We start from the raw sequence: 43276 nt of genomic DNA, 5'->3' as shown, positions 1-43276 counted from the left end.
TCAAGGGAGAGTTCGCGGACAGCAAGGTCTACCCGGGTACGTGGCGCGAATACTGGGTGTACATCCCGGCCAAACTCGACCGCGCCAAGCCCGCTCCGGTGATGGTGTTCCAGGACGGCCTCCAGTACAACGCGCCCGTCGTCTTCGACAATCTCATTCACAAGCAGCAGATTCCGCCGATCGTCGGCATCTTCGTGATGCACGGGCGGGTCAGGGCGCCGCACGGCGAGGCGCTCGATCGCATGAACCGGAGCTTCGAGTACGACTCGGTGAGCGAGGACTACGCCAGGTTCCTGATCGAGGAACTGCTGCCGCACGTCGCGAAGGCGCACGGCCTGTCGCTGTCGTCCGACCCGAACGACCGCGGCATCGCCGGCAACAGCAGCGGCGCCATCGCCGCGTTTGCCGCCGCGTGGCAGCGGCCCGACGCGTTCCGCCGCGTGTTCAGCGCGATCGGGACCTACGTCGGGCTGCGCGGCGGCAACGAGCTCCCGATGCTGATCCGCAAGACGGAGCCCAAACCGATCCGCGTCTTCCTGCAGGACGGCTCGAACGATCTCAACAACTACACCGGCAACTGGTTCGTCGCCAACCAGGACATGCAGTCGGCGCTCGAGTTCTCCGGCTACGACGTGAAACATGAATGGGGCGACGGCGCCCACAACAGCCGCCACGCGACCGCGCTCTTCCCCGACGCGCTGCGCTGGCTGTGGCGCGACTATCCGGCGCCGGTCAAGGCGAATCCCGAGGGGAAATCGCGGCAGGACGTCTACCAGACGCTGCTGCCCGGTGAAGACTGGCAGCTGGTGAGCGAGGGCCATCGCGCGACGGATGGTCCGGCGGTGAACGACAAGGGAGAGCTGTTCTTCAGCGAGCCGGCGGCCAACCGCATTCACAAGGTCGGCCTCGACGGCAAGGTCAGCGTGTTCGCCGAGAACACCAACGGCGCAAACGGGATGATGTTCGGCCCCGACGGCCGTCTCTACGCCGGCGCGACCCGCAGCAGGCAGATCGTCGCCTACGACCCCTCCGGAAAGACCGAAGTGATCGCGCAGGACGTCGCCGTCAACGATCTCGCGGTCAACGTGAAGGGCGATCTGTACTTCACCGACTCCGCGGCGAAGAAGGTCTGGTACATCCGCAAGGGCGGGACGCCGCGCGTCGTCGACGAAGGGATCGAGTATCCCAACGGGGTGATGTTCTCACCCGATCAGACGCTGCTCTACGTCTCGGATTATGCGGCGCAGCTCTCGTGGGCGTTTCAGATTCAGCCGGACGGCTCGCTCGCGCACAAGCAGAGATACTTCTACGTCCACATGCCCGACGCGGCGACGCGGAGCAGCGCCGACGGGATGGTCGCCGATACCAGCGGCAGCGTCTACATCGCCACCGCGCTCGGCGTGCAGGTGTTCGATCAGATCGGCAAGTGCCACGCGATCATTCCCGCGCCGGCGCGGGGGGCGCTCTCGAGCGTCAGGTTCGGGGGCGCGAGCCTCGACGAGCTGTACGTGACCAACGCGGGACGCGTGTTCAAGCGCAAGGTGAAGACCAGGGGGGTCGTCTCCTGGCGGGCGCCGATCAAGCCGCCGCCCCCGCGCCTGTAACCGAGTAGACTTCTGCGCCGGGGTGACCGATGACTGTGACGCGCCGTGAGTTTCTGATGGCGTCGGCGGGAGCGTATATGGCAGGGGGACGCATTCAGAAAGGGCCGCTCTACAAGATCTCTCTGGCCGAGTGGTCGATCAACCGATCGCTCTTCGCCGGCAAGATGCAGCACCTCGACTTCGCGAAGATTGCCAGGAGCGCCGGGATCGACGCCATCGAGTACGTGAATCAGTTCTTCAAGGACAAGGCGAAAGACGCCTCCTACCTCGCGGAGATGAACACGCGCGCCCGGGGCGAAGGGGTGACGCAGGTGCTCATCATGTGCGACGCCGAAGGAAACCTCGGCGACCCGGACGGCGCCAGGCGGCAGACCGCGGTCGAAAACCACTACAAGTGGGTGGAGGCGGCGAAGACGCTCGGCTGCCACACCATCCGGGTCAACGGTTACAGCGCCGGCACGCCGGACGAGCAGATGCGGCTGGTGGCCGACGGCATGCGGAAGCTGTGCGAGTTCGCCGACCCGCACGGCATCGATGTCGTCATCGAGAACCACGGCGGCCTCTCGAGCAACGCGAAATGGCTCGTCGAGACCATCAGGCGGGTCGGCCACAAGCGCGCCGGCACCCTGCCCGACTTCGGCAACTTCCGCATCGCGGGGCCGGGCCGCGACAACCCCGGCGCCAGCACCGAGAGCTACGACTCGTACGTCGGCGTGGCCGAGATGATGCCGCTCGCCAAGGGCGTCAGCGTCAAGCCGCGCGTGTGGGACGCCCACGGCAACCAGAGCGACATCGATCTGCGCCGGATGATGAAGATCGTGGTGGATGCGGGATGGCGCGGCCACTGCGGCATCGAGCACGGCGTCGAAGGCCGCGAGATCGAGAGCATCGTCGAACTGCGCAAGCAGCTCGAGTCGGTGCGCGACGCCCTCGGCGCGAGCGCCTGATTCGGATCTACTGAACCTGGCGGGGGATGGGCCCCCGGCGGCCCGCGGGCATGCGAGGTGCACAGAATGACGGGCATTCGCAATTTGCTCGTAAATTCTGCAGTCCGGGGGCAGGGGGATCACGGTATCGTAAGCCGCTGTCCCGGTCTGGAGCGCTGAGGGAGGATTACATGCACGGCCTCATTCGGTCGGTCGGCGTCCTCGCGGTTGTCGTCACGGCGTCGACCGCGCCGGTGTACGCGCAGCAACCGGCGCCCGCGGGGCACATCAAGACCGTTGCCGGCACGGCGTTCATCGTCCGCAACAACGCCACCGTGGCTGCCAAGCCCGGCGACGCGGTGTTCGCCACCGACGCTCTGCGAACCGGCGCCGACGGCAAGGTCGGCGTCACCCTGCGAGACGACACCCGCATCTCGCTCGGGCCGGCCAGCGAAGTGCGCATCGATCGCTACGTCTACGCCCCCGGCGAAGGCGGCCTCGGCATGGTGCTGAAGTTCGTCCGTGGCGCCGCCGTCTACGTGTCGGGACGCATCGCCAAGCTGGCGCCCGATTCCATCCGCCTCGAAGCGCCTGCCGCGATCGTCGGCGTCCGCGGAACGACGGTGGCGATTCGCGTCGAGCCGTAGCGCAGAACGACAGCCGGTATGACAGGCGCGCGTCCGCTGGCGCTTCACGCACTGGTTGCCGCAGTCCTCGTCACAGGCTGCGGCGGCAAGCGTCCGCCGGCGGCGGCGCCAGGACCGGCGGTGCCGCCGACACTCATCGCGCTGCTGCCGGATCCCGAAACGAAGAACACCGGCCGCGCCCGCGTGTTCAATGAATTCGGCTCGACCAACCTGGTCACGCCGCGCGCCGCCTCGCTCGCGACCGGCACCGCCGCGCCGGGCGCGGTGACGACGATCAGCGAAGAGGAAGTGGCGCAGTTGTTCGGCGACGCGCTCTCCGCCATGCCCCCGGCGCCGCGTCATTTCACCCTGCAGTTCCGCTTCGAGTCCGACGCGCTGACGTCCGAGTCCGCGGCGCAGATTCCCGAGATCCTCAAGGCCGTGAAGGCCCTTGCCGTTCCCGAGGTGGTCGTCGTCGGCCACACCGACACGATGGGAGACGGCAAGTCGAACCTCTCGCTCGGCCTGAAGCGCGCCGAGATGGTGCGGTCGATCCTGGTTCAGGCCGGACTCTCCCCGGGAACGATTGACATCACGTCTCACGGCGAGGCGGACCTGCTGGTGCAGACCCGCAACAACGTTCCCGAGCCACGCAACCGGCGCGTGGAGATCACCGTCAGGTAGCCGCGTCATGGCCGCCACTCCGCGCCTGTCGCGCCGCCGCCTGATCCTCGCCAGCGGGATCGCGCCCGTCCTGCTCGTCTGCATGCTCACCCTGCTCCGCCCCGCCGCCCTGGCGCGGCTCGACGACGCCGCCTACGACGTCGTGGTGCGGATGACCGGGACGAAGCCGCCGGATCCCGGCGTGGCGATCGTCGACGTCGACGAGCGCAGCCTCGAATCGGTCGGCCAGTGGCCGTGGCGCCGGGACGTCGTCGGCCAGCTGGTCGTGCGGCTGCGCGACGCGGGCGCGGCAGTGGTCGCGATCGACATCATGTTCGCCGAGCCGGATCGATACGTCAGCACCGGCGGAGCGAACGCCGAGTCGCCCGACGAGGCATTCGCGCGCGCGCTGCGCGAGTCCCCGGCCGTGCTCGGCTACGGGTTGCATTTCGATCCGCGTGCCTCGGCCAGGCGTCCGTGCGTGCTGCACCCCGCGCCGCTCGCCATCGTGCAGCCGCCGGATGCGCCGGCCGCGCTGCCGTTGTTCCAGGCGACCGCGACCGTCTGCAACCTGCCGATCCTCTCGGAGGCGGCCCGCCGGTCCGGGTTCCTCAACGCCGCGCCGGATCGCGACGGCATCCTGCGCCGCGTGCCGCTTCTCGCGGAGCTGGACGGCCGCGTCTACCCGAGTCTCGCGGTCGCGGCGGTTACTGCGGCGCACCCGGCGTCCCCCATGGTTCTGCGCGTCGAGAACGTCAACGCATCGCAGCTGTCGATCGGCGATCGCGTCGTCCCGCTGGACGGCCGCGGGAACCTGTTGCTCGGATTCCGCGGCAAGAGGCGGACGTTTCCGTATTTCTCCGCGGCCGACGTCCTCAACGGGACGATGCGGGCCGATGCCCTGCGCGGCAAGATCGTGTTCGTCGGCACCACCGCACTCGGCACCCGCGAAGTCGTCGCCACCCCGCTCGACACGCAGTTCGTCGGCGTCGAAGTCCAGGCGACGACGGCAGACAACCTGCTGCAGCAGGACTTCGTCCACCGCACGCCGTTCGGATCGTCCCTCGACGCGCTCGCCGTGCTGGCGATCGGGATCGCGCTGGCCATGGTGATCACCTCGGCCGGCGTCGTCGCCGGTCTGGCGGCGGGCGCCGTCAGCGTCATCGGGCTGTGGTGGGGCGCGGCGTGGCTGCTCGAGAGCCATCGCGTCGCCGTATCGCCGCTGTTCTCGACCATGGCGATCCTCGCCTGCGTGTCGGCGATGACGCTGGCCAAGTTCACCGTCGAGCGCGGCCGCGCCGACACCGAGAGCCGCGAGAAGGCGGCGGCGCAGCGCCTGATGGTGCAGACGCTGCTGTCGCTCACCGAAGTCCGCGACGCCGAGACCGGGCGGCACTCACGCCGCACGCAGCAGTACGCGCGGCTGCTCGCCGAGCCGCTCGCCGCCCATCCGGAATACCGGGACTACTTGACCCGCGAGCGGATCGATCTGCTCGCCAGCCTCGCGCCGCTGCACGACATCGGCAAGGTCGGCATCCCCGATCGCGTCTTGAACAAGCCGGGCGCCCTCACCGCCGAAGAGCAGATGGAGATGCGGCGCCACCCGGAGCTCGGACGCGAGGTGATCCTCAAGGCCGAAGCCCGCGTCGGCGTCCGCGACGACGTGACGCTGCAGCTGGCGAAGGACATCGTCTACACCCACCACGAGCGCTGGGACGGCACCGGCTATCCGCAGGGGCTGCAGGCCAACGACATTCCGGTCGCCGGCCGAATCATGGCGCTGGTGGACGTCTACGACGCGGTGCGCGCCCGATCGCTCTACAAGAAGTGCATGAGCCACGACGAAGCCGTGGCGTTGATCGTGCGCGGCAAGGGGACGCACTTCGATCCCGCGGTGGTGGACGCGTTCCTGCGCGTGTCGGAGTCGTTCGAAGTGGTGTCGAGCGAGGCCCTGCCCGAGGTCGTGCGCGCCTGATCGGCCGCGCCCCGTCAACTCACATCTCGGCCAGCTGCTCGATGGCGCCGGTGCTGTCGCCGATCTGCTCGGCGCGGACGCGGAGGCGGATCGGCCGGGCGCGCTGCGCCATCCCCAGCGCTTCCATCCATCGCATGAGCGCCGCGGCCACCAGCACGCGCATCGCCCGCCGATTATCGCCGATCCGCCGGCCCGGATCTGACGTAACATCCGCCGCCAGGGGAGGTCGTCATGCAGAACCTCGTTCGCGCCTCGCTTTTCCTGGCACTCCTGGTTCTCGCCGCACCGGCGGCCGCTCAGACCGTCACCGGGACCGTCACCGGCATCGTCAAGGACACGAGCGGGGCGGTTCTTCCCGGCGTCACCGTGACATTCACGCAGCTGGAAACCAGCCGCAAGGAGGCGGTCGTCACCGACGGCGACGGGCGCTACACCTCGCAGCCGCTGCCGCTCGGCACCTACCGCGTCGAGGCCGCGCTGAGCGGGTTCAAGTCGTCGGTCAGGGCGCCGATACCGCTGACGATTGACGACGTGGCGCGCGTGGACTTCACGCTGGAAGTCGGCACCGTGCAGGAGGTGGTGGAGGTCCGCGCCGAAGCCGCGCTGGTGGATGCACGAACCTCGTCGGTCGGCAAGCTGGTGGACAACCGGCGGATCGCCGAGCTGCCGCTGAACACGCGGAACGTCTATTCGCTGATCTACCTGACGCCCGGCGTCGCCGGCACCATCGGCAACGCCTACGGCGACCTGCGCTACACCATCAACGGCGCGCGGCCGCGCAGCAGCGACACGCTGGTCGACGGCGTGACGGCGACGTTCCCGACCGTCACCGGCGGGCAGGGCATCTCCGTGTTTCCGTCCGTCGACGCGATCCAGGAATTCAAGGTGCTCGGGGCCACGTTCCCGGCGGAGTTCGGGCGCAGCCTCGGCAGCGTGATCAACGTCGCCTACAAGGCGGGATCGAACACCTTCCGCGGCAGCGCCTACGAGTTCCTCCGCGACTCGGCGTTCGACTCGAGGAACTACTTCCAGAAACTCCGCGGCGAGAAGCCCGGCGACTTCTCCCGCCATCAGTTCGGCGGATCGGCGGGAGGGCCGCTGCAGATCGGCAAGACGTTCTACATGGCGTCGTTCGAAGGGCTGCGCGAGAACGCGTTCGCCTCGGCGACGCTCACCGTGCCGACGGCGCGCGAGCGTCAAGGGGACTTCTCGCAGACGTTCGCGGCGAACGGACAGCTGGTGCGGATCTTCAACCCGTTCACCACCAGGGCGAATCCGGCCGGGGGCTTCATCCGCGATCAGTTCGCGGACAACCGGATTCCGGCGGGCCTCATGGATCCGGTGGCGCTCAACATCCTGAAGTACTACCCGCTGCCGAATCAGCCCGGCGACGCGGTGACGGGGCGGAACAACTACTACACCACCGGGACGTCGAATCTCGACACCGCGAACACGGACGTGCGCGTCGACCGCAACTTCAGCGCCGCCGGGCGCGGGTTCGTGCGCTACTCGCACCGCTTCGTGCGCACCGCGCCGCTCCAGGCGTTCCCCGACGATCTGGCGATTGCGGAAGGGCGCGTCATCGAGGAGAACCGCACGCACAACTTCGTCGCCGAGTACAACCGCACGCTCGGACGATCGACGCTGCTCACCGCCCGCGTCGGCTTCGCGCGCACGCTGTTCGTCTACGACAACCAGGGGCTCGGCTTCAAGCCGTCCAGCCTCGGCCTGCCGGCGTCGATCGACAACGCGGTCGATCGGGTGATGTTCCCGGCGATCGGCGCCACCAATTACGTCTCGCTCGGCGGCAACGACCATCGCTACAACGCGTTCATGAGCTATCCCGCGCTGGTCAGCCTGACGCGCACCTCGTCGAAGCACACCGTCAAGGCCGGCCTCGACGCCCGGATGATTCGCGTCAACGTCTGGGAGGCGCGCGCCGCCGGCACGTTCAACTTCTCGCCGGCGATGACGCAGGGGCCGAACCCGACCACCGCCAGCACCACGGCCGGCAACGCCGTCGCCTCGCTGCTCCTGGGGACCGGAACGGCGAACAACGCGCTGATTCAGAACTGGAAGAACGTCGCGGCCAACAACCTGTACTTCGGCGGCTACGTGCAGGACGACTGGCGCGCCACCAGCCGTCTCACGATCAACCTCGGACTGCGCTACGACTTCGAGACGCCGCGGACCGAGCGGTTCGATCGCATGAACTACTTCGACCCGAACGCCACCTCGCCTCTGGCGAGCGCCGTGCCGCAGTACCCGAACCTCAAGGGGGGACTGGTCTTCGTCGGCGTCGACGGCAACAGCCGGTGGCAGTTCGAGCCGGACAGGAACAACCTCGGGCCGCGGCTCGGCGGCGCGTTCGAGATCAACAGCAAGACGGTGCTCCGCGCCGGCTACGCGCACCTGTACGGGCCCTCGTATCAGCAGGCGAACGGCACCGTCGGACCGTTCGGCTTCCGCACCGAGAACCTGTGGGTCGCGACGATCGACGGCATCACGCCGTTCCGCCTGCTGCGCGATCCGTATCCGGCGGGATTCACCGCGTCCCCCGGTTCGAGCCAGGGGCTGCTGACCGGGGTCGGCGGCAGGCTCGAGGCGCCGCTTCGCGACGGCAGCCAGACCCCGTGGACGCGCCAGTGGAACGTCACCGTGCAGCGGGAGCTGCCCTGGCGCATCGGCGCCGAGATCGCATACGTCGGCACGGCCGGGCACAACCTGCAGACCAACACCGAGGGGGGCCTCAACATCAACCAGCTCGATCCGCAGTACCTCGCGCTCGGGTCCGCGCTGAACCAGACCGTTCCCAATCCGTTCTTCGGCATCGTGAGCAGCGGCATCCTCGTGTCGCAGACGATGAGCCGCGCCCAGTCGCTGCGGCCGTTCCCGCAGTTCACCGACATCATTCCGCTGCAGAACACCGGCGCGACGTCTCTCTACCAGGCGCTGCAGATCAGCGTGAACCGGCGGATGAGCAACGGCATCGCGGTCGCCGGGTCGTACGCCTGGTCGAAGGCGGAAGAGGAAGGAGAGTCGCACCAGAACAGCTACGACATCGCCGCCAGCCGGTCGGTCGCGAGCTACGACATCCCGCACCGGCTGGTGGTGAGCGCGCTCTACGAACTGCCGTTCGGCCGCGGCCGCAGGTTCGGCGGCGAGGCGCCGCTGTGGCTCGACGCGATCGCCGGCGGCTGGCAGATCAACGGCATCGCCACCCTGCAGAGCGGCACGCCGCTGACGATCTCCGCCAGCAACACCGCCGGACTCTTCAATCCCGTGACGCGGGCGAACTGGAACGGCGAGGATCCCCGCCTGGACGGGCCCGCCGAAGAACGGCTCCAGCGCTGGTTCAACACCAGCGTGTTCACCCAGCCGCCGGCATTCACCTTCGGGAACGCCGGCGCCACGTTCCCGCTGCTGCGCACGCACCACGTGCGCAACCTGGACCTCTCGCTGTTCAAGCACTTCACCTTCGGCAACCTGCGGCTGCAGACCCGCGTCGAGGCGTTCAACGCGCTCAATCGCGTGCAGTTCGGTTCGCCGAACACCAGCGTGGCCTCCAGTTCGTTCGGCGTGGTGACGTCGCAGGCCAACACGCCGAGACAGCTGCAGTTCGGCGTGAAGCTCCTCTGGTAGGCCTTCAGCGCTTGACGGGGTCGTTGAACGAGCGCTCGCGCGTGTCGTTCGGATCGGTCGACACCGGGTGGTCGCGCCAGAGCCAGCGCAGCATGTCCGGCATGATCGCGCCGGCCTGCTTCTGTCCGTGCCGGCCGATCCCCCAGGTGTAGTTCAGATCGTAGCCCTTGTCCGACAGCGCCCGCATCAGGCGGACGTTCTGCAGGAACCAGTCGCGCGTCTCGTCGTACTTGCCGTCGCGGATGCCGCGGTTGTCGTTGCGGCCGTCCTGCAGGTACACCCGCAGCGGCTTCTTCGCGCTCGTCCGCACGATCTCGGCGTAGGCGTGGCCGCCGCGGAGGTTGACGAAGCTGCCGATCATGCTCATCACCTTGCGGAACGCGTCCGGGCGCTGCCATGCGACGGTGAACGCCGCGATCGCCCCCGAGCTCGCGCCGCCGATGCCGCGGTGCTCCGGATCCTTCGAGATGTTGAACTCCTTGTTCAACGCCGGCAGCAGTTCGTCCACCACCACGCGCGCGTACTTGTCGTCGAGGGAGTTGTATTCGGCGGGACGGTTGGTATCGCGATCGCCCCAGTTCTGCGGCGTCGGCTCCGGTTGATCCGGGCGCCGGCCGGGATTGATGAACACGCCGATCATCACCGGGATCTCCCGGCGGTAGATCAGATTGTCGAGCACGTTCGGCGCGCGCAGATCGCCGTCCATGTTCTTGAACGCCTGGCCGTCGTTGAACACCATCAGGCTGGCCGGCGCCGCCGGATCGTATTGCGCCGGGACGTAGACCCAGTAGGTGTGCCGCGTCCCGGGATACGCCTCGCTCGGCAGGGTAAACGGCCCGCGGACCTCGCCTTTCGGCACCCCGTCGCGCGGCAGCGAGTCCGGGCCGAGTTGGTAGTGCATGTCCGCATTTGGGGAGGCCGGCGGCGTTTGTTGGACGATCGCTGCCGCCGCGACCGCGAGGCCGGTGACGAGGAAGATGGTCTTCATGCGCCAGAACTCTGGCTCCGCGCGGCGGGAACGTCAAGTCCACCTCAGCCGCGGCGTGGACGGACAGCTGGAGCGATAGTTGCGATCGACGCGCATGTGACCGACGTCTCGGCGCGCCTTCGGGCTGCCCGGCAACGGGCAGGTCTCACGATCGCGGACCTTTCCGCCTCCACCAAAATCCGCGCCGCCTCCCTCGAAGCCATCGAACGGGGGGATTTTGCGTGCCTGCCGGGTGATTTTTATGCCCGCGCGTTCCTGCGGACGTACGCGTCTCAGGTCGGCCTGTCGCCGCAGGCGATCATCAGCGAATACGAACTCGAACATCCTCACGCCGAGCCCGCCGAGCTGGCTGAACCGGACTCTCCGGGGTCCGTGCGCCGCGCGACATCGCAGCTCCTGTCCGCCGCAACCAGCTCTGGCGTGGTGATCGCGCTCGCCGTCGCCCTCCTGGCACTCGCGGTGGCGAACCGGCCCGATCGCCCGCGACCGGCCGAACCCGGCGCCGTCGGCACCAGCGGCGACACGGCGTCCCTGGCGGCTCCCGCGCGCTCGACCCCGGCAACGGCGGCCCCCGCCGCGGCCCGGCCGGCGCCGCGTCAGCTGACCATCGACATTCAGGCCGCCGCGCCGCTGTGGGTGACGGGCGCGGCCGACGGCAGGCGCGTGCTGTATCGGCTGCTCGCGCCGGGTGAACGCGTGACCGTCAACGCCGCCGAGTCACTTGCCTTCCGTGTCGGCGACGCGTCCGCGTTCACCTACTCCATCAACGGCGCGCCCGGCAAACCGCTCGGCGCCGCCGGCGAAGTTCGCGACATCGAGATCACGCGCGACAACTTCGCCGCCTTCGTCCGCTGACCCTGCAATCGTCCATGGCGCGGCGACAGTGCTACCACTGCAAGGACTGGATCGAGGAAGGCGAGCCGCACGACTGCTGGACGACGACCGAGGCCGCGCTCACCGCCGATCTGACCGAGGATCTCCGCGACGCGTGGGAGCGGTTGCGCGAGTCCGCCGTCGAATTCGGCGACCAGCGCATCTACGCGTCGCACAAGTCCATCATGTTCTCGCGCACGTCGTGCTACTTCTTCGTCCGGCCGAAGAAGAGCTTTCTCGAGGTGTGCGTGTTCCTGCCGCGCGCGCTGAAGCACCCGCGCATCCGCCGCGTCCTCCCGTCGTCGAAATCGAAGTTCGCCCACATCGTTCCGATCCGGCACCGGGACGAAGTGGAGGCGCCGATCACCGATTGGCTGCAGCAGGCATACGCCTTCGCCGGAGAGATCGCGCGGACGCCGACTCGGCGCGCAAAGCGGCCATCGGATCGATCCGCGAAGCGCGCCGCGCCGGCACGCAGCCGGCCACGGCGGCGACGAACGTGAGCACCAGGAGCATCGCCGCGAAGGTTAGCGGATCGGTCGCGGCCACGCCGTAAAGCAGTCCGCTCGCAAGGCCGGCCAGCCCCCACGACGCCAGCGTCCCGAGCGCGCCGCCAGCCAGCGTCTGCGCGCTCACCATTCCCTGGACGTTGCGCGCGGACGCGCCGATCGCCATGCGGATGCCGATCTCCTGGCGTCCGCTGTCCGACCGAACAGGAGATCAGCCCGCAGATCCTGACGCCGGCTGTCGAGGGCCATGAATGAGAGCTTTGACGATCGCAGGACCGACCGGCGCGGGTGCGGGGACGGCGAGCCGCTCCTGGTCGACTGCGGGCGTCAGACCGCAGTGGACATCTGCTGGCGGGCCGGGCGATCCCCTTCCGAGGGAAGCGGCTGATCGGACGCCGCGGGCGCGGCGCCGACGAGCTGCGCCAGCATCGCGGCGAAGACGACCGCGACGGCGCGGACGGCATCGGACTCTTCGGATCCCGGCGGCAGTTCGATCGCGAGCACGCCGGCGCACCCGCCCGGAATCTGGAGCGGCACGGCGAGCGCGGCGCTGGCCTCCGGGCTGCCGCCGATGCCGAGCGTCTCGGACGACCGGAAGGCGGCCGCGGTGAGATTGTCGTCGTTCGGCTTGAGCCGCGGGAGCTGTGCCACCAGCTTGTCGGGGTAGCCGTAGACGAGCGCGGGCTGCAGTTCCTCCGCGATCGAATCCCACACCCAGACGATCAGGCCGCGCGCGCCGAGGATCGCGGCCGCCTCCCGCAGCAGCGGCGGCATCTGCGTCGCGTTCTCGACGCGCCCCAGAGCCGTGCACAACCCGGCGGCGGCGAGCAGGTCGATCGCGATCGCCGGCGACGCGGCCTCGGGCGTGATTGGTGCCGGCGCGGGTTCGTCAGCCGCGCTCGTGGCGGTCTCGTCGAACGCGGCCGGCGGATCCATCGCGGCTTCGGCCGCGGGAGGCAGCCCGGCGAGAGGCTCCGGCTCGGGAAACGCCGCCGGTTCGTCGAGGGGACCAGCCAGCTCGGGTTCGACTCGCGGCGGACGCGACGCAGGCGCGCCCAGGGACAGGGCGCTGCCGGTCGTTCCCTGCGGCTGCATCCGCTCGTCGGCGGCCGGTGCGCGCCGGAGCCTGGAGAGCGACCCGACGGCGGATCCGAACAGGTGACGAAGGCGCGTCGAAGCTCCGCCGTTACCCGGGGCTCCGTCCTGCGGCACCGCACCCGCATCGATCACTTCGGGGGTCTCGGGATAGTTCGTCAGGAACTCGGCGAGGGTGGCGTCGGGATCGAGGCCGATGGCTTTGGCGTAGGAGCGAACGTAGGCGCGACGGAAGATTCCGGGCGGCCAGTGCGCCAGGTCGTCGCGCTCGAGCCCGTCGAGGAGCGACATCTTGATCTTCGTCTGCCCCGCGATGACGCTGAGCGGAATCCCTCGTTCTTCACGGTGCTGGCGCAACCGGGCGCCAAAGGAAGATGTCATGTGAAGTACCGACGCGCAGTGCTACGTACTTTAACGCCGTTCGCGCGCAGATGCCATCACTGATGCGAAGGAATTTTGACGGTAGACTCTGCGCGTGCCCGACTCGCCGCCCGCGTTCGAGACGCTGCGCGCCTATCTCGAGGCGCGCGCCTCGTTCACCGGCGATGAGCTCGCGTTCATGCGCGGCCTCTTCGTCGCGAGGCGGCTGGCGGCGGGCGAATTCCTGCAGCGCGCCGGCGAGGCCGCGCGCCACGCCGCGTTCGTCGCCTCCGGCTGCCTGCGCAGCTACGTCATCGATGCGCGCGGCAAGGAACATATCGTCCAGTTCGCGCCCGAGACGTGGTGGCTCGCCGACAGCGAGAGCCTGACGACCGGAGCACCCTCGCGTTACTTCTACGACGCCGTCGTCGACTCCGAGCTGCTGCTCATCGACGGCCCGTCGCACCAGCGGATCGTCGAGCGCGTGCCCGGCTACGGCACCGCGATGCGGACCGGACTGCAGCGCCACGCCGCCGCCAAGGATCACCGGATCGTGAGCGCGCTCAGCGCCAGCGCGGAGGAGCGGTACCTCGCCTTCCTCGCGACCTACCCCTCGATCGCGCAGCGTGTTCCGCAGAAGATGCTGGCGTCGTATCTCGGCGTGTCGCCCGAGACGCTCAGCCGCATCCGCACGAAGCTCTCCCGCGCGTCGCGCAGGTAGTCCCCGTCGCGGGCCCCGCCGGTCTTGCTGGCGACGACGATCAGGCGCGGCGAGGACGCGCCCTCAAAGGGAGCGAGCTGGTAGTCCCCGTACACGGTCTCGATCGTCAGCCCGTAGAGCGCGAACATCAGGCGGAAGTCTTCCAGCGAGAAGGCGGCCACGCGCTCCTCGTACTCGATGACGGGGGCTCCGCTTCCCGCGTCGACGGCGATCCGCTTGAAGATATGGGCCGCATCGGCGCGCCGCGAGATCCTGAAGCGCACCCCGTCCCGCTCCACCGCTTCATACGGCGTGAGCTGCGCCGCGGCGCGGGCCGCGTTCAGGTAGTCGAGCACGAACACGCCGCCCGGCTTCAGCGAGGCGGACACGTTGCGCACCACCGCCAGGTGCTCCTCGGCGCGCTCGAAGTACCCGAAGCTGGTGAACAGGTTGAACACGATGTCGAACGTGTCGAACCCGAACGGCACCCGCATGTCGTGGCGCGCGAAGCGCAGCCGCTCGTGCGCGTGGAGCGACGCGGCGCGGATGCTGTCCGCCGCCAGATCCAGCCCGGTCACGTCGAGTCCCTTGTCCGCGAGCCGGCGCGCGTGCCGTCCCGCGCCGCAGCCGAGATCGAGCACCGACGCGCCGGCGCCCGGCCCGAGCCGGGCGATGAGGGCGTCGACGAACCGCGACGCTTCGCTCTCGTCGCGATGCGCGTACAACCGGTGGTAGTAAGGCGAGTCGAACCAGGACGCAAACCATTCGGACTTCATCGCGGTCTCCCCCGGGCCCGTCATGACGGCCCGTGGGATCACGATAGAGAGCGGCGTCGGGCTGGTAATTGATCTGGATCAAGATCGTCTTGACGGCCGGCCCGCAGGGGTGCGACAGTGCTGTCGGCGCTGGCCTGGCGCCTCACCCCGGCCTGGCCTCCCCCCGCGGGGCTGCGATCGGGGCAAAGGGGTTCCACACCTCGGGCCGTCAACGTGGGTTCTTCACGGTCGCGCGACCATCAGGCGGGGGCTGGCGGACGTGTGACCAGGAAGGACCGTCATGACTCGCGCCCGCGCTCTCAAAGCCGTCATCCGTGCCCGCGCCGCGAAGACCGGCGAACGCTACACCACTGCCCGGCGGCACGTTCTCGCCGCGCTGACGCTCGCGCCGCCGCAGCCGGCGCCGCTTTCACCGCCTGAAAGGCCCAGGGGCGGTGTTTCCGACGCGAAGGTGCGCGAGAAGACCGGCCGCGGACTCGACCACTGGTTCTCCGTGCTCGATCGCTTCGGCGGACCGGGGAAAGGGCATACCGCGCTCGCACGTCATCTCTATGACGACCACGCGGTGCCAGGCTGGTACTCGCAAGGCATCACCGTGGCCTACGAGCGGGCGCGCGGCGTCCGCGCCGCGAATCAGCGCTGCGACGGCGAGTACGAAGTCTCGGTCTCGAAAGTCGTCAACGCCCGGGTGGCCGACGTGGTCGAGGCGCTCGCCGTTGCCAGGCGCCGCAAACGCTGGGGCGCCGGTGTCGACGCGGCGCTGCTGCAGGCGCTCTCCGCGGCGCTGGACGGCAAGGACGGCAAGGGCTTCGTCGTCCGCCCCGACGGCCTGGGACGGTTCCGTTACAAATGGGACAAGACGACCGTGCAGCTCTATCTCATCCCGAAGACCGGCAAGGTCTCGGTGGTCGCCACGAACAGCCGGCTGGCGGATGCCGCGATGGTCGAGGCCCGGCGCCGGACGTGGCGAGCCGCGCTCGAACGTCTGGCAGCCCTGTTCGCGAGCGGACCCACGCTCACTGGTTCTGCACGCCGAGCCGGAAGGCCGCCATCTCCTGTCCGTTCCTGAGATAGAGGCGGTCGCCCACGACGACGGGGTGATTCCAGGTCTTCCCTTCGATCGCGGGGATCCGTGCCGCGACTTCGGTGAACTGATCCGGTGTGGCGCGCACGAGCGCCAGCTCGCCCGCCTCTGAAACCACCAGCAGCAGATCCTGCTCCGCGAGGAGCAGGATCTGACCGTTGCCGTACCGCCCCCCCTTCCACTTGCGCGTGCCGTCTGCGAGATCGATGCAGGCGAGGATGTTGCCGTCGAACCCGTAGGCATGTCCTTCGTGCACGACGTAGTCGTTGAAGTACGGCTTCAGCCCGTTCGTCGTCCAGCGCTCCTCCACCTGCCATTGATCCCCCGAGTGGGAGACGGCCAGACGCCGCGTACCCAGACCGCCCATCGCGTCCGAGGAACTGAACAGGACGTCCCGCTCGCCGATCACTGCCGGCTGCACGATCGGCACCCCGGCGAAGTCGTTGCTCCACAGCACGGTCCCGGTCGACGGCGCGACACTCGTCAGACCCGCACCCGCGAGCAGCAGTACCTGCGGCACACCATCGATCACGGCAAACTGCGGCGAGCTGTAGCTCCCTCCCCTCGATTTCACGAACCATCGCTTGTTCCCCGACTCGCGGTCGTACCCGAGCAGCGCGCCCGAGACGGCGACCACGACGATGTCGTCGAGCACGACCGGTGAGCTGGTGATGCCCCACCCGGGAAGCTTGATCGCGGCGTCTGCGATCGCGTCGCGCTTCCAGACGGCGGCGCCGGTGGCCGCGTCGAGCACCTTGAGAATGCCCGTCGCGCCGAGCGCATAGACGCGCCCGCCGCTCACCGTCGGCGTTCCGCGCGGCCCGGCGCCGCCGTTCGACTCGTAGAAGCGGACGGGATCCTTGTGCATCCACGCGGGCTTGCCGGTATTGATGCGATACGCGGCGACGATCTCGTCGGGACCGCGCTGTTCCTGGGTGAACAAGAGATCTCCGGCGACGGCGAACGACGACCAGCCCGGCCCGATCGGGCGGCGCCAGATCTCGGCGGGGGGCGCTGTCGTCCAGTCGGTGGGAATCTGCACGCCGCGCACCACGCTGTTGCGTTCGCCGCCGCGGAATCCCGGCCAGCGCACGTCCATCTTCACGGGCACCGGGGCAACGGATCGGCTTGCCGCCGCTGCAGGTTCGGCCTCGACGCGCGCGGCGGGGGCCGCCGTCGCCGGTGACGCGGCGGGCGCGGCCACCGGGGCCGGCGGCGGTGTGTCCTGTGCCTGTGCGAGGAGTCGATCCTCGGCTGTCGGGGTCCAGCGCCAGCTCAACTGAGATGCGCCGCCGAACAGCCCGTCGGTCCGAATCAGCGTGAACGAGGCGCACGCGATCAGTACCGCGGCGGAAATGGCGGCCGTTCGGCGGTGCGGCGCAAAGCGCTGGCCGATGACGGCGCCGATCACCAGCGCCACCGGCAGCATCTGCACCGCCATGGCGACGAGCATCAGGCCCATCATTCCGCCGGCGATCGATGGATGGACGACCAGGCGGACGGCGGCCGTCGCGGCGATCGTCAAGGCGAGAATGCCGAGCCGTTCGCGCCAACGCGCCCGGCTGAAGAACAGCCACCACAGGACGATCGCGGCGCCGGCCGCCATCGAACCGAGGGTCGCGATCAGCCCGCCGTTTTCGAGCACGCGCGGCGCGAGGTATTTCAATGCCAATAACAGGGCGGCGGCGGCGACACCCGGCCACAGCCGGAGCGGTTTGAGAGAAGCCGGTGCGTTGGTGTTCATCTGGATTGCCTCGGATGCAGCGAATGGTTCACAGCGCCTCGGACACGCCGGCCGTCAGCACGCGCGCGGACGTTCGTCTCGCACGCAGCCGCCACAGCCACACCGCCATCGCCGCCAGCGCGACGAGCGGAAGGATGCGGAACGGCGGCAGACGCAGCGGTTCCGGCACGCGTGCGGGCGGACCAAGGAAGAAGGAAGCGGCGGCAACGAACAAGCCGGTGCACATGCGCCACAGATGGCGCTTCAGCCTCGCGGCGCCGTCGAGGCCGCCCGTGCGCAGCATCCGCCGATCGCCATTCCCGCCGAGCAGCGCGATGCCCGCGAACATCAGCAGCGGTGCGGTGAATGCACCCTGGCTGCCGCTGACAGCGATCGCCGAGGCGACGGCGCCGAACAGGAACGCCGCGATCATCGCCGCCCGCTCGAACGTTTGCAGCCGCGCCGAGCGCGGACGCACCGTGACGTAGGCAGTCGCGATCAGATAGGCGGTCACGAGTCCCGCCGGGATGTTCACCGCGGCGCCCGGACGGCCCGCCGCGACGATCGCGCCGGTGAGCGCCATGACCAGCATGGCGCACACGAAGATCGTTCCGCTGCGCCGGTGCACCGACGCACCCTTGGTCGCGAACAGCGCGAGATAGCCGGTGAGAATTGCGACCGCGCCGGCAGCGACGTGAACCGGGAGGAGCATGACTTCACTCCGAACGGAGAGCCTGCAGAACGTCGACGCGGGAGGCGCGCGCGGCCGGCACGAGCGAGGCGGCAAGCGCCGCGGCGATCAGGACGGCGGCGGCGACCGCCGCCGGCAGGAGTCCCGGCCCCTGCGTCGCCGTGATCATGCGCGCCGCGGTTCGGGTCAACAGATACCCGCCGGCGGCGCCGGTGACGACGCCGACGGCCGCGATGACCGCGCCTTCGGACACGACGCGCCTCAACAGCCTCCGCGGCGCACATCCGACCGCCATGCGGATGCCGAACTCGCGCGTCCGGGCACTCACCGAGAACGCCAGCACCCCGGCCACACCGACGATCGAGATGAGCAGCGCGATCCCCGCGAACCCGGAGAAGACGAACGCATTCAGGCGTTCCGGCGACAGCACCGTGGCGCGGACGTCCGCCAGCGTCGCCGCGCGCTCCACCGGCTGCTCCGGGGCCAGCTCACGAACCGTGCGGGTGATCGCCGGAACCAGCGTGTACGGATCACCGGCGACGCGCACGAACAGGCGGCCGCCGACGCCGAGCTGCTGGACCGGCAGATACAGCGTCATCGCGGTCTCCCGCACGACGTTCTCGTCGTCCACGTCACCGACCACGCCGACGATCCGGCTGGGCAACGGCGCTCCATTGATCGGGTTGCGCCACTGCAGCCGCCGGTTCAAGGCGTCGCCGCCCGGAAACAGCCGCTGCGCGATCGACTGGCTGATGATCGATACGAGTTCGTTGCCGCGCCGGTCCTCGTCGGTGAAGTCGCGCCCGGCCACGAGCGGAATGCCGACGACGCCGAAGAATCCCGGCGTCACCATGCGAAGGCGCGTGCGCGGATCCTCTTCGCCCGCGGACCGCTGATAGCCGTCGATCGTGAAGGGCACGTTCGGCCCGTTTCCACCCGCGTCGCGCCATGGCGCGAAGCTGCCGACCGCCGCTCCGGCGACGCCGGGCAGCACGCCGATCCTGCGGATCGCGTCGCGGTAGAAGCCCAGGACCTTGGCGTCTCCCATCCCGACGCCCGTCGCCGGCGTCGGGATGTCGAACACCAGCACGTGATCCATGTCGTAACCGGTGTTCGCGTGCCGCATCGACATCAGCGTCGCCACCAGCATTCCGGCGCCCGCGAGCAGCACGAACGAACACGCAATCTGCGTCGTCGCGAACACGCGGAGGCGGCGATTGGTTCCCGGCGTCATCCGGATGCTGCCGCTCGACAGCCCCAGCCCCGCCGGCCCGTGACTCGATGGGAGCCGCGGCACGTAAGCGAGCAGCACCGCGGCGGCGAGGGCGAGCCCGGCCGCGATCCACAGGACGCTCTGATCGACGCGGACGTCGAGCGCCCGGATCGAGAACCGCGCCGCGTAGCTCGCGACCATGTCGACGAAAGGACCCGCCAGCACCAGGCCGAGCGCCGCGCCCGCGCCGCACAGCAGCAGGCTTTCGGCGAGCAGCGTCCGTCGAAGCGCACCGGTTCCGGCGCCGAGCGCGGCCCGGACCGCCAGCTCTCCCTCCCGCCGGACGGAGCGCGCCAGGATCAGATTGGCCACGTTGGAGCACGCGATCACGAACACCACCGCCGCCGCCGCGAGCAGCACGATCAGCACCGTGCGCGCCGGCGAGGCGATGCGATCGCGCAGCCGCTCGGTGGTGACGCGCACGTTGGCCTGCGGTGAGTACGCCGCTGGATGCGCCTGCATGATCGCGGCGTGTGCCGCGGTCAGCTCGGCGCGCGCCTGCTCGAGCGTGGCGCCCGGCGCGAGGCGCCCGAACAGCTCCGTCATGCGGTGCGTGCGGCTCGTGACCATCAGCGCGCTCATGTGGTGCGGGCTCGCCACCACGTTCGCGATTACTTCCGTCGTTGCCGGGTAGGGAATCGACGGCTCGAGAACGCCGACGATCGCCGCCGGGTTCGGCCCGAGCCGTATCGTCCTGCCGACCACGGAGGGATCGCCGTTCAACGACGTGGTCCAGAACCGGTGCGTGAGAACCACGACCGGCGTGGCGTCGGGTCCGTCGTCCCGGGCATCGACCAGGCGTCCGAGCGCGGGCCGCAGCCCCATCACCTCGAAGAACGATCCGCTGACGACGCCGGCCTTCACGACGCGCGGCTCGGGTGTGAGGCCGACCATGGTGAACTCGACGGTCGAGAAATCGCCGAACGCCGCGATCGAGGTGACGCGCGACTTCAGATCGGTCACCTCCGGGACGGAGAAGGTGATGTTGTCGGCGCCGATGCCGGGGGCGCTCTGACGGATGTAGACGAGGCGTTCCTCGCCGCGATTGACGAGCGGCCGCAGCAGCACGCCGCGGACGACGCTGAAGATGGCGGCGTTGGCGCCGATGCCCAGTGCGAGCGTCACCACCACCGTGGCGGCGAGTCCCTTGGCCCGTCGCAGGGAGCGCAGTGCGATGCGAAGGTCCCGGCCAAGCGCGGCGGCGCCGTCGATCCACCGGCTGTACCACACCTGCCGCATCGACTCTCGCACGGCAGGCACGTAGCCGAGCTCGCGCAGCGCCGCCAGCCGCGCCGCTTCCGGGTCCTCCCCGGCATCGATGCGCTCGCGCACGCTGATCGCCAGGTGCGCGCGGATTTCGTCGTCCAGCTCACGTTCGTCGGGACGCATGGCCTGGTCTCACTCGTCGGTGCCTGGGGCGGGCTGCATGATCCGGCCGATGGCGTTGACCAGCTGGGTCCAGCGCGATTCCTCGCGCAGCAGCTGCTTCCTGCCTTCGGCGGTGAGCCGGTAGAACTTGGCGCGCTGGTTGGCCTGGCTGACACCCCATTCGGCGTTCAGCCAGCCGCGTTTCACCAGCCGGTGCAGCGCGGGGTAAAGGGAGCCGGTTTCGACCTTGAGCAGGTCGTCGGACTGGGTCCGAATCGCCTGCCCGATGCCGTGGCCGTGCTGGGGCCCCCACTGAAGGGTGCGCAGAATGAGCATGTCGAGCGTGCCCTGGAGCAGCTCCAGGCGCCCGTCGTCGGAGTGTTTTGCCATAGCCGTAGAGAGTCTACGGCTTTAGACGTAGGCCGTCTACGGCTTGTTCCAGGCGCGCGAATCCGCGGCTAGCCCACGACCTCGCCGCGGACCGCCCAGGCGCGCCCCTGCATCGAGATCGTGGCGCCGGTCGTCGTGCCGGTCAGCCGGTGCGCGAGCCGTTCGCGGAGCTGTTCACGAGCGGCGTCGGGCAGCGCCGCGATGAACACACCCGCCGGGCCCTGCCCGGCGAGAAACGGCTGCCAGTAGTCGTCGAACGATGCGAACGGCATGTCGATTACCAGGCTCGTCTCGACGACGTCTCGCAGCCCCCGGGCGCGCCACAACGCCGCCAGCTCGCCGGCGGTCGAGAAGCGCATGTGCCGTTCGTCCCTGCTATCCATCTCCGGGCGAAGCGCAATCGCTTCATCCCAGAACGTGCGCAGCATTTCCATGCCCCCGGCGTAATCCCATACCGCGGCCGCCACCGTCCCGCCCGGCCGTGTGACCCGGATCATCTGATCGACCGCCGCGCCGGGCTCCGGAACGAAGTTGAGAATGAGCAGCGAGAGAGTCCGGTCGAACGAGGCAGCAGGAAACGGAAGCTCGCGTGCGTCACCGACCCGGAACCGGACGCGGTCGGTTCCGTGACGGCGTGCCGCCGCGGTGACGTACGCCGCAGAGGGATCGACACCCGATACCTGCACTGACGGCCCGATGGCAGCGGCCGCCGCGGCAAGGGCGCCCGTCCCGCAGCCGACATCGAGGACGCTGTCGCCATCGCGCACCCCCGCGAACTGCACGAGCGCCGGCGCGAGCTTCCGGCTCCATCGCCCCATGAACCGCTCGTAGGCGTCGCCGGCGGAGAACATCCCGGGGGGCGTCTTCTGCATACATACAAACCTACCCTGAAGGAGGGCGGAGGCCGGCAGCGGACCCATTCGAAATGACATACGCTTCAGCGGCACGTCGCGCGCTCCGCACCCATCGGACCGATGCGTTGAAGCAGGCGTGGCGCAGGATCGCTGTCATGCCTGAGTTGCCCGAAGTGGAAACCGTGCGGCGCGAGCTGGCACCGGCAATGGAACGGGCCAGGTTCCAGCAGGTGACCCTGCGCCGGCACGACCTGCGCGAGCGGTTTCCGCGGCGCTTCCGCGAGCGGCTCGTGGGGGAGACCGCGCTCTCAGTGGACCGGCGGGCGAAGTATCTCGTCGTGCCCCTCTCGTCGGGCGAGACGCTGCTGATGCACCTGGGAATGTCCGGTTCGTTCCGGGTGAACGACAGCGAAACGGTCCCGCACGACCACGTGGTCTTTCACATGTCCTCGGGGTCGGTCGTCACGTTCAACGATCCCCGCCGGTTCGGATTGATGGACATCGTCGCGCCGGGAAGGCTGGAGCAGCACCCTGCGCTGAGCCGTCTCGGACCCGAGCCGCTCTCGGCCGAGTTCGACGGCTACACGCTGGCGCGCGGCTGCCGCGGCAAGCGGACGCCGCTCAAAGTGGCGCTGCTCGATCAGCGCGTCGTCGCCGGTCTCGGGAACATCTACGCGAGCGAGGCGCTCCATGTCGCGGGACTGTCGCCCAACCGCCTCGCCTCCACGATTTCCACACCGTCCGGTCTGCCGCGCCCGGCGGCGCACCGGCTGGCGGCGTCGATCAAGAAAGTGCTCGAGGACGCGATCGCCCGCGCCGCCGGTGGAGACTATCGAGGGTCGCGCTTCCGCGTCTACGACCGTGAGGCCGAGCGCTGCCGCCGGCCGCGCTGCACCGGCACGATCCGCCGCCGCACGCAGGCCGGACGATCGACCTTCTACTGCGCGGTGTGTCAGCGCTGACCGGCTGGCAGAGGTTGACGCGCACCGGCGGCACGCCTCACCATCGCATCGGAGGTGCCTGGATGGCCAAGCGCAAGTCGGCAGCGTCACGCAGCGTGAAGTCGGCGATGCACCGCAGGAAGAAGGGGACGTTGAAAAGCGGCTCGGGGCGCCGGGTGAAGAGCCGCAAGCAGGCGATCGCCATCGGTCTGAACGAAGCGCGCAGGAAGGGAGCAAAGGTTCCGCGCCGCAAGGGCTCGCGCAAGGGCTCCGCCAAGAAACGCTGAACGGACGGCGTCAGCGCCGCGACGAACGGACAGGCTCGGTCGCCGGCGCGGCAGCGTCCGACCACTCGCGAAATACCGTCTCTTCCGACCCGAAGGTCAGCGCGGCGCCGTCGGTGACATGACACGGCGTCGCGATCCGCTCGCCGTTCACGAACGTGCCGTTCGTGCTCCGCCGATCCTCGACCACTGCGCGGCCGTTGGCGATGAAGATGTGCGCGTGCTCGCGCGACACGCTGCCGGCGTCGATCCAGATGGCGCTGCCCGGGCTGCGGCCGACGACGTTCTCCCCTTCGGCGAGGGGCAGAATCGTGTCCTTCCACACCAGCCACCAGCGCGGCCTTGCCGGCGTCCGCCGCGGCTCGGCGCCTTCCAGCACCTCGATCTCCGCCGCGAACCGGTACCCGCGCCGCGAGACCGTGCAGACGTACGCGGGCGACTTCGGGTCGTCGCCGAGAGCCTTCCGGATTTCCGCCACCGCGTTGCCAAGGTTGGCCTCCAGCACCACGGCGTCCGGCCACAGCTTGTCCTGCAGCTCCGCCTTCGTCACCAGCGCGGGACGGCGCTCGATGAGGATCTGCAGCAGGTCGAACGACTTGGGCGCCAGGTGCACGCGGGCGCCGTCGCGGCGCAGCTCGCGCGTTGCGGTATCGAACTCGAACGAACCGAAGCGGACCCTCATGTCGTATCTGCGGAATGGTTACGGTTTCCCTGTGACACGGGTTCACACACCCCGTAATAGTAAGGGAGCGAAAGGTCGCGGGAGCACGGCATGGCGCAGGCGGTAAAGGCACCGACGGGGTTGAGCATCTGGAACGCGATGCGGGAAGAGCTGCGCCTGAACCTCTACCCGCTCCCCTACACGACGCTGCCGCCCGCGATCTTCCACGTCTACCTGCACCCGGCCGATTTCGATCGCATCGAAGGCATCGTCCCGCGCCTCGTTGCCGAGCTGCAGCAGGCGCTGAGCGACGAGGTGCGGCGCATCAACCAGGGGCGCGAGCGCTCGGGCGGCGTGCTGGCGCGACTCATCGCCCAGGCCGAAGCGCCCCCCATCGAAGTGCCGCCCGGCGGGTGGGAAGTTCAGGTGAACGCCGATCGCAACGGAACGCTGCAGCCAGGAGAGCTCGGCATCGATTCGATGCTGCCGCTGCCGCCGCCCCTGGAGTTCGGCGGACCGGCGACGACCCGGATCGTGAAATCGGTGCTGAACGAAAGCGGCCGAAGCAGCACGACGATCGAGGTCGCGCCGGCCGCCGCGGCGACGTCCCCTGCCGCCGAGATCGATCTGCGCGAGCGCGCGATGCTGACCTATGACGACGAGCAGGGGCATCACGAGTTCGCGATGTGCAAGGACACACTCTCGATCGGCCGCGGCGGCAGCTCGGTGTGGGTCGACGTCCAGGTCTTCACGTCGTCGAAGGTTTCGCGGGACCACTGCCGGATCCGGCGCGATCGCTCCGGGAGGTTCTTCATCCAGGACGCCAGCAGCTGGGGCACCTCGGTGAATGGCACGCCGGTTCCCGCGGCGATCAAAGGTCCGGACGGCGTGTTGCGCCCGGGCGCCGAGCACGAGCTTCCGGCGCCGTCGCGGATTCAGCTCGCCGACGCGCTCGTCATCGAATTCAGTCCCCGCCGATGAGCGCGCTCTACTGGCTCCACTTCGTCTATCTGGCGGCGCTGGCCGCCGCGCTGGCGTGCCTGTTCTGGCTGGCGCGGGTGCACGACCGTGGCTGACGTGCGAACGGCCGCCGCCGCGGTGCTGAGCGCCGCGGCGCGGACTCATCCCGGCCGCGTTCGCCTGAACAACGAGGATCTGCCCGTGCTCGACGCCGCGCGCGGGGTCTTCGGCGTGATCGACGGCATCGGCGGCCAGGCCGGGGGGGAAGTCGCGGCGGCGACGGCGCGTGACGTGATCCTGCAGCGTCTCGCCCGGCCGGTCGGCACGCCGGCGGAACGGGTCCGCGAAGCCATCGCCATCGCCAACAACGAAATCTACCGCCGCGCCGCTGCTTCGCCGGAGCTCGGCGGGATGGGGTGCGTGATCACCCTGGCCATCGTGTCGGACAGCCGGATCACGATCGGGCACGTCGGCGACACGCGCCTCTACAAGATCCGGCCGGAGACCGTCCGAAAGGTCACGCACGATCATTCGCCCGTCGGCGAGCTCGAGGATGCCGGCGGGCTCGCCGAGCCCGAGGCGATGCGCCATCCGCGCCGCCACGAGGTGTTCCGCGACGTCGGCACGATCTACCGCGACAAGGACGAGCAGGAGTTCGTCGACGTCATCGAGGAGCCGCTCGAGCCGGATGCGGCGATCCTGATCTGCTCGGACGGGCTCAGCGACATGCTTCCCGCGGCCACCATCGGCCATGTCGTCCGTCAGCATGCCGGCTCGCCGGAGCGCGTCGTCGAAGCCCTGGTCGCGGCGGCGAACGACGCCGGCGGACGCGACAACGTGACGGTCGTCTATGCCGAGATGCCGCTGTTCGCCGAGCGGCTGGGCCGCGCCGCCGACGTGGCCCTGACGCCGACGGAGGACATGCGATTCCCCGCCGCGGACGCGGAACCGATCGGCGTGCCGGCCGTTGCCGCCGCACGGCCTGGACGGTTGAGGCGCGCGCTGCGCGCGATCAATGCCAGCCGGGCCACGTGGTTCGTCGCCGGCGCGCTCGCGGGAGTCGTCGGAGCGCTCGCGCTGACGTGGTACGTCGCGACGACGCAGATGCGGCCGCCGCAGACGCTGATCGTCGCCCCCGACGGCAGCGCTCCGTACAGCCGAATCTCCGAGGCGCTCGCCGCCAGCCGTCCGGGAGATGTCGTTCGAGTCGAGCCCGGCGTCTACCGCGAATACGTCGAACTGCGCAGCGGCGCGGATCTGGTCGCGCGCGTGCCGGGAACGGTGACGATCGCGCGCCCGATCGGCTCGAACGCGGCGGTGCTGGCGTTGACCGGTCCGTTCAACGCCCGCGTTGCGGGAATCCGCGTCGAATCCGATACGCCGGTGGACGTCGGCGTCCGCGTCACCGCGCCGGCGGCCACGCTCGATCTGGTCGAGATCACCGGCGCGATCCGCCGCGGCATCGACGTGTCGCCCGCCTCGGCGGTAACCGTGCGCGGCAGCCGTTTCGCGATCCCCGGACCTCTGCTCGCCGTGCCGGACGATGCATACGCGACCGTGATCAACTCGGTGGCAGTGCGATCCGGGGGCACCGGTGGAACCGCGCTCTCGATTGGCACGTCAGCACGTGTCGTGTTGCGCGGCAATGTGTTCTCCGGCTACAGCGCGGACTTGATCGAAGGGATCGGCGCGGCGCGGCGTGCCGAGCTGCTGGCCGGGAACATCCTCGTTCCAGCCGAGGCCGCTCCGCCGCCGGTGCGTCCGGCGCCGCGGGCGCGCGGCGCCCAGGGGCGGTAATGGCGCGCGAGGACTTCGAGCTTCTCGATCCGAAGCCGATCGGGCGCGGCCAGTTCGGCACGGTGTTCGCCGCGCGGCGCCGCAGCGACGGACGGCTGACGGCGCTGAAGGTGATCCTCCATGCCGGCGAGAACGGCGCCGCGACGATCGCCGCCGAGAGGCACGGCGCGATCCTGCAGCAGGCCTTTGCCGCCGAGCACGGCATGGTGCCGGAGGTGTTCGACTTCGGGCCCGACGGCGACGACTTCTACATCGCCATGGAGCTGGTCGAAGGGCCGTCGCTCGAAGAGCGGCTGCGGCGCGGCCGGCTCCCGTACGACGACGCGGTCGGCCACGCGATCTGGCTGTGCCAGTTCCTCGATCGCGCCCACGGGTTTTCCGCCACCATCGAGCAGCGCCGGTACCGGCTGCTGCACAACGATCTCAAGCCGGCGCACCTGAAGATTCCCGAGAACGGCGAGCGCAAGGTGCTCGACTTCGGCATGGCGAAGGTGCTGGAAGAGGCGCGCGACCTCGCGACGGACGTGGGGCGCACCATCGCGTATGCGGCACCTGAGCGGCTGCGGTCGGAGCGCGTGAACGTGCACGCCGACTTCTGGTCTCTCGGCGTGATGCTGTACGAGATGGTCTCGGGCCATCGGCCGTATCCGCTGCTCGAGGATCCGCGGCTGCGGCGGCAGTTGTACAGCGCCATCACCAACAACGCGCCGCGCGCGGCGCTTCCCCCCGATTGTCCCGTCCACCTGCAGGCGATCATTCACCGGCTGCTCGCGTTTCAGCCGGCGCATCGCTATCAGCGCGCCTCGGAAATCCTCGCCGACCTCGAGCGGTTCGCGCGGCGTGAGACGCCGATGGCGGCGGTCTACTACGAGACGCCGGCGACGCTGCCCGTCTCGCGGGGCGCGGCCGCGGCGGTGGTCGAGACGGAGCCGGTGACTCTCACCGAACCGCGCCTCGCACCGCCTGCAGTGGCGATGACCGATCCGCTTCCGGCACCACCCCCGCCGCTCGCGGCGAGGACGGAGGCTGTGCCGGCGGTTCAGCCCGCTGGCGTTCCGCCGGCGCGGACGGCGGCGCGTCCGGCGCTGCGCCGGCTCGCGGGGGCAATCGCCACCGTGTTGCTGATCGGCATCGTGCTCACCGAAGGCGTCGAGTGGCTGTTCGCCGAAGGGTTCCGCAAGACGATTCCCGGCATCGACGAACGCGCCGTCGTCGCCGCGCGTGAGGCGTACGACGCGATCGAGCGCTGGGCGCTCCTCGACGTCGGCCTCCGGATGCGGGTCAACAGTCAACTGCTCTCGACGCTGCGTACGGTCGGAGACCGTGTCATCGCCGATTACCGGCGCGAGGTGCCGACCATGGGGCCCGAGGAGTGGCGGCAGGCGCAGGCGGCCTTCGCGTGGGCGCGCGTGCTGGCGCCGCGGGACGGGACGCTGCTCGCGAAGCAGTTGACGGCCGATGCGCACGTGCGGCGGCTGGCCGCGCAACGGGCGCGCCCGCAGAGCACGCCGCTCGCGCAGGCGGCGGTCGCACGCTTCCGGGACGCGGCGGCGGCGGATCCCAGGTCGTTCGATCCGTACGTCGGCATGGCGATGACGCAGCTCTACGTCCTCGCGGACGTCGACGGCGCCATTCAGTCGCTCGACGAAGCGGTCAAGCGCGGGTACTCGATCACTCGACGCGACACGGCGCTGCTCGGCGACGCCAGCTTGCGCCGCGGACTGATGGGCAAACGCCGCGCGGCGCTCCTGACCGGCGATCAACGCATCGTCGCACTCGAGAAGGCGAAGGCGGATTTCGAGACCTGCGTTGCGTCCTTCGAACGCATCGTCGAGTTCGGGAACGCCGCAAAGCACGTCGAGACCTGCAAGACACAGCTTCGGCAGATCGTCCAGCAGCTGACGCCGGAAGAGGCGCTGCCCCAGGAGGGCAGGGAGTTCTAGCCATGCGCGTCGTCCATGCGGAACGGATCGACCAGCCGGCGGCAGACGGGCGGCTCCACAGCCTGAACATCGAGCTCGCCGGACTCGCCATCGCCTCGGCGATCGTGCTGTGCGGCGTGGTGCTGACCTGGACGGCGAAGATCGGCGCGCCTGACCTCACGCCGGCGGGTGGCGTCATTCCGCTGTATGCGGTGAAGAGCGCCGCCGAGCTCGAACCGGCGCTGACGATGTTCGAGGCGGCGCCCGCGCGGGAATCGGCGGCGCGCGCCCTGTTCGCGCGAATGACCGCGCCCGGCGGTCTCGATCGCGTCGGACAACTTCGCGAAGTGCGCACACGAACGGGCCATGCGCTGCTGTCGCGCCAGGACATCGTCGCGCTGAAGCCGCGGCTGGCGGTCAGGAGCATCGCACAGTTCTCGCGGCGCGTCGCCGGGTCCGTGGCGATCTTCGTCGCGGCGTTCTGGCTGGCGCATCTGTTCCGCCGCCGGCGCCGGCGCCACGACGATCCGCTGCTGCTGCCGGCGCTGATGATGCTGTGCGGGATCGGCCTGATGACGATGATCGCGCTGCGCGATCCGATCCGCGACACCGTCAGCGCGGAGCTGTTCGCGGCGGGGGCCGCCGCGGGTGTGCTGGTGATGGTTGCGGTGTCGGAGGTGGATTTCGAAGCCTCACGGCTGCGGCGGGCGGTGCTGCTGCCCCTCGGCCTCGCGTGCGCGCTGGCAGCGCTGCTGCTCGCGTTCGGCAGCGGTCCGGGCACCAGCGGGGTGAAGGTGAACCTCTTCGGCGCGCAGCCGGTGGAAGCGATTCGCCTGCTGGTCGTGTTCGCGCTGGCGGCGTACTTCGGCCGGCGCATGGAGCTGCTGCGGGAGTTGTCGGAACCGCCGACGGCAGCGCGGCCGTGGCTGCGTTACGTGCGCCTGCCGCGATGGCGCGACGTGCGCCCGGTGCTCGCCGGCATGACGCTGGTGCTGTTGTTCTTCTTCTTTCAGAAGGATCTCGGGCCGGCGCTGGTGCTCTCGTGCGTGTTCCTGGGCATGCTCGGCATGGCGCGCGGACGGCCCGGTCTCGCGGCGCTCGGCCTGGCGCTGCTGTTCGCCGGATTCGCGGCCGCCTACTGGACGGGCATGCCGGCGACGGTCCGCAACCGCGTGATGATGTGGGCGGACCCGTGGAACAACGGCGTACCCGGCGGCACGCACGTCGCGCAGGGGCTCTGGGCCTTGTCGACGGGCGCTGTCTGGGGCAGCGGCGGCGGACTCGGCAGCCCCAATGCCATCCCGGAAGGGCATACGGACTTCGTGCTCGCCGCGATCGGCGAAGAGCTCGGCTGGATCGGCTTCGCGGTGGTCGCCGGGCTGTACGCGTTCCTCTGCTGGCGGTGTCTGCGGATCGCGCGTCGCGCGCCCGGGGACTTCACGTCGTTCCTCGCCGTCGGCGTCGTTCTCGTGCTCAGCGTGCAGGCGATCGTGATCGCCGGAGGGCTGGTCGGCCTGATTCCGCTCTCGGGCGTCGTCACACCGTTCCTGAGCTACGGCCGTTCGTCGATGCTCGCCAACTGTGCCGCGATCGGCATCGTGCTGTCGATCGCGCGCCGGCAGTCGCGCGATCGCGCGCACATGCGGACGCCGATACGCTTCGTCGCCGCGGCGCTCGGCCTCGCGGGCGCGGCCATTCTCTCGCGCGCCGCCTGGATCCAGGTGGTTCGCGCCGATGACTTCGCCGCGGCGTCGAGTCTCGCGGAACAGGCGGACGGCGGCTATCGGTTCGAGTACAACCCTCGACTGCTCGCGGCGGCGCGTTCGCTCGAGCGCGGCAGCATCTACGACCGGAACGGCCTGCCGCTGGCGACGAGCCGGGCGAACGAGATATCCGCGATCGGCGTCACCTACGCGAACGCCTCCGGCGTCGCGGTCGACGACTGCGCCGATGACCGCGTTCGCTGCTATCCCCTCGGCGGCCTGGCGTTTCACCTGCTCGGCGACTGGGCCACGCAGGCGAACTGGGGCGCGCGCAATTCCTCTTACCTCGAGCGCGACAGCGACGCCAGACTGAAAGGCTTCGACGACCATGCGGCGGTCGTCGAGGTGGTGAGTCCGCGCAGCGGTGAACGGACGCAGGCAGTCCGGCGCGACCTGCGCGACCTGCTTCCGCTCGTGCGGCAGCGCTACCGCCCGCGCAGCGCTGCGGTGATCGCGATCCGCTCGCGCGAGCGCGACCTTCACACGACGCTGGATGCACGCTTCCAGGCCCGCGTCGCCGCGGCGCTGCGCGACGGCATCGCCGCCGGCCGCGTCGCCCGCGGCGCGGCAGTCGTCCTGGATGCGGCCACCGGCGAGCTGCTCGCCGCCGCGAGTTACCCCTGGCCGACGCAGGGAGCGGCGGGCCGTGATGTCGCCGGTAACCAGGACGATGCGGCGCAGTGGCTCGACCGGGCGCGGTACGGCCTGTACCCGCCGGGATCCACCTTCAAGTTGATCGTCGCCGCCGCCGCGCTGCGCACGCACGAAGATCGCGATCGCTTCGTGTGCCGACGGCTGCCGGACGGACGCGTGGGCAATTACGTCCGCGGCATGTCGCGGCCGGTGCGCGACGACCTGCTGGACACCGTGCCGCACGGCGAAGTCGATCTGGACCGCGGTCTCGCGGTCTCCTGCAACGCGTACTTCGCGCAGCTCGCGCTGGCGATGGGTCCGCGGCCGCTGATCGACGCCGCCTCGCTGTTTCAAATCAGCGTCGCACGCTCGTCCACGCCTGACGGTGTGAGGCCGCACCTCGCGCAAACCGGTTATGGCCAGGGGGAAGCGCTGGTGACACCGCTGAAGCTCGCGCGCGTGTCGGCGTCGATCGCCGCCGGCGGCGGGATTGTACCCGTGCGATGGGAGGCATCGGCGGAAGACACGGCAGGCCCGGGAACGCGCTTCCTGTCCGCGCGTGACGCGGAGCGGATCGCGCGGGCGATGCGCGCGGTGGTCACGTCCGGCACCGGACGCAGCCTGCGATCGCTGCCGATCGCCATCGCCGGAAAGACCGGCACTGCGGAGATCGGCGGCGCGGCGGCGCACGCCTGGTTCACGGGCTTCGCGCCCGCATCGGGGAAGGGACGCCGGATCGCCTTCGCAGTGCTCGTCGAGAACGCCGGCTATGGCGGCCGCGCCGCGGCGCCGATCGCCGGCGCCATCGTCACTGCCGCGAGCGAGCTGGGCCTGATCAAGTGAGGAGGGGGCGGTGACGGAACCACTGTGGGACGCCGCGCGCACGTTCGGACGGCGCGTGCGCAGTTTCTTCGATGCGCCGCCGGATGCGGATGCCGCGCCGCTGGAACTGCTGCAGTCCGCGCTCGACCAGCTGGAGCAGAAGGTCGTGCCGGCCGGCCGCGGCACCCGCATCTTTCCCTACAACCGCGTTCGCGTCTTCGTGACCCAGCCCTCCGCCGACGCCGCCGCCCTCGATGCCGTGTTCGCACAGCTCGAGCGGCGGTTGCGGGAGCGGCTCGCGGAACTGCGCTGCGAGCCCCCCGGCGCCCTCGACGTCAGCGTCACCGTGTCCGGCGGCGCGCAGGACGGCGCGCCGGTGCTGCGGGTGGACTGCGCCGCCGAGCGCGACGCCGCTCCTCGTCGAACCCTCGGCACCATCCCCGAGCTGCGCCTCCGGATCGTCAAAGGGCAATGCGACAACAGCGAGTACACGTTCGCGGCCGGCGCCGTGTCGATCGGCCGAGGCTCCGAGCCGGCCGACGCCCTGGGGCGCGTGCGGCGGAACGACGTGGCGTTCAGCGACGCGCGCGACGGCGTGAGCGAGACGGTGGCCCGCGCCCACGCGCGGATCGAGTTCGACGCGGCGGCCGGCGCTTACATGCTGTTCAACGAGTCGAGCACCAACCCGACGTTCCTTCTCCGCGGCGGGCGGACCCTGAAAGTTGCGCCGCGTGACCGCCGCGGCGTGCGCCTCGCCTCCGGCGATGCAATCCAGCTGGGCCGGGCCGTCGTGGCGATCTCGCTTGGCGAGCGTCCCTGATTCCCTCGGCGGCGGCTGAAACTTCCGCACCATTCGAGGGTCTTGTAAGGTCGGAGGCACCGGCCGATGATCCTCACGAGTTTCCTGACCGACGTCCGGCGCGATCTGGCTCTCGGCGTCCGCCTGCTCGCCCGCTATCCGGGGTTCTCGGCCGTCTCGATCGCCACGCTGGCCATTGCGATCGGCGGCAACACGGCGGTCTTCACCATCGTCAACGCGCTCCTCCTGACCCCGCCGCCCGTCAGCGAACCCGGCAGGCTGGTTCGCGTGTACCCAGGGCAGAGCCTCACCTCGTGGCCCGTCTACGAAGACATTCGCGATCGCGCCGGGGTGTTCTCGAGCGTCGCCGCATATCGGCTCACGTCGATGAACCTCGACCAGGGAGGCACGGCGATCAGGCTGCGCGGACAGATCACGTCCGCCAATTACCTGACCCTGCTCGGCGTCCGCCCTCACGTGGGCGATACCTACCGGGCTGACGACGCCACGGCTGCCAGCGTCGTCCTTGCGCATCACGTCTGGAGGCAGCGTTTCGGGTCGGATCCCGCGATCGTGGGCCGAACGCTGGTGCTCGGCGGCCGATCGGTGCAGGTGTCCGGTGTGATGGCGGACGGATTCCGCGGGACCGCACCGCCAGGATTCAGGCTCGACTTCTGGATGCCGCTGGATCCGCGCCGCGCCGGGGACGCGACGCCAAGCCGGCTGCTGCCTCAGTTCGAGGTCGTGGCGCGGCTGAAGCCGGGGATCGAACGCGAGGCGGCAACCGCGGCGCTGCGGACAGTGGCTTCACAGCTGCGACGCGAGTACCCCGAACTCCCCGAGTCGCTGGCCGGCATCGACGCTCGCCCCCTGTCGGGAGTGCATGCGTTCCAGGGAATGATCAGCATCGTCTGGCCGATCTTCGCGTTCCTTTTCCTGCTCACGATCGTGTCCGGCTTCGTGCTGGTGATCGGCTGCAGCAACATTGCCGGACTGCTCGTCGGACGCGCCGCGCTCCGCCAGCGGGAGATCGCGGTCCGGCTCTCGCTCGGATCCAGCCGCGGCCGCCTCGTGCGGCAGCTGTTGACCGAGAGTCTGGTGCTCGCGGGAGCGGGCGGAGTGGCCGGACTGCTTCTCGCCGCCGGGCTCGTGGGGTTCGTGGAACTGGCGATTCAACGGATGCCCTTCCCGCTCCATCTGGATCTCGCGCTCGACCGGCGCGTGCTCGCCTATGCGATCGCGCTTTCGACGGCGACCGCGGTCCTCTTCGGCCTGTTGCCGGCACGACAGGCGGCACGCGTCGATCTGACCACGTCGCTCAAGGCGGACAGCAGCGGATCGCCCGAGCGGCGCCGGCTGCGGCGCGCGATGGTCGCGCTGCAGGTCGCGGTGTGCTCGGCGCTCATCGTGTGGAGCGTACTGTTCGTGCGCAGCCTGGGCAGGATTCACGCGATCGAACCGGGCTTCGATTCAACCGGCGTCGTCCTCGGCACCGTCGAGATCGATCGCAGCCTCGATGCCGCACGCGGAGATCAGATTCTCAGCGACTGGACGCGGCGAGTCGGCGCGTCCCCCGGCGTTCATTCGGCGGCGCTCGCCACCATCGTGCCGCTCGCGCTCACCGGCCGCGAAGAGTTCGACGTCTCGCTGCCGGCGGACGCGGCGGGCAGACGGCGGCGCGTGCTGGCAAGCCGGGTCTCACCCGGATGGTTCGCGACGCTCCGCATCCCCCTGCTCGCCGGCCGCGACTTCACGTGGGAGGACCGCCGCGGCGCGCTCCCGGTGGCCATCGTGAACGACACGCTGGCCAGGCAGTTCTGGAACGGCGCGGCGCTCGGGCAGCTGGTGCGCTACGGGAGCCGCACGCTCGAAGTAGTCGGGGTGGTCAGAGACAGCAAGTACCGCACGCTCGGCGAAGCGCCGGCGCCCGTCATCTACCTGCCGATCCGGCAGCAATACAGCCACTTCGTCACGATGCATGTCCGCACGTCGGACCCGCGCGGCACGGCGGCGTTGATGGCGAGCGAGCTCGGCCGCCTGTGGTCCGGCGCAGAAGTCCAGATCGAGTCCATGAGCGACGCCGTCGCCGTCGCTGTTCTGCCGGCGAGGATAGGCGCGCTGGTCACCGGCGGGTTCGGCGCTCTCGCGGTCGCGCTCGCGGCTTTCGGCGTCTACGGGCTGGTCTCGTTCACCGTCGTCCAGCGCGCGCGAGAGATCGGCATCCGGCGCGCGGTGGGGGCGACCGCCGCAGACGTCCTTCGCCTCGTGCTGCGCCAGCATGCGGGAGTCATCGGTGCTGGGCTGACGGTCGGCGTCGCCGCCGGTGCGCTGGGCGGTACAGTGCTTCGATCGTTCCTGGCGGGTGTGGGCCCCGCGGATCCGCCCGCGCTGGCCGCCGCGGTCGTCGTCGTCGCAGGTTCGGCCTTCGCGGCAACTGTTGCGCCGGCGCTGCGCGCCGCGCGCCTCGATCCCATGGCGGTGCTGCGCGACGGCTAGATCACCCGCCGCTCGCGTCCCGTTAAACTGGGACGCAGGTGCTTCAATCGCGGCTCGAGGCGCAGCGCGCGGCGTTCGCGCGCGGCGCGCCGGACTACACGGCGCGGATGCGCGCACTGGCGTCTCTGCGCGACGCGCTGCACGCTCATCAGGACGAACTGGCGCGGGCGGTGTGGGACGACTTCGGCGGACGCGCCCGCGAAGAGACGCTCGCGCTCGAGCTGTTTCCTCTGTTCGACCAGATCAGGCACGCACGGCGCCACTTGAAAGAGTGGATGACGCGCCGCCGGGTGCGCTCGTCCTGGTTCCTGCTGCCGAGCCGCGCCTTCTACTTCTACCAGCCGCTCGGCGTCGTCGGCGTGATCGGCGCATGGAATTACCAGCTGCTCCTCACGCTCGGGCCCCTCGTCGATGCGCTCGCCGCCGGCAATCACGTCATGGTCAAGCCGTCCGAGATCACGCCGCGTTCCGCAGACGTGATCGCACGCATTCTGGCCGGCACTTTCCCGCCCGAATACATCACGTGTGTCACCGGCGGTCCGGACGTGGCGGCGGCGTTCTCGGCATTGCCGTTCGATCACCTGTTCTTCACGGGATCGACCCGCATCGGCCGGAAGGTGATGCAGGCCGCGGCCGTGAACCTCACGCCGGTCACGCTGGAGCTGGGGGGCAAATCCCCGGCGATCGTTCACGAGAGCTATCCACTCGGTCTGGCCACCGAGCGCATCGTGTCGGCGAAGCTGTACAACGCCGGGCAGACGTGTGTCGCGCCGGATTACGTGATGCTGCCCGAAGGGAGCGAAGCGGCATTCGAGTCGCACGCGCGCCGGACGGCGACGGCTCTGTATCCGCGCATCGCCGGCAACCCTGACTACACGCGGATCGTGAATCAACGGCACTTCGAACGTCTGCGCGGCGCAATCGCCGACGCGGCGGCGAAAGGCGCACGCGTGGTGCCGCTTGGGGAGAATACCGCTTCGCCCGACGACCGTGCGCTGCCGCTGACGCTGATCTTCTCGCCGACCGATGCGATGGCGGCGATGCAGGAAGAGCTGTTCGGCCCGGTTCTGCCCGTCGTGCCCTACCGCACGCTCGACGACGCGATTGCGTTCGTGAACGCGCGCCCGCATCCGCTCGCGCTCTACTACTTCGACGAGGATGCGCACCGGCAGGACGAGGTCTTGAGGCGCGCGATATCCGGCGGCGTCACCATCAACGACTGTGTCTACCATCTCGGGCAGCACAATCTTCCTTTCGGCGGCGTCGGCGCCAGCGGCATGGGGCAGTACCACGGGTTCGACGGCTTCGTGACGTTCTCGAAGAAGCGCGGGGTGATGATTCAGCCGCGGCGCGCGGCGACCGGCGCCTTCCGGCCGCCCTGGGCGCGGCGGCGGCGGCTTCTCGACGCGATCCTCTGGCTGGCGCGCCGGTAAAAAAAGGGCCGCCGGGCCGCCGGCGGGTGTCGGGTTTCCCCGTCCGTTTGCGTTTATGACTGACATGGCGACCTTTTCTCACGCGAAAACCGGCGCGCCGGCGGCTGCCGTGCCGTATGATCCCATTCCGGTAACTGACGGACGAAGTTGGACTTCCGGCCGGCGCCCGGAAAAGGCCCGGGTGCTCCATCCGGTTATGGATCAACGGACCCTCACCACGCTCTTCGAGTCGGCGGAACGGGGGGATGCCGCGGCATCCGAGACCCTGTTTGCCGCGCTGTATACCGAGCTGCACCGGCTTGCCCGCCGGGAGCTCGGCCGGCGGGGCGGCCAGGTGACCCTGAGCGCCACGACGCTGCTGCACGAGGCCTATATAAAGATGTCCGACCGCGACGACGTCGCGTTCCCGGACCGGCCGCGGTTCATGGCGTACGCGGCGCGGGTGATGCGCGGGTTGATCATCGATCACGTCCGGCGGCGCCACGCGCGGAAGCGCGGCGGGATGTTCGAGATCACGGCACTGCAGACGACGGTCGCAGACCAGATGGCGGATGAACAGGAGCTGCAGCGGATCAGCGACGCCCTCGACGAGCTGGCGACGGTCGACGCCACTCTCGCCGAGACGGTGGACCTGAAGTTCTTCTGCGGGTTTTCGTTCGCGGAGATCGCGGCGATGCGCAACCTGTCCGAACGGACCATCCAGCGGCAGTGGGAGAAGGCGCGGCTGTATCTGCATCGGGCGATCGGCGATACGGCACAGGGCCTCGGACGCTGATGTCGATTCTCTCCGCCGATCGCTGGCGCGCGTTGAGCCCGTACCTGGATCGCGCCCTCGATCTGACGGACGAGGAGCGCGAGCCGTGGCTCGACACGGTGCGCCGCGACGATCCCGCGCTGGCAGCCGACCTGCAGAGTCTGCTGGCCGAGCGGGATGCGATCCACGACTCCGGGTTCCTCGAAGGGCCCGCGGTGATGGTCGATCCGGCGGTATCCCTCGCCGGCCTGCGTGTCGGCGCCTACACCCTGGTGTCGCCGATCGGCCGCGGCGGCATGGGCACCGTCTGGCTGGCGGAACGCAGCGACGGCCTGTTCACACGCAAGGCCGCGGTCAAGCTGCTCAACGCCGCGCTGATGGGCCGCGGCGGCGAGGAGCGCTTCAAGCAGGAAGGCACTCTTCTCGCCCGCCTGACGCACCCGCACATCGCGCACCTGCTGGACGCCGGCGTCACCGGCACCGGTCAGCCATACCTGGTGCTCGAGCTCGTCGACGGCCAGCACATCGACCGGTACTGCCACGCGCACGCGCTCGGCGTCGAGGCGCGCCTGCGCCTGTTCCTCGATGTGCTCGAGGCGGTGGCGCACGCGCACGCCAACCTGATCGTTCACCGCGACCTCAAACCGTCGAACGTGCTGGTGCGCGAGGACGGCGTGGTGAAGCTGCTGGACTTCGGGATCGCGAAGCTGCTGGACCACGAGCACGACGCTCCCGCGGTCGCGCTCACGGTCGACGGCGGACGCGCGCTCACGCCCGAGTACGCGGCGCCCGAGCAGCTGACCGGCGGCCCGATCACCACCGCCACCGACGTGCACGCGCTCGGTGTGCTGCTCTACGTGCTTCTCGGCGGGCCGAATCCGGCCGCCGGCACGAGCGGATCCGCCGCCGAATTGATCAAGGTCATCGTCGAGACGGATGCGCCGCGGCTCTCGGACGTCGCGCCGAACGGCAAGAGCCTGCGCGGCGATCTCGACAACATCGTCGCGAAGGCGCTCAAGAAGCGTCCGGAGGAGCGCTACCCGTCCGTCACCGCGTTTGCGGACGATCTGCGGCGCTACCTGAATCGCGAGCCGGTCAGCGCCAGGGCCGATACGCTCGTCTACCGCACGACCAAGTTCGTTCAGCGGCGATCGGGGGCGGTCGCGACCGCCGCCGCTGTCGTGCTGCTCGTGGGATCGCTGATCGGCATCTACACCGCCCGGCTCGCCGCCGAGAGGGATCGCGCGCGGCTCGAGGCGGACAAGTCGGCGAAGATGAGCGAGCTGCTCACCAGCCTGCTGACCGGCGCCGATCCCTATCCGACGCGGGACCGCGAGCCGACGGTGCGGAACATCCTGGATGCCGGCGCCGAGCGGGTGCAGAACGAGCTCGGCGGTCAGCCCGAACTGAAAGCCGAGATGCTGACGGTGATCGGCCGGGTATATGCGCGGCTCGGGCTGTACGACAAGGCGAAGCCGCTGCTCAGCGAGGCGCTCGCGCTCGGCCGGCGCGACCCCGCCGACACCCCCCGCCTGGCGCAGACGCTGAACGACCTCGGCGTGCTCTCACGGGAGCAGCGCGACACCGACGGCGCCAGGGCGCTGCTCGAAGAGTCGCTGGCGATGCGCCGCCGTCTGTTCGGCGACGTGCACAAGGACGTCGCGGTGACGCTCGTGGAGCTCGGGCGCGTCTACGTCGACCGCGGACTGGGCGATCGGGCCGAACCGCTCTACCGCGAGTCGCTCGACATCCGCCGCAAGGTCTTCGGCGAGGTCCATCGCGAGACCGCGGTGAGCAAGTCGTCGCTCGGGCTCGTGCTGCTGAACCGCGGCGACCTCGCCGCCGCCGAACCGCTGCTGCGCGAGGTCCTGGACACCACCCGCAAAGTGCTGCCGGCGGACCATCCCAATGTCGCGGCGAGCTGGAACAGCATCGGCCTGCTGCTGCTGGAGAAGGGAGACTTCGCGGGCGCCGAACCGATGATCAGGCAGTCGCTCGCGATCCGCCGCAAGCAGTTCGGCGACCGGCACGTGGGCAACGTCCCGAGCCTGCACAACCTGTCCGTGTCCCTGCGCGAGCAGGGACGGCTCGATGAAGCGGCAGCCGTGCTCAACGACGCGATCGCCTTCACTCGCGAGAGTCTCGGCGACGACAACCCGGGGCTCGGACGGCTGCACTTCCAGCTTGGCCGCGTGCATCTCGCCCGCAAGGACTGGACGACGGCGGAACATCTGCTGCGCGATGCCTTGACCCGCCAGCAGCGGACGCTGCCGGCGGACGACTGGCGCACCGCCGCCACCAGGAGCGCGCTCGGCGCCGCGCTGACGCCGCTCGGGAGGTACGACGAAGCGGCGCGCCTGCTCGAGGAAGCCGCGCGCGTCCTGAAGGACGTCCCCGGCCGGCAGGGCCGCGAAGCCGCCGCCGCCCGCGCCCGTCTCGCGGCGCTGGATCGCGCCCGCGCCGCCGGCCGCTGATTCTCCGCGTCGTCTTTCTCCCCGGCATTTCGTTTCTTCCTGTAGACGGCCACCTCACGGCCGTCGCTGAGGAGAAACGACATGACCAGCACGACGGCATCCGCGGTTCAACCGCACAACGAACGGCCGGCCGCGGTGTGGAGCTCGGGAGGCCGGCTCTACGAGGAGATCAGCCGCGGCATCGCTGACTCGATCGAGCACTGCGTCCTGCGCCTCGACCCGAAGCCCGGCGAACGCGTTCTCGATCTCTCCACCGGCACCGGCTGGACGTCGCGCGTCGTGGCGCGGCGCGGCGCCGCGGTCGTTGGCGTCGACATCGCCGCCGATCTGCTCGACGCGGCGAAAGCGGCCGCCGCGCGCGAGAAGCTGACCATCGAATACCGGCTCGGCGACGCCGAGTCCCTGCCCTTCGAAGACGGCGCCTTCGACGCCGTCATCTCCACCGTCGGCGTGATGTTCGCGTCGACGCAGGAGGCGGCCGCCGCCGAACTGGCGCGCGTGTGCCGCAAGGGGGGGCGCATCGCGCTGACGACGTGGACGCCCGACGGCAACGTCTTCGGCATGTTCAGCGTGATGAGGCGTTACATGCCCGCGCCGCCGTCGCCGGCCCCGCGCTCGCCGTTCGAGTGGGGCCGCGCCGAGCGCGTCCGCGAACTGCTCGGCGGCGCGTTCGATCTCCGCTTCGAGCGCGCGACGTCGTTCTATCGCGAGCCGAGCGCGGAGGCGGCGTGGGAGACGTTCTCCGCCGGCTACGGACCGACCAAGACGCTGGCGATGAGCCTGGATCCCGGTCGACTGGCGGAGCTCCGCCGCGACTTCATCGCGTTTCATACAACCTTCGCGACGGAACTCGGGATCTGCGTTCCGCGCGAGTATCTGCTGACCGTAGGTGTCCGATGAAAACTGCACTGATTCGTTACGTGACGTCCGCATTCATGCTGCTCTCGATCGTGATCGGTTCCGCGTCGGCGCAATCGGCGCCGGCGCTGGAAGTGCCGCCGATGCCCGATACGCTGCAGGTCCCGGCCGGCAACACGCTGTTCTTCGGCGCACGCGCCGCCGGCACGCAGAACTACGTCTGCCTGCCGATCGCGAAGCGTCAGGTCGGGTGGCGCTTCCTCGGACCGCAGGCGACGTTGTTCGCCGACGGCACGTCGGGCGCGCCGCAGCAGGCGACGACCCACTTCCTGAGCGTGAATCCGCTCGAGGCGCTGGCGCGTCCGACGTGGCAGCACTCGATCGACACGAGCAGGGTCTGGGCGCGCGTGCGCACGCCGTCCACGGATCCGCTCTACGTCGCCCCGGGGGCGATCCCGTGGCTGCTGCTCGAGACCGTCGGCACCGAGGCTGGACCCGACGGCGGCGCCTTCCTGGCGCAGACCACGTTCATCCAGCGCCTCAACACGTCGGGCGGCGTCGCGCCGTCGAGCGGCTGCACCAACGACGACGACGTCGGAAAGGTCGCGCTGGTGCCGTACACGACCGACTACTTCTTCTACCGGAAGTCCCAGGACTGATAGCGCCTTTCATACAGGAGTTCATGCGATGAAGGTTCGGACGCGGTCACCGACTGGGCGCTGATCGTGCAGCAATCGATTCACAACGCCGGCGCGCCGCGCAGCGCCGGCACGTCCGAGATCCTCCACACGACCGTCATGCTGGCCATGTACGACGTGGTGATCGCCATCGAGGGCGGGTTCGAGCCCTACGCGGCGCGGATTCAGGCGCCGGCCGGCGCCGACGCAGGGGCGGCGGCGGCGACTGCCGCGTATCGCACGGCGCGGGCGCGCGTCGCGGCGTCGCAGGTCGCGTTCCTCGACGGCCAATACGCCGGCTACATGGCGGCCATCGCGGACGGTCCGGCGAAGAGCGCCGGCGTGCAGGCCGGCGAGCAGGCGGCGGCGGCAGTCCTGGCGCTGCGCGCGAACGACAACTTCGGCACCGTCGTGCTCTTCGAATGCAGCGGCATTCCGGTCGCCGTTGGCGAGTTCGAGCCGGACGCGGGCTGTCCGGCGACGCCGGCGGCTCCGCAGCCGGTGGACGTCAAGGTGGGCCGCATCCTGCCGTTCACGTTCGCCGATGCCGCCGCCTTTCGCCCGGCCGGTCCCGATCCGTTGACCTCGAGCGCCTTTGCGGAGGACTTCAACGAGACGCGCGAGTACGGCCGGATCGACAGCACGGTGCGGACCGCCGAACAGACCGACGTGGCCTACTTCTGGGCGGAGAACCCCTACGTGCACTGGAACCGCAACCTGGTGCGGCTGGCGATCGCCAGCGGGCTGAGCCTGCGTGACGCCGCACGGTTCTTCGCGCTCGTGCACACCAGCGCGGCCGACTCCATCATTGCCGGCTTCGAAGCCAAGTACTTCTTCCGCGCGTGGCGGCCGCGCACGGCAATTCCCCGCGCCGACAGCGACGGCAATCCGGATACGGACGCAGATCCCGCCTGGAAGCCGCTGCTGAGCGTGAATCATCCCGAGTATCCGTCCGGACACGGGTTCTGGTCGACGGCGGTGCTGGAGGCCGTCAACGCGTTCTTCGGCTCGAACCGCGTCACCTGGACGCTGGCGACGTCGAAGACGGCAGTGCCGCAGGTCGTGCGGACGGAGCGCACCTTCGACCGGCTCAACGCCATCCTGCTCGACGTGACCAACGCGCGGGTGTGGGCCGGCCTGCACTGGCGCCATTCGATGCGCCACGGCGCGCAGATCGGCCGCCACGTCGCGGCGCACGTCTCGCGCAACTTCTTCCGTCCGGTTCAGTAAAGGATCGACGGAGCCGCCGCGAGCCGTTCCCCCGACGGCGCGCGGCGGCAGCTCGTCCGTCGTTCTTGCACCGTCCCGCCGCCATTCGCGATAATCTCGACCGCTGCGGCGGCAACCCAATTCAGCCTGAACCGTCATGCGACACGTGGTCTATGGCTGCGCGATGAGCCTCGACGGCTTCATCGCCGGACCGAACGGTGAGTACGACTGGATCGTGATGGATCCCGACATCGACTTCGCCGCCCTCATGGCGCGGTTCGATACGTTCCTGATCGGCCGCAGGACATTCGAGGCGATGCGGCGCATGGGAGACGCGGCGCCCCCGGCGCCGGGCGTGCGCAGCATCGTCTTCTCGCGAACGCTTCGCGCCGAGGATTGCCCGCTCGCGACGCTCAGCGACGACGCGGAAACGATGGTGCGGCGCCTGCGCACCGAGCCCGGCAGGGACATCGCGCTCTTCGGAGGGGGCGACCTGTTTCGCAGCCTGCTTCGCGCCGGCCTGGTGGACGAAGTGAGCGTCGCGGTGGTGCCGGTGCTGCTCGGCGCGGGCGTCCCGTTCCTGCCTTCTCCGGCCAGCGGCGCGAAGCTCGAACTGACGAAGCACCGCGTCTACGAGAAGAGCGGCATCGTGGCGCTCGACTACAGGATCGCC

At 69.8% G+C, this 43276-nt stretch carries 35 protein-coding genes; 25 read left to right on the top strand and 10 right to left on the bottom strand.

Features of this window, described 5'->3' with window-relative positions:
* The 5 genes from VFK57_25640 to VFK57_25620 form a co-directional block, all read left to right on the top strand.
* The coding region (locus tag VFK57_25640; protein ID HET7699128.1) for an SMP-30/gluconolactonase/LRE family protein at positions 1–1604 on the top strand (1604 nt) is incomplete at its 5' end.
* Positions 1605–1633: 29 nt separating this feature from the next.
* Entirely contained in the window at positions 1634–2551 is a 918-nt protein-coding gene (locus tag VFK57_25635) for a sugar phosphate isomerase/epimerase family protein (protein ID HET7699127.1), read from the top strand.
* A 170-nt stretch (positions 2552–2721) separates the two neighbouring features.
* A complete protein-coding gene (locus tag VFK57_25630) occupies positions 2722–3177 on the top strand; it encodes a FecR domain-containing protein (GenBank protein ID HET7699126.1) in 456 nt (151 codons plus the stop codon).
* A gap of 120 nt (positions 3178–3297) precedes the next feature.
* On the top strand, positions 3298–3840 hold the full coding sequence (locus VFK57_25625) for an OmpA family protein (protein HET7699125.1): 543 nt from the start codon (positions 3298–3300) through the stop codon (positions 3838–3840).
* A 7-nt stretch (positions 3841–3847) separates the two neighbouring features.
* On the top strand, positions 3848–5794 hold the full coding sequence (locus VFK57_25620) for a CHASE2 domain-containing protein (protein HET7699124.1): 1947 nt from the start codon (positions 3848–3850) through the stop codon (positions 5792–5794).
* A gap of 19 nt (positions 5795–5813) precedes the next feature.
* On the opposite strand, the gene VFK57_25615 is transcribed toward VFK57_25620, so the two are convergent.
* Positions 5814–5957 (bottom strand): hypothetical protein, encoded by a 144-nt coding sequence (locus VFK57_25615; protein HET7699123.1) that lies wholly within the window; start codon positions 5955–5957, stop codon positions 5814–5816.
* A gap of 68 nt (positions 5958–6025) precedes the next feature.
* Between VFK57_25615 and VFK57_25610 the strand changes: the two genes are divergently transcribed.
* The gene (locus VFK57_25610) at positions 6026–9436 is read left to right on the top strand and encodes a TonB-dependent receptor (protein ID HET7699122.1); all 3411 of its coding nucleotides are present in this window, start codon (positions 6026–6028) and stop codon (positions 9434–9436) included.
* A gap of 4 nt (positions 9437–9440) precedes the next feature.
* On the opposite strand, the gene VFK57_25605 is transcribed toward VFK57_25610, so the two are convergent.
* Entirely contained in the window at positions 9441–10337 is an 897-nt protein-coding gene (locus VFK57_25605; protein HET7699121.1) for an alpha/beta hydrolase-fold protein, read from the bottom strand.
* Positions 10338–10364: 27 nt separating this feature from the next.
* Between VFK57_25605 and VFK57_25600 the strand changes: the two genes are divergently transcribed.
* Both VFK57_25600 and VFK57_25595 read left to right on the top strand, forming a co-directional pair.
* Entirely contained in the window at positions 10365–11279 is a 915-nt protein-coding gene (locus VFK57_25600; GenBank protein HET7699120.1) for a helix-turn-helix domain-containing protein, read from the top strand.
* A 14-nt stretch (positions 11280–11293) separates the two neighbouring features.
* Entirely contained in the window at positions 11294–11800 is a 507-nt protein-coding gene (locus VFK57_25595) for a DUF5655 domain-containing protein (GenBank protein HET7699119.1), read from the top strand.
* A 333-nt stretch (positions 11801–12133) separates the two neighbouring features.
* On the opposite strand, the gene VFK57_25590 is transcribed toward VFK57_25595, so the two are convergent.
* Positions 12134–13282: a helix-turn-helix domain-containing protein gene (locus VFK57_25590; GenBank protein ID HET7699118.1), complete on the bottom strand. Its 1149-nt coding sequence runs from the start codon at positions 13280–13282 to the stop codon at positions 12134–12136.
* A 94-nt stretch (positions 13283–13376) separates the two neighbouring features.
* On the opposite strand from VFK57_25590, the gene VFK57_25585 reads away from it, so the two are divergent.
* Positions 13377–13982, top strand: coding sequence for a Crp/Fnr family transcriptional regulator (locus tag VFK57_25585; protein HET7699117.1), 606 nt, complete (start codon positions 13377–13379; stop codon positions 13980–13982).
* On the opposite strand, the gene VFK57_25580 is transcribed toward VFK57_25585, so the two are convergent.
* Positions 13868–14737, bottom strand: a complete 870-nt coding sequence (locus VFK57_25580) for a class I SAM-dependent methyltransferase (protein ID HET7699116.1) — start codon at positions 14735–14737, stop codon at positions 13868–13870. The genes VFK57_25585 and VFK57_25580 overlap by 115 nt on opposite strands.
* A gap of 280 nt (positions 14738–15017) precedes the next feature.
* On the opposite strand from VFK57_25580, the gene VFK57_25575 reads away from it, so the two are divergent.
* Positions 15018–15806, top strand: coding sequence for a hypothetical protein (locus tag VFK57_25575; GenBank protein ID HET7699115.1), 789 nt, complete (start codon positions 15018–15020; stop codon positions 15804–15806).
* On the opposite strand, the gene VFK57_25570 is transcribed toward VFK57_25575, so the two are convergent.
* The 5 genes from VFK57_25570 to VFK57_25550 all read right to left on the bottom strand — a co-directional run bounded on the left by VFK57_25570 (position 15754) and on the right by VFK57_25550 (position 22138).
* A complete protein-coding gene (locus tag VFK57_25570) occupies positions 15754–17565 on the bottom strand; it encodes a PQQ-binding-like beta-propeller repeat protein (GenBank protein ID HET7699114.1) in 1812 nt (603 codons plus the stop codon). The two genes, VFK57_25575 and VFK57_25570, sit on opposite strands and share 53 nt — an antisense overlap.
* A gap of 28 nt (positions 17566–17593) precedes the next feature.
* Positions 17594–18256: a DUF2306 domain-containing protein gene (locus VFK57_25565; protein ID HET7699113.1), complete on the bottom strand. Its 663-nt coding sequence runs from the start codon at positions 18254–18256 to the stop codon at positions 17594–17596.
* 4 nt (positions 18257–18260) lie between these two features.
* Positions 18261–20897, bottom strand: a complete 2637-nt coding sequence (locus VFK57_25560; protein HET7699112.1) for an ADOP family duplicated permease — start codon at positions 20895–20897, stop codon at positions 18261–18263.
* 9 nt (positions 20898–20906) lie between these two features.
* Positions 20907–21266, bottom strand: a complete 360-nt coding sequence (locus VFK57_25555) for a PadR family transcriptional regulator (protein HET7699111.1) — start codon at positions 21264–21266, stop codon at positions 20907–20909.
* A gap of 68 nt (positions 21267–21334) precedes the next feature.
* Entirely contained in the window at positions 21335–22138 is an 804-nt protein-coding gene (locus VFK57_25550) for a class I SAM-dependent methyltransferase (GenBank protein HET7699110.1), read from the bottom strand.
* 137 nt (positions 22139–22275) lie between these two features.
* Here VFK57_25550 and mutM point away from each other — a divergent pair, with 137 nt between their 5' ends.
* Entirely contained in the window at positions 22276–23082 is an 807-nt protein-coding gene (gene mutM, locus VFK57_25545; GenBank protein ID HET7699109.1) for a bifunctional DNA-formamidopyrimidine glycosylase/DNA-(apurinic or apyrimidinic site) lyase, read from the top strand.
* Between the two features lie 62 nt (positions 23083–23144).
* Entirely contained in the window at positions 23145–23348 is a 204-nt protein-coding gene (locus tag VFK57_25540) for a DUF6496 domain-containing protein (protein ID HET7699108.1), read from the top strand.
* A gap of 10 nt (positions 23349–23358) precedes the next feature.
* Here VFK57_25540 and VFK57_25535 read toward each other — a convergent pair whose 3' ends face one another.
* A complete protein-coding gene (locus tag VFK57_25535; protein HET7699107.1) occupies positions 23359–24027 on the bottom strand; it encodes an FHA domain-containing protein in 669 nt (222 codons plus the stop codon).
* A 90-nt stretch (positions 24028–24117) separates the two neighbouring features.
* On the opposite strand from VFK57_25535, the gene VFK57_25530 reads away from it, so the two are divergent.
* From VFK57_25530 to VFK57_25470, 13 genes are all read left to right on the top strand, one after another.
* Positions 24118–24987 (top strand): FHA domain-containing protein, encoded by an 870-nt coding sequence (locus tag VFK57_25530; protein HET7699106.1) that lies wholly within the window; start codon positions 24118–24120, stop codon positions 24985–24987.
* A gap of 87 nt (positions 24988–25074) precedes the next feature.
* Entirely contained in the window at positions 25075–26763 is a 1689-nt protein-coding gene (locus tag VFK57_25525) for a protein phosphatase 2C domain-containing protein (protein ID HET7699105.1), read from the top strand.
* Positions 26763–28706: a serine/threonine-protein kinase gene (locus VFK57_25520; protein HET7699104.1), complete on the top strand. Its 1944-nt coding sequence runs from the start codon at positions 26763–26765 to the stop codon at positions 28704–28706. The genes VFK57_25525 and VFK57_25520 overlap by 1 nt, the downstream gene beginning before the upstream one ends.
* Before the next feature lie 2 nt (positions 28707–28708).
* Positions 28709–31924, top strand: coding sequence for an FtsW/RodA/SpoVE family cell cycle protein (locus VFK57_25515; protein HET7699103.1), 3216 nt, complete (start codon positions 28709–28711; stop codon positions 31922–31924).
* A gap of 10 nt (positions 31925–31934) precedes the next feature.
* Positions 31935–32723, top strand: a complete 789-nt coding sequence (locus VFK57_25510) for an FHA domain-containing protein (protein ID HET7699102.1) — start codon at positions 31935–31937, stop codon at positions 32721–32723.
* A gap of 66 nt (positions 32724–32789) precedes the next feature.
* Positions 32790–35198 (top strand): ABC transporter permease, encoded by a 2409-nt coding sequence (locus VFK57_25505; GenBank protein ID HET7699101.1) that lies wholly within the window; start codon positions 32790–32792, stop codon positions 35196–35198.
* Positions 35199–35236: 38 nt separating this feature from the next.
* On the top strand, positions 35237–36631 hold the full coding sequence (locus tag VFK57_25500) for a coniferyl aldehyde dehydrogenase (GenBank protein ID HET7699100.1): 1395 nt from the start codon (positions 35237–35239) through the stop codon (positions 36629–36631).
* 196 nt (positions 36632–36827) lie between these two features.
* Entirely contained in the window at positions 36828–37406 is a 579-nt protein-coding gene (locus tag VFK57_25495; protein ID HET7699099.1) for an ECF-type sigma factor, read from the top strand.
* Entirely contained in the window at positions 37406–39859 is a 2454-nt protein-coding gene (locus VFK57_25490; protein ID HET7699098.1) for a serine/threonine-protein kinase, read from the top strand. Before VFK57_25495 ends, VFK57_25490 begins: the two co-directional genes overlap by 1 nt.
* Positions 39860–39940: 81 nt before the next feature.
* Positions 39941–40759 (top strand): class I SAM-dependent methyltransferase, encoded by an 819-nt coding sequence (locus VFK57_25485; GenBank protein ID HET7699097.1) that lies wholly within the window; start codon positions 39941–39943, stop codon positions 40757–40759.
* The gene (locus VFK57_25480) at positions 40756–41376 is read left to right on the top strand and encodes a DUF3455 domain-containing protein (protein ID HET7699096.1); all 621 of its coding nucleotides are present in this window, start codon (positions 40756–40758) and stop codon (positions 41374–41376) included. The genes VFK57_25485 and VFK57_25480 overlap by 4 nt, the downstream gene beginning before the upstream one ends.
* 66 nt (positions 41377–41442) lie before the next feature.
* Entirely contained in the window at positions 41443–42624 is a 1182-nt protein-coding gene (locus VFK57_25475; GenBank protein ID HET7699095.1) for a vanadium-dependent haloperoxidase, read from the top strand.
* A 136-nt stretch (positions 42625–42760) separates the two neighbouring features.
* Positions 42761–43276: dihydrofolate reductase family protein (locus tag VFK57_25470; protein ID HET7699094.1), on the top strand; the 516-nt coding region annotated here is incomplete at its 3' end.

The organism is Vicinamibacterales bacterium, assembly GCA_035699745.1.
Taxonomy (GTDB): Bacteria; Acidobacteriota; Vicinamibacteria; order Vicinamibacterales; family 2-12-FULL-66-21; genus JAICSD01.
This window is presented reverse-complemented; position numbering and strand designations above follow the sequence as displayed.

Excerpts from the sequence above, each read along its gene's own strand:
- VFK57_25505 (HET7699101.1), top strand. The coding sequence starts at position 32,790 with ATGATCCTCACGAGTTTCCTGACCGACGTCCGGCGCGATCTGGCTCTC.
- VFK57_25520 (HET7699104.1), top strand. The coding sequence starts at position 26,763 with ATGGCGCGCGAGGACTTCGAGCTTCTCGATCCGAAGCCGATCGGGCGC.
- VFK57_25530 (HET7699106.1), top strand. The coding sequence starts at position 24,118 with ATGGCGCAGGCGGTAAAGGCACCGACGGGGTTGAGCATCTGGAACGCG.
- VFK57_25480 (HET7699096.1), top strand. The coding sequence starts at position 40,756 with ATGAAAACTGCACTGATTCGTTACGTGACGTCCGCATTCATGCTGCTC.
- VFK57_25635 (HET7699127.1), top strand. The coding sequence starts at position 1,634 with ATGACTGTGACGCGCCGTGAGTTTCTGATGGCGTCGGCGGGAGCGTAT.
- VFK57_25555 (HET7699111.1), bottom strand. The coding sequence starts at position 21,266 with ATGGCAAAACACTCCGACGACGGGCGCCTGGAGCTGCTCCAGGGCACG.
- VFK57_25565 (HET7699113.1), bottom strand. The coding sequence starts at position 18,256 with ATGCTCCTCCCGGTTCACGTCGCTGCCGGCGCGGTCGCAATTCTCACC.
- mutM (HET7699109.1), top strand. The coding sequence starts at position 22,276 with ATGCCTGAGTTGCCCGAAGTGGAAACCGTGCGGCGCGAGCTGGCACCG.
- VFK57_25575 (HET7699115.1), top strand. The coding sequence starts at position 15,018 with ATGACTCGCGCCCGCGCTCTCAAAGCCGTCATCCGTGCCCGCGCCGCG.
- VFK57_25570 (HET7699114.1), bottom strand. The coding sequence starts at position 17,565 with ATGAACACCAACGCACCGGCTTCTCTCAAACCGCTCCGGCTGTGGCCG.
- VFK57_25540 (HET7699108.1), top strand. The coding sequence starts at position 23,145 with ATGGCCAAGCGCAAGTCGGCAGCGTCACGCAGCGTGAAGTCGGCGATG.
- VFK57_25495 (HET7699099.1), top strand. The coding sequence starts at position 36,828 with ATGGATCAACGGACCCTCACCACGCTCTTCGAGTCGGCGGAACGGGGG.
- VFK57_25490 (HET7699098.1), top strand. The coding sequence starts at position 37,406 with ATGTCGATTCTCTCCGCCGATCGCTGGCGCGCGTTGAGCCCGTACCTG.
- VFK57_25580 (HET7699116.1), bottom strand. The coding sequence starts at position 14,737 with ATGAAGTCCGAATGGTTTGCGTCCTGGTTCGACTCGCCTTACTACCAC.
- VFK57_25615 (HET7699123.1), bottom strand. The coding sequence starts at position 5,957 with ATGCGCGTGCTGGTGGCCGCGGCGCTCATGCGATGGATGGAAGCGCTG.
- VFK57_25515 (HET7699103.1), top strand. The coding sequence starts at position 28,709 with ATGCGCGTCGTCCATGCGGAACGGATCGACCAGCCGGCGGCAGACGGG.
- VFK57_25485 (HET7699097.1), top strand. The coding sequence starts at position 39,941 with ATGACCAGCACGACGGCATCCGCGGTTCAACCGCACAACGAACGGCCG.
- VFK57_25605 (HET7699121.1), bottom strand. The coding sequence starts at position 10,337 with ATGCACTACCAACTCGGCCCGGACTCGCTGCCGCGCGACGGGGTGCCG.
- VFK57_25630 (HET7699126.1), top strand. The coding sequence starts at position 2,722 with ATGCACGGCCTCATTCGGTCGGTCGGCGTCCTCGCGGTTGTCGTCACG.
- VFK57_25560 (HET7699112.1), bottom strand. The coding sequence starts at position 20,897 with ATGCGTCCCGACGAACGTGAGCTGGACGACGAAATCCGCGCGCACCTG.
- VFK57_25620 (HET7699124.1), top strand. The coding sequence starts at position 3,848 with ATGGCCGCCACTCCGCGCCTGTCGCGCCGCCGCCTGATCCTCGCCAGC.
- VFK57_25590 (HET7699118.1), bottom strand. The coding sequence starts at position 13,282 with ATGACATCTTCCTTTGGCGCCCGGTTGCGCCAGCACCGTGAAGAACGA.
- VFK57_25550 (HET7699110.1), bottom strand. The coding sequence starts at position 22,138 with ATGCAGAAGACGCCCCCCGGGATGTTCTCCGCCGGCGACGCCTACGAG.
- VFK57_25535 (HET7699107.1), bottom strand. The coding sequence starts at position 24,027 with ATGAGGGTCCGCTTCGGTTCGTTCGAGTTCGATACCGCAACGCGCGAG.
- VFK57_25595 (HET7699119.1), top strand. The coding sequence starts at position 11,294 with ATGGCGCGGCGACAGTGCTACCACTGCAAGGACTGGATCGAGGAAGGC.
- VFK57_25610 (HET7699122.1), top strand. The coding sequence starts at position 6,026 with ATGCAGAACCTCGTTCGCGCCTCGCTTTTCCTGGCACTCCTGGTTCTC.